A 57671-nucleotide genomic window follows, 5' to 3' on the forward strand; every position below is an offset into this window, starting at 1 on the left:
TTTTGATAGCTGACATTATTGGACAGAAAGACCAATATAATTTTAAGAAAAATACACTGTTACGTGTTCCACTTCGTTTGGGGGATGATGCGTTTATTCATCAGGAAATTTCACCTAGGAAAGCCGAGAGTTTGGTTAAAACGATGAAGGCCTTTCGGGAGTTGATGGATGTTTATAACGTGGAGGATTATATGGCCTGCGCGACTTCGGCCATGCGTGATGCACGAAATGGCGCTGATATTGTTGCGGAGGTCAAGAAAAACGGTATCAACATCGATATTATAGAAGGGGCAAAGGAGGCAGAGATTATTTACAATAGCCATTGGGATAATAAGATGGAAAAGGACAAAGTTTACCTTTACATTGATGTAGGTGGGGGTAGTACAGAATTATCGTTATTTGCCAATGGTGTTTTGGTTAATTCCAGGTCCTTCAACTTGGGCACAATCCGTATCCTCGACAATCAGGACAAGGCAGAAACCTGGGATGAACTGAGGGAATGGGTACGTAGCAATACGCATATGTATAAGCAAGTGGTTGGTATTGGTACTGGCGGCAATATTAATAAGCTTGCGCGCCTTTCCAATGAAAAATTGGATAAACCATTATCCTATGCTAAATTAAAAGCCGTGTATGAGCATTTATCTTCATTTTCTTTGAAAGAACGCATTATCTTATTGGGTTTAAACGAAGATCGTGCCGATGTCATTATTCCTGCGAGTGAGATTTTTCTAACGATTATGAAGCATGGTCGTCTAAAACAAATCATTGTTCCAAGGGTTGGGCTTGTCGACGGTGTAATTAGAACCTTGATCAATAGGAATTTAGTAAAATAATGCTGTAAAAAGCGATTTTCGACTTGTAAAAGAGCGAAAAATCTTTATTTTTGTGATACCAAAGGTGAATATGAGCCCAGGTGGCGAAATTGGTAGACGCACCATCTTGAGGGGGTGGCGCTCGCATGGGCGTGGCAGTTCGAATCTGCTCCTGGGCACTTAAGGAGACACTAGTCAATAGTTGTCTCCTTTTTTATGCTCAGAAATGTTGTCATTCAGATTGTTAAAAACGACCTGCGCAGTTCGATTTTTTGATACAAAAATTTTAGTATTTAATTCCTATTAGGCTGAAAAGTGAGTCTATAGCGTTATTAAGGCGCTTTTTCTCCAGTTCGAAATCTCCTAAAGGATCTAATTTTTTTTGACTTTGTGGATTTATTGTAATTCTTAGCTATAAGATATAGAAAATCAAGTATAATATTGGCTTCTTGTTCATCTACGATGATCTCATTCTTTTCTAGAATCGAGATGGCGCGCTGGACTGAAATTTTTTTGTCAATAAAATTCATAACACTAATAATTTATTGATGTAATAATAATTTTGATAGTGCGGGATCTGGTTTTATTAAAATACCTCCTGATTTAAAGTTGATCTGAGTAGGTGGAAATAACGATACAACATGTTTTTTATCAGTAGTATCCATTTCCGAAAATCCCTTCATGATATTTTCTAAGGGCCAATTGCTCCTCAATAACCGTTTCTCTATATTATCTAATTTGGTGTTGGTATTCTGAAGTTCTCTCTGCAGTGAATGGATATTAATCAGATATTCTTTCTTCAAGTCGGTATAATCTTCTAGTTTTAATATGCCTGAAATAAATAGCTTCCGAACTTGAGATAGATTTAATTCAGCATCCTTCAGTTTTCTTTGGAGCTGACGATTTTCTCGTTCATAGCTTGTTTTTTGAGTATTTGTATTCCAGTCTTTTAGAATGTAATTGAATATAGGAAGGGCGTTTGTTGATAATCTCAATTTTAGGAGCGCTTCTTCATACTTCGTATTTAGCAGGTTTGCATTGATTCTTGTTGGACATCGCCCCTTACAATGATAATATGGATATCTTTTCGAATACCCTTTAGAAAAGCTAGCGGAGAGCTTTCGGCCACATATAGGACATTTTAAAAATCCTTTGAGAAAAAATATAGCACTTAGATTCTCATTCTTAGTTTCTATTTTTCTTTTTGTGGTCACAATTCTTTGAACTTCGTAGAATAGTGTTTCCGTTATTAATGGTATATGATTACTTTTAACCATGTATTCTTCCTGATTAGTTAGCCTTATTGGGATGAGACCGCAATAGGCAGGATTACGGATGAGCTTGAAAAAATAAGACCTTGAACATTTTAATCCTTTATCGTCAGCTATCTTTCTAATGTCCTCGATGCGACAAGTGTTTTTGGCTAATTGATTAAATACCCATTTGATGATTCCTGCTTCCGGCTGTTTGGGAACTATTGCTTTTCTTCCATCTATCTCTGTTATATTAAGAAAACCCACTGGGGCTTTTCCAGGGTATCTCCCCATTTGTTTTGCCCTTCGTATACCGTTTGCTGTGTTCAAAGCACGTCTCCTATTTTCAGCTTCAGGAATAGATAGGTATACTGCTAACATTACCGTACTTTCTGGTACAGAAAAGTCTATTGGCTGGTCAATAGCCGTCGCAGTGGTTCTGTATTTTCGAAGTATACCGATCATTTCGTAGGCATATTCTATGTTCCGACTAAATCTATCCCATTTTATAAAAATAATATTGTTTTTCTGCTGTTTAGGGCTGCTTTTTATTACGTTAATCAATTTTTTCCATTCAGGACGATTGAAGTTTTTCGCTGAGAAATCTTCACGGTAAATGCCTTTTACTTCTATGTTGTTATAATTGCAATACTTTAATAGCCTGTCTTCCTGTTCGGGTAGGGAATACCCTTTCTTTTTTTGTTCATCCGTGCTTACACGGACATATATGTAAGCTGAGTTCATGACCCAAAAAATTTGTTTTCAAATATTGAACAAACAAAGAGGAGAAGGGTTTAAAAACAGGACATGGTATGAGTAATTTGTTTATTTTGAATTTCGCTTGTTGTAGTATCTGTTGAAAAAGGAAATAATGACATTTGTATTTGTTTAAACTAGCAACCATCTAATTAATATACTACTTAGTATACCAAACGCCTATGTAATTTTATTTTTGAGCTTAAGAGTATCCCCAGAGGATACTCACAATCCCATTTTTGGCAAATGGGGCGAGAGAAGTAGGGCTTTGCCCAACTTCTGCTTGCTTACGTGCATGGTTGGTTATTTTGTTTACGTGTCGCTAAAATTAATTGGTCGGCTTTTTATTCCACATCATTTTTTTTGATCATCGTAATATCTTGATCTACTACTCCTATAGTTTTGAAAAGAATCGCGTGTATTTGCTCAAATGTAACATCAGCATTGGTAAAGGATAGATATAGGTCCAATAACTGTGTTGTTGTCAAAAGACAATGATCCCTTCTCTTTGAGAATTTGAGCATCTGCTCTGGGAAACTTTTTTCGGTTCTTTCATCGAGCGGTTTGTCCCTGAATGCATTTACGATCAAAATTCCCTTTGGAACAACTCCGTGGTCGATGGTGTACTCGCTAACCCATTTTTCAAGTTGCGCCGCCTGCTTTTCACCCGAAGAACCATTGACCCCCTTGACTTCGATTACTGCAATTTCATCATTGTATTTGATTATGACATCATCCCTGTTCGCTACCGATTCCAGGATTTCATAACCAAATGCGTCGAAGATCTTTTCGACCATCGCTTCCAAATTTTTCCCACTTTCGAACAGCAGCATTTTCAGCTGGTCATATTCTTTCAATTTTGTTTCCTGCAGTTCTATACGCTCATAGATTTCTTCCGCTTCTTTAAGCAAGTCGTCAAGGAGTTCAATTTCTTGCTTTTCATTTCCGATATGATATCCTTTTACCCATTCGGGTAGCTTTACCTCAGTTGTATCAGCCTTTTGCTCTTTAAGTATGGCGTCAATTCCTTCAAGTGCCCTGCAGAATCTGTGAAAACGATATTCGTCATCCTCACCATCTTCGTAGGTCAGTTCAATTTTTGGGAGGATAACGATATTCCCTTTTTCAAAAGGTATACGCAATGCTACCGCTTCGTTTGTTTTTGTTACACTAGCAATAGGTCTTCCCCTGTATTTGGTATAGACCACTTCGTAGGTAGGATAAAATTCTTCAAAGAAAACATCATATGAGTCATCGTTTGTGGTATTGTGTCCAGTTACTTCCTTTGTTGAGAATTCCTTTTCTGTCAGACCGAAAATTGTCAAAAAATCAAATTCGTTTTCGGTTGTAGTCTCTCCGTCCTTAATCTTGAATTTTTTGAGAGATCGGTCACTATGGAACAAAAGCAGATTTCCACCGCCTTTGAAATATTTATGAAGTTCTTCTTTTCTTCCCTCGACCTGTTCTAAAAATTTAGTATAAGTATCAACTCTGACTATTTTGTCTGTAATTCCGTCATGAACAAAAAGGTCATAGAATTCCATAAACACCGCATCAAGGTCAATGATCAAAATGTCGGCGTCTAGAAAATAAGTGTTCGAGAGAAATTTTGTCTCCCTGGTATAACGGCTCTGAAGGCTATTTCCGATTTCTAAAATGTTCATATTGCTAATATATAAATCTTTGGAGAATTAAATCTTATGAATAAGATCGCAAAAACCAATATATTAATGATGATATGCACTGAACACACAACTAAAAATGTACGGAAACGGTACCTTCCAACGATTTACAGATTTGCTTAAAGTAATCATGCTTATTCGGCCACAATTGCTGTGCTTATTCGATAACCTTAGTAGTTTTGGAGCGAATATCTTCCAGTATTATTGGCGACAGCTCAAATTGCGTCATATCTTGATCAATAATCCATTGTAAAGCTTCATCCTTGGTCATATTTGTATTGGTTATATAATTAGACAGCTCCACGACTGTATTACGTGTGAGTCCTAAGGATAATAATGAAAGGTGGGTCTTTTGGGACACACCAAATTCTAGCCAAAGATTAAGCTGAGGGATGTATTCAAGCAAATCTTGTCTAGCACATTCATTTAGGAAGAACCTTAATATATCTACATAACAACTTGAATCCTTTGCGAACCGAAATCTGGCAAATGTTTCCACATTATCCATAACTTCTCTTATCACCACGTGTATATTTTTTATATAGGCATACTTCTCATTCCGCTGATAGGCATTATAAGCAGCCCGGATTATATATGACAAAGGCTTGCCGGACATCCAGTTCATCAGAAGTATCGACCTCGCTGTATTAAGTTGTGCCGGATATGCTGATAAAGTTTTTCCGATACGTCCAACTAATTTAATGTATTCATCATGGGCGTTTTCATCCTCAGGGTAAACAGGTATCAACGTTTCCGCTTCAGCGGTTTTCGAGCGAAAATATTCCAGTAAGTCTTGCTGAGCCAATGGAGAAATTCCAGGATTTCGAGTGATGATGTCATTAGGAAGTTGAATCCGATCTCTGATTTCAGTAAATAATTCAATAAGTCTTGGTTCGAGATTCGTATGTTCAGTTATGTTGCCATGAATAAATTTGGCATAATAGTAGCCAAAAGCAAATTCAAGATCTTGCCTGGTTTCAGCGATGACCCTTGGAGTATCTGCCTCGATATATTCAATTAATTCCGCCTGCTTGGCTTCAATAATGTCAAGCGCTCTGATTATTTTCTGTTTCTTTTTTTCAGGATTAGGAGGATTCTGCCAGTCCCAAGGTTCTATGCATACGATATTTCCGCTAAACTCTTTTCCCCAACGTCCTGCACGCCCCGCAAGGTTCCAAAAATCACTTTGATTGAGATGTGTCTTGCTACCTCTTTTCGGCTTTCTAATAAATATGGATTTTGCTGGCAAATTAACCCCTTCAAGTAGGGTTGAGGTACAGATTAGATATTTTATCTCCCCATCTTTGAATAGATTTTCAATTTCCTGTCTAATCAACAGGGGCATGTTGCCGTAATGAAATGCCACCTTTCTTTCCAACACCTTCGCAAGACGATAATCTGCATGGACGGTTTTTTTGACAAGATCAATTAGAAGCTTTACCCTTTCAGAAGCTGTCGGCTCACCTGACAGCTTATCATATAATACAAGTGCAATATCTTCGGCTTGAGCAGCACCATTACAATATATAATATTTCCTGTCGTGTTACCCGAAAATGCCACCGACATAAAAGCCATTTTTTTTAGCTCAGTCGTCGGTCTATCGGTCATTTGTAAAGTACCAAGCTTTATTACTTTATCAACAAGTGATAAATTCAATTCCCATAGGTTCGATTTTCGAGGAACTTGAGTGCAATAAATTAGGTTTTGATTAACTGCAATAAACTGTGTGTTAATTGGCTCTGTTTTTCCGCTTATAGATATACTCTCCAGCAATAGTTCTGGATTTGATGTAAAAGGACTTGAAAAATATACTTTCACACTGGGATTGGCTGAAATGACCTCCTCTAATTTCTGCTGAAGAAGGATACCCCTGTATGGATCTTCTATCTTGTGCGCCTCATCCACGATGATGATATCTAGCCTAAAATCTTTGTGCTCGATAAGAAACCAGTGAAGACGTTCCTGGGTAAAGACAAATATATTGGAATCGTATTGTAGTGAATCATATTGGGGAACAGTAGTAAGGTTGACCGTAGAAAGCTTGTATTTATCCAATAATGTGCGAAGATCATCTTCTACTTGCGCAATCAGTGCCCGTGTCGGCACTAAGTAGACTATATTTCTGTTGGCCTTTAGCATTTCTTCTATAATAATGCTGCAAAGGATAAATGATTTACCAGAAGAGGTTGGAGCGGATATGCTTATGGCATCATTTTCTAGGTAACTATTGTGTACTCGTGTTTGAAACTTATTTAACGAAACGGTTTGACCGCCTAATGTAATGGAGTTCTCGAAATCTGAACGTAATTTCTGAAGTTTCAATGGTAGTGGCAAATGTTCTTCAAAGTTTTGGGATATCCTCCCACGTTCAATCGCCAATTTAATAGCGGGTTTGTTCGTCAGACTTTGGAGGATTACAGCCGCTCCCTCTTTTTGCGCTGTGTTAGTTCCGTCCTCACTAATGGCTGTTTGTGCAATTCTTAATGCAGCATCTAAATGCTCGTTCTGATCAGAATAACTCAAGGCACTGGCTATTCCAAGTATATTATTCCAATCTATAACCGCAACAAGATTTTCTTTTTGGTTTTCCCAAACCAATTCAGGAATACTAGAGCTAACACTTAGCGTCAACAAGGCTTCATACTGCCTCTGAAAGCTTCTTAGTTTAAATAGTTTATCGGCCAGCATTACTTGATCGTCTCTAAATAAATTCTTCTAAATTCCGCTACCGAAGGGAAAGGAAGTAAAAACACATGAATTTCTTTTAGTTCAAGATTATTGTGGTTTTTTATCTTCTTAACCAAAGTATCTTGCCAAGCCTGGATTTCTTTTTTGATTTCATCGATAACGACCTCAGTAGTTTTTTGAATTTTGTCGGCAGGGTAGTTTCCAATATCAAAACCGATAAAACATAGACCTTTATAAACTATGCTATTAGACATGTCGTCGTCTTTATCAAAATACCGAACCAGCGCATCTTCCAAATCAGGATCATTTACATTTGCAGATATATTGGCGGTAATAAGCTGTAAATCCCTTTCTTGCACAGAACCTGATGATTGTGGGTCTAATAAAAAGCCCTTCAGACTTTCCATACATTTACCCATCGCATCATTCATACTGCTATACATCTTCGACTCTCCCCAATACAGATTCAAGGTAGAATTGGAGCCATCGTAATTTACATGAATGCCATCAGCTCCCTGATAATGTAATTGACCGGAAGTTTTCAGAGACATTTTACTGATCAATTGAGGGATTTTTAAAAATTCCTGAACCAGTATATACAATAGAATTTCTCCGCCTTCACCAGTTTTTTCAAGATCGGTGAACAATCCTTCTGCTTTCTTTCTTAGTCGTACAATCTTGGCTGTTGAATTGGTTTGAGCCAAATATTCCCTTGCCTCATCTATTTCTTTCTTAGGAATAGCATATTCAAGGATTTTTTCATCGATAAAGTCGATAAGATCATTTAGTCTTAAATTATTGTTTGCGTCCACCTTTAAGCAATAGCAATGGCATATTGTAGAGGTATCAGTTAGATTAACGTGGGAAACGACTTCTGCAATCCTTGATTTAATCTCTCCCTTTGAATTGATCAATAATCTGTTTATTGCGTCTTCTATTCTTTGACTCATCTCTTATAATTCGACTGGTTGCATACAAGCTCAAATATTTGAAGTAGATAAGATGGTTTTAAGTTCAGATTTTTCATGCGAGCATATTTAGTATCACAAACATAATAAATTTTCTTATGAAATAGTGAGCATCTCGAAGTGTTGAGTTCCTGGGTTGTATGTAGTTTAATGTTATTTACCTTCAAACTTTGATTATAATTTTTTGTGAATTGCTATTCTTGAGCAATTGATCATACCATCTTTGCTTTCGATTGTAAAAACAAAGTTATTATGCTTATTATCAGCTATGTAATCCGTTAAGATAGTGTCAAATTTCGGTTTACTGATAGTCCCAGTGTTCGGGTTATAATCAGCTAGAGTTCCCGCAACATAATCGGGGATTTTTAAGAGCTCATCATAAAACGGCTTGTCGGTACTTGTCGCTTTCGCAGCGGTGAATTGGCAATTTTCGATCTCACTGAAGCCGAACATAAAGTACTCAAAAAGATCTATTGCCAGAAGGTCTGAGACCTCATGAATAGCATCCCGATCTGAAAGCCAACCAAAAATTTCCGCTCTCGTTCTCTTAACGATTAATCCAGAAACAAATGCACCAAGATAAGTGATCAAGAAGGCAGCGTAGATTTGCTTTATCTTGTTGCCTTGTTTTATCTGTTGAATTGTTAGGTTAATCTTCCTAATAACATTCTGATAATAATCGGTTTTTTCTGGCTGGTTTTTAATCCAGATAATATACTGTTCTTTCGCCTGGGAGTAGATGGTTATTAGGGATTCGGTAAAAATGATATTATCCTTCCCAAAAAATTTCTTTCTGTCGTTAATGATAAACGAAAAATTTATTAATGGATAGTGTGTTAAAAAATCTATATATTCTTTACTTACTGTCCTCGCATTTTTGATGTCTTTCGGCACTATTAATTTGATATGTGAAGAGAGTTCTTCTATATCATGAATGTAGGGCATCAAAGAAAAGGTAATTACGTCATTAGGCTTATTTTTGTCATCGATGCAGTAATCGCTGAAGCAGAGCCATTTCCTATATGCGTCTACTTTAGGATAGTAATTTAACTCTAAGTCTTGGTATGCAGATTTCGAAAAGGTCATTTCCAAAACCTGTAAAAAGGGGTGTTTAGTCATTTTTTCCATTTGTTGAGCGATAAGTTAAGGTAGCAATTTAAAAAAATTAAATGAGCCATTTCTATAATTTAGGCCATATGAGAAGGTAAACTACAAACAAATTCACTACAATACATACAATCTGCGAAATGGACACAATATCTATGTATATTAGAAAAAATTAATCAACTCAATATGGTTCGCAGAAAGCAAAGGGTACACCAACATATTATGGAGGATGAATCGTACCATATAATCAAGAAACTTATTCCAAAGGAATGGGTGATCAGGGAATTTAACCGACCTGATTACGGTATTGATCTAATCATTGAACTTTTTGATAAAATAGATGATAAGACTTATGAAACGCTGGGAGAATTTATTTATGTGCAGGTAAAATCCAGCGATCAGTTTCCGATCAGTACAGAAAAAATATATGGAGTTGGAAATGTTGCAAAGGGAAAATGGGTTCAGGATAGATCAGAATATGCAAATTTGGACATTGTGAAATACAGTTATGATACCAATTCAATTTTCACGATTCAAAGTTTGGGTGCAAGTGTTTCCGTACTTCTGTTTCTGGTGGATTTACAATCGGAAGACGTATATTTTATTAACATGAACGATTACATCGACAAAATAGTGGTGCCTCAAAAACCAAATTATATTCATCAGGGATCGCTAACCATAAAAATTCCTACTCTTAATACGCTAAAAAATTATCAGGTAAGTTCGGCTGCTCTGCAATTATATGGGAAACGGTCTAAATTACTTGCGGCTTTTTCAAAATTCAACTATCAGAGAAATGAACTTAGCTATGCACTGGGCATTAAGTTTTGGCCTGTGTATACCTATCGGGAAACACTTGAAAAGGAAATGACAGAAAAACAAACCTATGATCTGGTAATCTTTTTCATTATGCAGAACGAAAAATTAGACATTTGGAATTATAATTTTTGGCTAGTCTTGCCTGAGGCAAAAGCAGAAATGGCAGAATTGAAAGAGTATCTCCTGGGGGATTTAGTAGAATGGGACAAGGCAAGGAATGATATTATCATACTGTGGCAGCGGCTCACAAATCTGGGTACAATGTATGAAGATCTGATCAGAGAATGGTATCTGCCAAAAATGATCAGCTTATGGACATCCTATCCTAATCTTCCTGAAACAATTAAAACTGCCGATGTCCGTAAAAATTAGAGACATCCGAAAAGGTCAGAGAAAACCTTCTTGCGTGGTCTTATGGTGGATCTCCTCCTTGATAAGCGGTTCGATCCATTTGTGCATTTCGTCCACGGAGCTAAATTCAGGAAAGGGATTGTGTGGCATGGGATCGTTCATTAATGTTCCAGAAGCCAACGCCTCGCAGCTCCTACGGGGATGCCACCACATATAAGAGTCCCTGAAATTATCTATGATATTGTAATGGTGACTATAGATAAAATCACTCCAATTCTCCTCTACAGCTTCTTCGGGAGCGATATCTATGTTTTCCAGTTCGGAGAATACCCTGGAACGGTTTGACACGAGTGCATCAAGCATTACTTTCCTTGCGTCGGCATCTGTCACTGGCGCACTATATCCGAATATGGAGATATAATAGGCGCACTGGAAGGCATATTTCAATGCAGTCCATTCCCTGCGAATGGATGCATTTGCAGAATAGTTTTTCTGTCCAACGGGATAGAGCAATGGCATTTTGCTAAATGGACGGTGGCAGCAATGGCAAATCTTGTTTTAGTAGTTCCCAGAAATATTGCATTTCCTGCAGATGCCTACACCAACGTTTTCATGCAGGAACAGTAGCTGCGGAACGTCAGCGTTGAACTTACGGTGCCTTAGGTAACTTTGCAGCAATAGCGGATCCCAGTTGAAAGTAGCAATGATATCCTTTTCGCGTAATGATAGTATTAGGTAGTCATAAAGGTTGGGCTCATCGGAAACTTTAAGATCAAGAAAATAACCATGTACCGCATCATCGACTGTCTTGCGCAGTTTGATGTCTTCAGCATTCGGTAGACTTACCTGTATTGTAGTTATGCACGATTATTTTTAATAAATACCAACAAAAATCACTATATTGCATTAATAGCAATTGCAGCTAAAACATACATCAAACTGGTGAGTGATTCGGTGAGTATGGAAAGGGAAAGTTTGTAAAAAACTGATAAATAGACTAGTGCCCTAAAGGTGTTATTCCCCTACGGAATATCCATTGGAATTACGAGTATAAAGGTTTAAAAGACACTAATTTTTACATTAAATAAGGAAGCAAATAATAAGGAACTCTTCAGCTTAAAGCCTCCAACAAATTCTTTAAATCTTGCTCAAAATAATGTGAAAAAAGTATGCTGACCGGCACTTAAGGAGACACTAGTCAATAGTTGTCTCCTTTTTTTATGAACAAAAATATTGTCACTCAGATCATAGGGGCAATTGAGCACAGTTCGATTTTTTGGGATCAAGCTGAAGGCATATGATAAATTTGAGAATAATAAAGCCTTATTTGTTTCCCGCTTTTCAAACATTGAATGAATATAAAATACGCGTTAAGAAACTAAAGATTATTTAGCGTAGAACTAAGGTCTTAATCCATTCAGGGCTGTATGTGGATGATTTTAAAGGAGTATACCTTGCTGGTACCAGGTTCGTAACTGATAGTTTTTGTCGGACTTTAGTTTGGCTAGTTTTCTTGGTAATAAAGTCCAAATGTAGTCGTTTTGACAGTCTGTTTGCTCCCTTTTATTGCCTATCTGTTGTTTTGTACCGAGGTCGTTTTGATGTTTATGGACCTAAATCTTATAAGAAGCTATTCTGTAACTTGCTCGTGGTCTTTATCTTGTATAGATAGGTTTTCCGGGAAACCAGTTAGCGCCATTACCGCCACAAGTAACTAGAAAATAGAGTAGGACAACAATATAAACGAGTATGGTAACGCGCCAAATCATGTGTAAGCCGCGAGAACCTCTATCGTTTTGTTTTCTTTGTTTGTCCCTTATCTTTCTGCTTTCTCGATTATTTTCCATTTTCTTTTAAATAATAATGTTTGCAGCTCGCTACCCTAATTTTACCGCCATTTGCGCCGGCATATTTGGATATTGTTACCGAATTTGTCCGATGCTGTAATAATTAGGCAGCTGAACCACAGAATATTTTGAATCAGATTTCTAAAAATATAAATTATGGTAGAGACATGCAATTTGTAAAAATAGGACTTGCGGTTAAGATTACCCTAACAAACAGTTGTATTGCGAATAATAGACTAAAAACCACGAATATTGAACGAACTGCAACAGATAATAAATAACCGCAAAATTAATTAATGGTGTTTTTATTTTTACTTCCATAAAATAAAGGCTTGCTTCAAAAGCATGTTATAGTTTAATAAAAAGATAGAAACAATGAAAAAATTAATGATGAGTTTGATGGCTGTTGCACTGCTATCTACAGCCGCTTCTGCAAAGACAACGGAAAAGGCACCGAAAGAAAATGTCAATGCTAAGACAACGACTTACCGTCTTCCTAACACGAATACACTCGTGAAAGTCACCGAAGAGGTCAAAGAAAGCGAAGGAAAATTGACACACTGTATTTTTGTGTTGAGTTTTTATGATTATGACACGGCGCAACTGGTCGGTACACATACTTCAGACACCTATACAAATGGTGGTTATGGATCTTTCTTTAAAGCATGTAGGGCATTTTGGGGTGTTTAATGCAGTCGATCCCTGTTGGTTTCAACCGGCAGATAGGTTTCGGCGTTTTCGCGCTGTTACAAACGATTAATTTAAGCGGGGTGAAAACCCCGCTTTTTTTTCGCCCTAAATGGTTAGACTGTTAAGTCTTTTTGGTGTGCAGAAAATTCAGTCTTTAACCCGCTTTTTCGCTTATAATACGCTAGGAAGGGTATGCTTTGATGATTTGTGATCAACTACTGGTAGTCTTATCGCGTAAGTTATTACCTTGTTTTTCGTTTAACGAGGTTGAAGCGTTTTGATTTGAATTGTAAAAATATGCTATAACGGGATGGTACGTGTTGGACTGATGTAAAAAAACATTATCTTAGATTATTATATTTAATTTATCAGATAAAAAAGCGTAGCTAACCTTTTTTAATGATAACCGAATTTGGAACTGAAGAACTTCAATATGCACACTAGAAATTTTTTACTTCTTCTTAGCGCACTAATATGGCTAAGTTGCACAAAAGATCCCATCGAGCCAAACGTAGAGCCCCCAGAGGTGGCACCTTCAGATACCACCAAGAATGAGCCCACTGTTCCTCCTGATAAGTACGAAATTCGGAAAGTACAATTTCAGATGAGCGAGCTTTTCTCTGATGATAATATTGATGAAAAGGTTTTCCTGGGCGGACTTTGGAGTCTCAAAGACACCCTTGAAGGCCCACGGCTAGAAAGCCTGGAAGCAAAAGCGAAAAAAGTAAAATTCCATTTCTTGTCTTACAATGACTTCTCCGTAGATATGGGATTCTTTGAGCCCAGCTATAAAAATGGTCTTGCTTATGCCAATAAGTTTGAAAAGTCGAAACAGGCAAGTAGTATGAACTTTACTTCGAGCAGTTTTGGAGATTACGCCGAAATACAGGGATTTCTCGGTATTTCGAAGGATGTAAAAAAGGCATTATCCCTTGTAAAACATGCCGACTCAACGACGATCAGTAAGCAAAACAGCACGCTTCGTATAGGCAAAGTCAATAAGCTTACAATTTATATTGACCACACAGAGTATTTTGATGCTTATCCGGAATCGGAGTTAGCTGTATTGACCCAAGCAGGTTACTCTCCCTATGTGCTTGCTTCGGTGACTTATGGTACCCATATGATTCTGATGGGTGAAACTGATTCAACACGGGCAGGCCTCAATACGGCAATAGACAAAATACTGGAAAATAAAACACTGGATGATGTAGATACCAAAGTCCTCGATTGCAGCAATCTGCTGATCTACTATCGGGGCGGCGGCAAGAACAGTTTTATTCAGTATCCGAAAGGAGCCAAGGCTATTGGAATAGCACTCCGCGATATGCTCCTTTATGTGAGTCAGACGGAAAATATCTTTAATTATCCACTTACCTATGACTTTATGAGCCTGAAGGACTATAGCACGCTACGGTATTACAATATATTTGACATTCGGGTCAAAAAACAAAAGTAAACGAACGAAAAAAAGCATCGGCAAGATAAAAAAACGGCATCCAGATCTAGGTGCCGTTTTTACTTTTGCCAACAAGCTTCTGACTTGCGCATTGATTTCGCAAAGCTCTTCAATATGCAGGGTATTTCACCTATTCCTTTTCGCTAATATCCTTTAGCCGTTGCAAAGCATTTGGCCAAGCCTCATTAAAGTAATCGATGTATTCGTCGTTTGTATCAACATCTACATTCAATAATGTTTGTCCTTCGATGTCCGAAAAAGAATAATTTTCTAATGCTCCAGCCCAATCTTCGACAGCTGGTCCGGATAAAATTTCTTGGCCATTGTCTAGGATACCAAGATGCCGAATAGACACATATGAATTTGGAATGTATTCGGCGATTTCTGCTACTATTCCGCCTTTTTCACCATTTTCATCGACGCCTGTAAAATGAATTTTTTGCCCCTTGTCCCAGATGCCTTCGAAATCTGAACTTGGATTGAATGCACTGGTCCATTGTTTATAGGTTTCTTTGTCAAGCATTGTTTTAAAAACCCGCGGCACAGGCGCATGGATCTTAATTTGATAAGTTAATTTCTTCATCTTTCTATTGTTTTGGAAAATTGGGATCGGCTTTTATTTCAGCGATCTGTTTGGTATGACGTGCAGAATGCGCAGCAATAAACATCAGGGCTTGATAACCATCAATTGGACCAGTTGGGGAATCGCTGACGTGATTTCTGAGATCTTCCGCATCAGCTTTTTTGATGTAATCAAGCACGGGTTGGCGAGCGGCATTGAAATCAGTCAAAGCGGTGTTCACATTTTTATAAATTCCCTCTGGTTGGAGTTCCTTGGGTGCCTGATATTTGTGACTTCTGTCTGTGAGTGCATTTTTTAGATTGTCGTCGGTCATCTTGATCTCTTTTCTCCTTTCAGGTTGTGGATCTTGATCCAGGCCCTTTTTTGCCATGTCAAATATCATTCGTTCTGAACGAATAATATGCTCAAGGCATTGACTGATCGACCATTTGTCGGGCGCTGGCTTAAATTGGAGCTGCGCTTCGCTTAAACCCGCAACCTGCTTTTCAAGCTCCGCAGTTGTTTGGTTAAAATATTGCAATAGCGAGTCGGTTCCAACATAATCGTGTTTTAAAGCCTGTTTTTTTTCTATCAGCGTAATGTTTTGGTCCTTTTGCTCGAGCAATGACCCTGATTTGGCAGATGATGGAGCCAAGGTAGCAGTTGCTATGCTGGCAAGTGCTATCATGTTCATAATTAGATTCATAGTTTAATACGTTTTAAGATCGTAAAATAAATGTCACTATTTCTTTACAATTATAAGGAATTTTTGTTTGGTATATCTTCTCATAGGACAAGAAAAGCTGCGTTTGCGCCTTCCCAGATTAGACGACGATTCCTATTTGACGCAGTCGATTGCAACCTGATAAAATACGTATTCTGTAATAAGTGTTTTTTGTACATTTATTAAAATAAAACCTTATCTTTAACAGAATAACTAACCGACTATTTGAGTTAATCTATGTTAAATCACAATTATACGCGCTATTTTAAACGTTTACCAGTAAAACGTTATGCTTTGGTATGTATGCTATCTTTGTTGGGGACAATTGCCGCAGCACAGCAGACATCGGTATCGAGTCCGGACGGAACTTTGACCGTTAAATTGGATCTGAAAAACGGTCATCTATTTTATCAGGTTGAACTGGAAGGAAAGACAATGTTGGAAGCTTCACCGCTTGGGCTTCAAAGCAAGACGATAAATTTAAGCGATAATTTGCGTCCTATAGCAGAAAAAAGAGGTGAAATTTTGACCAATTATATCGAGCCAAAAATCAAACGCAGTCAGGTACAGTATAAAGCGAATGAATTGCGTTATGTGTTGGAGAATACTTCAAAGCAGCAGATCGAGGTTACTTTCCGTGTTAGCAACAACAATATAGCGTTCCGATATTATGTGCCTCAGGTGGGCGAGCCGGCCAACTTTGCATTGATAAAGGAGAATAGCGGCTTTAAATTTCCCCTCGTTACAACAACATTTTTAACAGCCCAAGCTTCCCCCATGATAGGCTGGATGAAAACAAAACCAAGTTACGAAGAGGAGTATCAGGCAGATCAGGCGCTAGGCGTACCTTCGAAGTATGGTGTTGGCTATACTTTTCCTGCGCTCTTTCATGTTGGAGATCGGGGATGGGTACTTGTTTCGGAAACGGGTGTATCAAGTGCATATTGCGCATCCAAGTTAAGCGAAGGCACGAAGGATGGCCTTTATAGCATTTCTTTTCCGGAGGAAGGGGAGAACAATGGCATTGGACGTGCAGCTCCCACAATTTCATTACCCGGTTATACACCTTGGCGCACACTGACTGTCGGAAGCAACCTAAAACCCATTGTGGAAACGACCATTCCGTTTGATGTTGTTGAACCGCAGTATCCGGCATCGAAGAAATACGAATTCGGACGGGCGACATGGAGCTGGTTGGAATGGCAGGACGGCAGTATTAATTTTGAAGACCAGAAGAAGTTCATTGACCTTTCGGCTTCAATGGGGTATGAATTTGTATTGATCGACAATTGGTGGGATACAAAGATCGGCCATGAGAAAATTGAACAATTGGTGGCTTATGGGAAGGAGCGGGGCGTAGGTATTTGTCTGTGGTACAATTCGAACGGATTCTGGAACGACGCACCTCAGACGCCAAAAAATAAAATGAATACTTCGATTGCACGTAAAGCCGAGATGCAATGGATGCAGCATGTGGGCATTAAAGGAATCAAAGTCGACTTTTTTGGAGGCGATAAACAAGAAACACTGAAGCTTTACGAAGATATTCTTTCGGATGCAAATGATTATGGATTAACCGTTATATTTCATGGATGTACTTTACCGCGTGGTTGGGAGCGCATGTATCCGAATTTCGTGGGCAGTGAAGCCGTATTAGCCTCTGAAAATTTGATTTTCACACAACATGCAAATGATACGGAGGCTTTTAATGCGACTTTACATCCCTTTATTCGGAATGCCGTGGCGGCAATGGATTTTGGCCCGGTTTTGCTGAACAAACGTCATAACCGCGAGAATAGCGGCGGTACTATCCGCAAAACGACAGAAACATTTCAATTGGCAACGGCGATTTTATTTCAGACTCCGGTACAAAATTTTGGATTGACACCCAATAATTTACAGGAAATGCCAACCCATGTGATTAATTTTATGAAGCAGGTACCAACTACCTGGGATGAGACTGTTTTTATTGATGGTTATCCAGGTAAATATGTCATACTTGCCCGGAGAAAGAATGATACATGGTATATAGCGGGGATAAATGCCGAGGGCAAAGAAAAAACTGTATCGGTGAATTTGCCCATGTTGAGTACAGATGCGGTACAGCTAATCGACGATAACATTGCCCGGGAGTCAAAACAGAAGCAGATTCGACTTTCTAAAACAAAGTCCATCAAATTGACGTTGCAACCTGAAGGCGCCGTTGTTTTAATCGGAAAATAAATTAAGCGCTCTTCTGACGAACTGAATCACTTTTGATGAACTGAATTATCTAGGCAAAGTGAATCACGCCTGACTAATGGAAGCTATCTCCCAGATCCATTAGTCAGGACGAAGAGTTCTTATTTCTAGGATCTTGTGACTTGTAAATCCTGCCCCGGCCTTAATTTTCAGTTCTATTTTGGTTTTACCTGCACTCTCCATGGGAAGCTGTATATGTATTGTTTTCATGGTGGATCTCTCATCCTTGTCTTCCAATATACTGATGGTTTTACCATCGATCATTACCTCAGTTACCCTGGATGAGTTGTCTGCCAGCAATTTGATCGCGACCAGTTGGGTCTCTGGCGTTATTTTCATCACATAACTGAACCAGCCTTTTGTATCGCGCCAGCGTGTATCACCGAATGCCCCAGCATTGCTATTTTGCTCGCGAAAAAAGTGATCTGATTCTGGTTGTTGCTCCCCAGCGACTACTTTATCGACCGTTTTGGCCGCTAGCGCTAAGCTTTCCACTTCATCGCGGCGCATTTTGTCCTGTAATGCCAGTAATTCTTTCTGCGTTGCTTGAGGCCAATAGATCATATAACGGGAATCATGAATACCGAAAAAGGGTTCTAGTTCCATTTGAATATCTTTTTTTCCCAAATAGAGATTTGAGAGTGTAAAGTGTAAGGGCTTTGACGCTATTGGTTTTACAAGTGCCGGAATATTGTTCGGTTCTGCTTGAAGAATCGGGAGATCACGTAAAGGGATTTGTTTTCCAGAAGCAATGTGCCCCATTCGGCTGTCGTCGGCTCGAAGTCCCAAAAGATCTTCCTGTCCAGTTCGGGCTCCCAAAACAAGAGGTCCATATAAAATACTATAATAATTGCTTTTATCAGGCAACTGCTCAGTATGTATCCCCATGGGTAATTGAAGGCTGACGATATCGCCCTTTCGCCATGTACGTTTGATCTGGATATGCTCATTTGTGGAACTGAAATTGCGGTAAGGCTTTCCATTGATCAACACATGGGGAGCTGTGGTGAGCCAGCTGGGTTTACGAATAAACAAGCTGAATGACGTCGGTTTTTTAGGGTTCATTCGTATGCTTGTTTTGGCTTCTGTCGGGAAGTTCGTTTCTTGAATAACTTCCATATTTTTCTCCTTCCAGTCCAGGCGTGAAGGAATAAATAGATTGACAAATAGGTCATTGTTGCGGTATGCGTAGATCATTTCACCATATTTGGCGTGATTTTCCATCCCTGATCCGACGCAGCACCACATACTTGTCTGCGCTTGAGAATAAACACGATAATGCCCCGGACGAATTTGCGTGAAATAGACTAATCCACCATGTTCGGGGTGTTGTGTCGATAAGATATGGTTGTAAAGAGCACGTTCATAAAAATCGAGGTATTTCCCTTGCGGATCGGTCTGATAGAGCATTTTTGTGAGCCGTAACATATTGTAGGTATTGCAAGTTTCTGGTCCCTCAATGCTATAGAGCATTTTTGAAAAATCTTCCGTTGGGTTAAAATGTTCACTTACACTATTTCCTCCAATAGCAATCGAGCGCTGCTCAACGACATTGTCCCAAAAGTAGCGAACAGCCTCCGCCCATTTTTCGTTGTGAGAAAGGTCAGCGATGCGTTTAAAACCGAGAACTTTTGGAATTTGTGTATTTGCATGCAATCCTGTTAAATGATCTTCATGCGCTAATAAAGGCTCAAGTATGGATTGATGACTGAATTTACGAGCCAACTCGAGATAAGTCTGATCTTGGGTAATTGCAGCAACATCAGCAAAAGTTTCGTTCAGTCCGCCATGTTCACTTCGTAACATTTCCTGTATTTGAGCATCTGAAAGTTGAGCGACCAACTTAAGCGCCCAATCAGTCATTTGAATCAGCATGTCTTTTGCAGATTCATTGCCTGTCAACAAGTAGGCGTCTCGCAGGCCAGCATAGGTTTTGTGTATATTATATAGCGGCACCCATTTTCCATTCAGGTTAAAGCTACCGGCGTTGATTCTACCTTGCTGAATCTCTGTCCAAATAATTTTACCCCCAGGTACTCCGCCTATGTAGCCGTTTCCATTTGCTTCCTGACAACGTCTCAAGTTGCTGAGCATATAATCTAGGCGTTCCTTAATACGAAGGTCTCCTGTAGCGGCATACATATGTGCGAGAGCAGATAGATAATGCCCTCCGATATGGCCATCTAATCCTGTATTTTCCCAATTGGTATAGGAGTCTTTTTTTAGCGGTAAATTGGCTTCGCGTAAAAAGGGAGCCAGCAATCTGTCCGGGTCTATTTCCAATAAATAATTGATGTCAAGATTTTCAGCATGTTTAAAAATCCCAGGTAACAACCTCACTTCTCTTAAATCGAAATAATTCAATTGAGAAGTTGTTTGGGCAGATAGCGCCAGACTAAATAAGCTTAAGAGAGCACTGTGCAAAAATTTGTTTTTGAAGATCATATGGACTGAAATTATCATTTGTTATTAACAAGATCTGATGAGCTTGTCTGGTTAGCCGTTATGTATAAAAAGACCGGTAAATCAAAGATATTAAATGTGTTATTTATTTTAAGTGTTTTTTTTACATTTATATTTATGCGCGAAAATAATGCGTGTATTTTTTTGTATATTATTGATAGTGAGTTTGTTTTTTTATTAAAAAGAGCTGATCCGTTTATTTTTAACTATACTTGTATATGAAGAAAGTTAATAGTATTGTTATTTTTTGTGCTTCCAGTTTAGGGAATTCGGCCGTGTATGAAGAGCAAGCCTCCTATGTGGGAAAGGTTTTGGCTGAATACGGTATTCGTTTGGTTTATGGTGGTGGAAGGGTTGGCCTAATGGGAGCTGTTGCGAATGGAGCTCTTGCACAGGGAGGTGAGGTAATAGGTGTCATTCCTGATTTTTTAAATTCGAAAGAAAGAGAGCATAGGGGGGTAACAAAACTGATTACTGTAGATACCATGCACGATCGTAAACGGATTATGAGTGATTATGCCGAAGGAGTTATTGCGCTGCCGGGTGGTTTTGGTACCTTGGAAGAACTTTTTGAAATGATTACATGGGCTCAATTGGGTTTACATAAAAAGCCAGTTGGTTTGTTAAACATCAATGGATTTTACAATCATCTCATTCAATTTATTGATCACATGGTCGAAGAGGGCCTTCTTAAGCAGGAAAATCGAGCGATGTTATTGGTGGCTGATACGATTGAGGAGCTGATCGAGAAGATGCAACAGTATGAAGCGCCACTGGTTCCCAAATGGATTGAGAAGGATGAGATTTAGCGATATAATAAAATCGTTCAGAATTGACTAAGTCGAAATTAGTTCGAAGGATTATACCTCATATAATCCGAAACAGCTGTCGGAAGCATTCCGACTAGAAGCTTCATTGTTAAATATACCACATCGTATTCAAGTGGTGAACAGTAAGAATTTTAGTGATCAAGTGGTACTCAACCTCACCGAAAGTGCTATCTCTGCGGATAGCTATTTCGGTGGCGGCTATATCATCGCGTAGTGTTCTCTCATTTTTTTTTATTATTTAAGAAATGAACAACATTTTTAAAGAAATGAACAACAATGAATTGAACTAGAGGCGATACCTTTGTTATGGCTAGATGTTAGAGTCGGTTGATCAGCATAAAAACAGCGCTGATCTTCGATTCGGGGGAATCCCTTATATTTTAACCGGCTTTGGGATTCCCCTAATTTATGCGTGGACAGGAGATATTCTTCTCCCTACACAAAAGGCCCGATCGTATGATCGGGCCTCTTTTATTTCGTGATTAATATAATTTACAATTGATTTGCTCGGGCAGTGATTTCGGCAATATCCAGCACTTCTATCTCTGATTCTTTTTCTTTTATCTTTACGCCATCTTTTAGCATGGTCATACAGAAAGGACATGCTGCTGCTACAACTTGAGGCTGTGCATCGATGACTTCTTCGATACGTTCGATGTTAATGTCTTTTACTCCAGGCTCTGGTTCTTTGAACATTTGTCCGCCCCCTGCACCGCAGCAAAGTCCATTGCTCTTACAACGTTTCAGTTCGATCAACTGGGCATCCAAGCTTTCCAATACTTTTCTCGGCGCCTCATACACCTCATTGGCACGACCAAGATAACAGGGATCATGATAGGTTATCTTCTTTTCTTTAAATACGTTGCTGAAATTGGTCGCCTTAAGGAGAATGCTACAGCTGTTAAGGAAAAGCGCCGGGTCTATTTTACTTGGGCCTATGGTCGTATTTTTTCAACAACAGGAACCCATAGCATGATGCATACATGTTTGGAAATGGCGGGTGTACAGAATGTTTGTCCATTTGAACTGGATCAACCCAATATTAATGCCGAAACTTTGATTGGATGGAATCCCGATATGATTGTGATGTGGAATGATAGCACTGATCTGTTCTATCAGCGCAATGAATTTAAAAACGATCCGTGCCGTGAAGGAAAAGCAGATTTTTAATCTTCTGCCTATGTTTATCTATAATCCACATACGTTGAAGGCTTTGTGTACTGCAACAGCAATTCATCATTGGGCATATTCAAGTACTGCGTTTAATCATAAACAACGTGTTATAGAAGTGATTTCTCGACTTTATGGCAAGGAAAAAGCTGATAAAATTATAACGCTATTGTAGTGATCGATCGAATTACTTCTATTGGGATAAAGAAAGTATGGTCTATCATTTTTTTTATTATTTAAGAAATGAACAACATTTTTAAAGAAATGAACAACAATGAATTGAACTAGAGGCGATACCTTTGTTATGGCTAGATGTTAGAGTCGGTTGATCAGCATAAAAACAGCGCTGATCTTCGATTCGGGGGAATCCCTTATATTTTAACCGGCTTTGGGATTCCCCTAATTTAAGCGTGGACAGGAGATATTCTTCTCCCTACACAAAAGGCCCGATCGTATGATCGGGCCTCTTTTATTTCGTAATTAATGTAATTTACAATTGATTTGCTCGGGCAGTTATTTCCGCAATGTCCAACACCTCAATCTCTGATTCTTTTTCTTTTATTTTTACGCCATCTTTTAACATCGTCATACAGAAAGGACATGCTGCAGCGACAACTTGAGGCTGTGCATCGATGACTTCTTCGATACGTTCGATGTTAATGTCTTTTGCTCCGGGCTCTGGTTCTTTAAACATTTGTCCGCCCCCAGCACCGCAGCAAAGTCCATTGCTCTTACAACGTTTCAGTTCGATCAACTGGGCATCCAAGCTTTCCAATACTTTTCTCGGTGCCTCATAGACCTCATTCGCACGACCAAGATAACAGGGATCATGATAGGTTATCTTCTTTCCTTTGAATACGTTGTTATCTGCTGGTTTTAATTTTCCTTCATTGATCAGGTTTTGGATCAATTGTGTATGATGAATGACCTCATAGTTACCACCTAGGGATGGATACTCATTTTTCAAGGTATTGAAACAGTGTGGGCAAGCCGTTACTATTTTTTTGATTTCATAGCCATTGAGTACTTCGATGTTCATCATGGCCTGCATTTGAAATAGAAATTCGTTTCCACTTCTTTTGGCAGGATCGCCCGTACAACTTTCTTCTGTACCTAAGATGGCATATTTTAAACCGACATGTTGTAATATTCTGCAGATATCGCGCGTAATTTTCTGTGCACGTTCGTCAAAACTCCCTGCACAACCTACCCAAAATAGTATATCAGGAGTTTCTCCTTTGGCCAACAGTTCTGCAACTGTGGGAACTTTTAATTCATTTTCCATCATAAAACTATTGTTGTTGAGTCCAATTGGCGCGGTCCAATTGCGCATATTTCCAAGGGGCACCATTATTCTCAATATTTCCAAACATATTGTTAATACTCGCAGGAGCTTGTGATTCTTCCATAACAGCAAAGCGGCGTAGCTCAATAATAATATCCAAAGGATTAATATTGACCGGGCATTGTTCTACACATGCATTACAGCTTGTACAGGCCCATAACTCTTCTCGACTGATGTAAGTGTCAATGAGAGATTTTCCGTCATCCTGAAAGCTTCCATTTGTTTTGATATTCGTACCGACTTCAGTGAGTCGATCCCTTGTATCCATCATGATTTTTCGTGGGGACAGCAGCTTTCCCGTTATATTTGCGGGGCAGGAAGATGTACAACGTCCACATTCAGTACAGGTATATGCATCCAATAAGCTCTTCCAGGTTAAATCCTGGACATCTTTGGCTCCAAAGCGTGCATTTGCATCTGCTGGAGGCGGGGTGAAACTCGGATCAAGCATTGCCTTAACCTCATTGGTCACAGCTGGCATATTGGATAGTTTGCCTTTTGCGTTCAGATTAGAAAAATAGGTGTTCGGAAAAGCCAAAATAATATGAAGGTGCTTGGAATAGGGGAGGTAGTTTAAGAAGGCAAGTACACCTAGGATATGAAACCACCAACAAGACCGCTCTATTAAAAATAAGGCCTCCGTCGAAGTAGGAAGGTATGGAAGAAGATAATGGCTTACTGGAAAGGAACCTGCCGATTTAAAATGTGCAAAGCCATAGAGTTGCAATTTAAGATCAGAAGCGTTCATCAGTAGGAAAGCCGACATTAAAAGAATCTCTGTGATTAAAATAATATTTGCATCCGTCTTGGGCCAATGTTTCAATTCCGCGCTATTTAAGCGAGCTACTTTAGCAATATTTCTCCGAAATAAAAAGATGAGACAGGATACCAGTACACCCAGCGCGAGCCATTCAAATGCCCCAATCAGGAAATTATAAAGACCCCCTAGAAATGAAAAGATACGATGTGTACCAAAAAGCCCGTCTATGACAATCTCCAACATCTCAATATTGATGATGACAAATCCAAGGTATACAAATAAATGTAGGACTGCGGGGAAAATACGCTTAAACATTTTCTTTTGACCAAAGGCGACGAGGAACATCATTTTCCAACGCTCCGCGGATCTGTCCGAACGATCTGCCGGTCTGCCTAGCTTGATATTACGATAAATCTGTTGTGCATTTTTGCTAAAAAGAAACAATGCTACAGCGAAACAAACCGCAAATATTAGTTGACCTATCATATGCTTGTATCTTGGTTATAAACAAATATACTATATTATTTTGTTATGCTAACATAGTAAAAATAAATCAAAAATGAGGACCTAACACGATAAATTATTGGAATTTTTTAATGGTGAATTTAGGCTGTAATGAAAAACGTCCAGAAGGAATTATTTCTTCTTGGACGTTTTCTCTAGTTGTATCTGAGTAGACTACAGCTCAACATCAGAAAATGTCTGTTCTAATATTTTACGCATCGTTTTCTGAATTCGTTCTTTTCCTGCTTCGGTATTTACATCAATACCGCAAAATGTACTACCTGTAGATTTTGCCTGAAGGCTCAAATAATAAATTGAACTGACTAAAATCGCTAATGTCGCTCTAAGGTCGTTTTCGGAGTTTTCGAATTTTGAATCGACATGTTTAAATAGTTCTTCGCCGAGCAATTCTCTTCTGTCGGCTATATTTTTAAGGGCTTTTGTTTTTTCGCCCAGTCCCCAATGAATAACTTTTTGCTTCGTCTTATCCTTCAAAAAGGTGTTAAATTGAGATTTAAGCAATTCTTCTATCAAGGAGATACTGATGGAGCCCGGGTTTGTGATCATTTGTTCCAATACGCCCTTGTCTCCGATTTGCCAAAAATCTTTTTGTGTTAGGTAAGCTTCCACCAGTTGATCGAGACCGCCAAAATAATTCCATATTAATGCTTTGTTCAGTCCACATTCCAAAGCAATATTAGGCCCATTCAATGCATGGTATCCTTTTTTCTGAATTACCTTTCCGACAGCAGCGATCATTCGCGCCTTGGTGCGTTCTTTGTCGCGAATAGGACCGGAAGTTACCTTTCTTTCTTTTTTAGGATTATCCTCAATTACTTTCTTTTTCATGCGAATAAAATCATTTTAACGACGAAGCTTTCCTGGGTACCTCATATTCGTCAGTTAATGAACAAATTTGGGACCATGAAGTTTTCATTAGGGTAGATATGTTTGTTTTCCGAACCAATATCTACAATTTAGCTGGTAAATGCAAGAAAATCAAGCAGCAGATTTTTATTTACACTATAATTTGACTGATTCGATAAGCTTTTGAGTTTACCTTATTCTTTTCGCTGTAGAACTGGAGCGTATTTGGTGCTGTCGGCGTTTTACGCTGATTGAAATTCACTTGCCATTGGGAAAATAGATAGGCAATAAAAAAGGGATTATCGATATCGATAATCCCTTTTTTATTGCCTTGTATACTAGCTTATTTTCTTGCTGGAGCAGCAGTAGGAGCAGCTGTAGCTGAAATACCTAATTTTGTTTTTACAGCAGCAGTTAAATCCTCTCCGCCTTGGAAATAAGGAATATTTGTGCTTGAAATATCAAATACATAAGCCATACCTTTTTCTTTAGAAACAGCATTTACAGCTTCACCAACTTTTCTGTGTATAGGTGCAATTAATTCTTCTTCTTTTTTGTTCAAGTCTTCTTGAGCAGCTTGTTGTGCTGTTTGAATACGCGCTTGGATATCTTGTAATTCTTGACCTATTTTGTTGATTTCTGGATCAACCGTATCTTTATTTGCTTCACTTCTGTTACGCAATTTATCGTTTGCATCTTTTTGTTTTGTTTGATAGATGGTAACCATATCTTGAATTTCTTTGGTTTTACCATCACTCAATGTCTTCAACTGCCCTTCAGCTGTTTTAAATTCAGATGTTGACTGAATAATTTCAGCAAAATTGATATGACCAATCTTTTGTTGCGCATTTGCGAATTGAGTTGAGAAAAATACTGCCACTAAAGCAACCGCACCCTTTAATAAATTTTTCATGCTTTTCATTTTAATCTAATGAGCCATCTTTATGGCAATCTTTTAGTTTTCTAATTAATTACTACTATTATTATTTGTGTTCACAATGATAATAAACTCCCGCTTAGTTTGCAAGACTCGGATTGGGTTTATATCCTAATTTTGTAATGACATCATTACTTTTATTCAATTTTGGATTGGCATAGAGAAAAGTAGACTCATTGCCCTTGTCGATAATAAAATCAATTCCCTGGGCCGAAGCAACATCTTGGATAGCTTTTGCTACACGGTCTTGAATAGGCTTCATCAATTGAGTACGTCTTTTAAAGAGGTCGCCTTCAAATCCAAACTTTTGTTTTTGATAGTCTTTTACTTCTTTTTCTCTTGTCACGATTTCATCCTCTCGGCGGCGACGCATATCTTCATTTAATAAAACCTGGTCCTTTTGATAAGCCTGATATAGTTTTTCAATCTCAGCATATTTCTGATCCACTTCTTCCTGCCATTGCTTAGATAGGTCATCTAACTGTTTCTGTGCAGTCGTATATTCAGGAATATGTTTTAGGATATATTCTGAATCAGCATATGCAAGTTGTTGGGCAAATGTCGCTGTAGCACTCACGACTACAAAAGCTATAACTAACAATATTTTTTTCATATTTCCTGTAAGTTTTTATAGACTATACTTTTTATTATTTAACACTAATTTACCTTATGACTTCGGATAATCCCAAAAGTTTAATTCGAGAAAACCGCTCTACGTAAATTTACGGCTCAAAAATAAGAAAAAAGAAGCAATCTAACAGATATTTCTCGGGTTTAACACTATTTAACTTGTTGAAGAATGCTCCAATGCTAGTTGCCTGAGTGCTGTTTATAGCTTCTTTTTTCGGTGATCATAACCGCACTCAATATAAGAAAATTTATAAGATATATAGGGTGATTTCGCATTTAATCCGATCGGGTGGAAATGAAAGAAAAATGCATGATTTATTGGAAAATAATCTTAAAACAAAAAAGCTATCTACAATTTCTTGCGATAGCTTTTTATTTTATTTCGACAGGATTGGATCAACAAAGATTAGAATCCACCCATATTTTGCATGATACTAAATGTAAAGTTTTGTTTCCATGTACTGCTTGGTAAACCCGGGATAGGGTCGAATGCATGGCCGTAATCTATTCCTAGCATACCGAAGATAGGTAAGAAGATACGGGCACCAACACCTGCAGAACGACGTACTTTAAATGGGTTGTATTCGGTGAACTTGTTCCAGGTATTTGCCGCTTCAGCGAAAGCCAATACGTAAACTGTTGCCTGATCATTTAACATCACCGGGTGACGTAATTCCATTTGATATTTCGTATAGATTGGACTACCTGAATTTCGTGCCACATTCACATTTTGTGTTCCTTCAGGAATGATTACACCATTTGCATAACCACGTAACGCAACAATTTCAGATCCTTGTAGGTAATCAAACCCTTGCATACCATCCCCACCGACTTTGAAACGCTCGAAAGTTGATATCTCAGTTTTGCTGGAGTATTTACCCAAGAAACCAAATTGAGCTTGTGCTTTGAAAACAAGTTTTCCCGCAATTTTTGCATACCATTGCGAGTCAAATTTCCATTTGTGGTACTCTGTCCAACGGTAGCGTTCCTGAGCCGAACCATTTTTATAATCAATGTTGTTGAACAATGAATATGGAGGCGTCAATTGCACCGAGAATTTGATGTTTGAACCCGAAGTAGGATAGATAGGAGCATCGATCGAATTACGGCTAAACTCTTGCGTCAAGTTGATGTTATAGGCTGTACCATTATCAAATAGGAAGTAATTTCCATAATTCTGAAGCTTATAACGTTGGAATGACAAGGAAGTATTTGCCTGGAACCAGTTGTCTGGCCATTGCAAGCGTTTACCTAATGTTGCGGTAATACCAGTCATCCAAATACGATTCAACTCGGAATCCTTAACAATTTGCTCGCCAGTATAGTAGTTAAACCCACCATATGATGAACTCGAAGTATAGGCGCTCAAACCAAAATAAATTGGTTTTTTACCACCCAACCAAGGCTCGGAGAAAGAGAAACTATACGATTGATAACGTTTACCCGAAGTTTGACCACGGACACTCAACTTCTGTCCATCTCCACGTGGTAGCGGTTTCCAGGAACTTTTATCAAAGAAATTACTGGTAGAGAAGTTGTTAAATGTTAAACCTAACGTACCGATGATCTGACCGGCACCATAACCACCCGAAAGCTCGACCTGATCCGAAGGTTTTTCAGTCACATTGTAAACAATGTCCACTGTACCATCCGCATAATTTAGATTTGTCGGTACTGGGTTTGTCTTTTGCTCATCAAAATTTCCCAACTGCGCAATCTCACGCACACTGCGCATAATTTGTTCTTTTGAGAATTTTTGACCAGGTTTTGTATAAATAGAACGTAATACAACACGGTCGTTGGTTACATCATTACCTTTAACAATAACGTTATTGATGGTATATTGAGCACCTTCATAAACACGTAAATTTAAATCGATGGTATCGTTATAAATACGCGTTTGTTCGGGGTCTACTGAGAACGTAAGATAACCATCGTTCATATAGATTGAAGAGATGTCATCACTATTTTTTGTAGGACCCATCAATTTTGCTGTTAATTTTTCTTCCGAAAAAACATCACCACGTTTGACACCTAAAATTTTATTAAGCAAAGTGTCAGAATACTTAGCATTACCTGTCCAAACAATATTACCTACATAATATTTAGGACCTTCATAGATGTCAAAGTTAACCAACACATTTTTTTCACCATCGCGAATAACCGTATCTTTCAAGATTGTCGCATCACGATAGCCTTTGGCTGCCATTTTCTTGATTAGGTTTTCTTTACCTTCTTTGTATTTTTCTTCCTTGAATTTTCCAGGACCGAAAATACGGTACCACATTTTTTGCTTAATTGGCTTGGCCATTTTTCTCAACTCTTGCTGAGAAAAATGTTCATTCCCTGTAAAAGTCATTTTTTTGACTCTTACCTTATGTTTTTTATCCACATCGGCAATAAGTATTTCATTATTAGCCTGTGCCGAGTCTTTCACTGTTTTTAGGGTGATCTCCGGATATAAAAAAGCTTTTTCTTTTAAGAACCGTTGGATCGTACCACGTGTGGTGTTCATCAAGTTTTCGTTGACAATCTTACCAGTGTTACTATTTAAACGTTTGCGAACTTCTTCGGTCTGGCTTTTACTTAGACCGTTGATATCAATACGCGTTAAACGAGGACGTTCTACTACACGGATGGTCAAAAATATATTTTCACCTTCAATTTTATCTGCCCATAATTCGACATCATCAAAGAGGCCTTGAGCCATCATATCCTTCACTACTTTTGCAGTCGCCTCACTTGGAACTTCCAAATATTGACCTACTGACAATTTAGAGATCGTAATTAATACATTTTTATCTAAAAATTGTGTTCCAGTTATATCAATAGCACTAATTACATAGTTTTTAGGATTGAGATAGCTGATTTTTTCTGGGTCATTTAAATTGAACGCACCTTTGTCTTGTCCGTAGACAAGCTGCATTGATGAGAGACCAAAAAATAGTATTACGGGTAGTATACGCTTCATTTATCTATAATTATTGGCGCTAAAGTACACCAATCGTTTGTTAATTTTTGTTAATTAAGAAAATTTAACCAGCTTGCTTTTTTTCAAATCAGTGGTCAAATTTAATAAAATCTTTATAACTGTTCACTTGTTTTTCCAAACCTTCTTTCGCGTTGCTGATAATCGACGATGGATTTAAATAAATCTTCTTTCGTAAACTCGGGCCACATCTTATCTAGGAAGCATAATTCTGAATAGGCAATTTGCCAAAGTAGGAAATTGCTTATTCTCAATTCTCCGCTGGTACGTATCAGAAGGTCAGGATCGGGTAGGTTTTGTGTATAGAGGTTTGCAGCGAATAATTCATCGTTAATTTCGTCTGCATTGAGTTTTCCGTCTTTTACTTTTTGGGCTAGATTTCGAGCGGCGTCCACAATTTCTTGTCGAGAACTGTAGCTCAAAGCTAATGTCAATGTACAGTGTGTATTTTCTTTCGTTGCTTCAATGGTCTCCTGCAGCTTTCTTTGTGCATTTGAGGGTAATTTGGTGATATCACCAATAACATTCAAACGGACGCCATTCTCCTGAAAAGTTTTGATTTCTTTTTTAAGGGAAGTAACCAATAGCTCCATGAGTGCCATTACCTCGAGCTTAGGCCTATTCCAGTTTTCTGCAGAAAATGCATAAAGTGTCAGAAATTTAATATTTGCTTTTACACATCCTTCTAATGCTTCTCGTACTGCTTTTACACCATTTTGATGCCCAAATACGCGAAGTTTCCCTTTCTGTTTTGCCCAACGGCCGTTGCCATCCATGATGATGGCTATATGCTGTGGCAATTTAATACTATCTATCTGATCTAAAAAACTCATTTTTGCTGTTTTCAATAAAATGAACACCTTAGGCATCAATGCTATTTTGGCGTTTTAAAACCTACTTTTGGTTTCCTGTATTGCTACCAATGATTATTGTTTGTTTAACGTACTTTTCATTGATTAATTATCGCACTTGGATTTCTATTCCGGATGTTCTTATTCCGTCTTTCTTTATTTCTTCCAAATATCGATTTTTAATTGGAAATTTAGAAGGACAATATGTAGAAAGATTGTTTTGTGTGTTTCTCTTCATACAAAGCGAGCTTGTGCGAAGTGAATTGATAGCCTAATAATTTCTGACATCGATGCCCCAAAGTAATTTTTCCCGCAGCGTACTGAAAAAGCTTTCATGGGGGAGTCTAATCAGATTAATAGTAAATGGAGCCTGTTTAATGGTTAATTTTACAGATGTATCAATAGACTCGTTTTTGGAATCACAGCTTAAGATGTATTGATTGCTTCGACTCTCTATTTCCAATTCAAGGGTAAACTGATTCGAGATGACAATGGGTCTCACATTGAGGTTGTGCGGAGAGATGGGGGTAATGACAAAATTGCCACTTTCCGGCATAATAATAGGTCCGCCGCAACTCAATGAATAGGCTGTGGATCCGGTAGGTGTAGCGATAATTAGTCCATCTGCCCAGTATGAATTCAGTAGTTCGCCATTGATGCGTGCATTGACCGTAATCATGGCCGAGCTGTCGTAACGAAATACGGTAATGTCATTGAGCGCATAATGATTGCCTTCAAACAAGTTAAGCTGTTCAGATTCTACAGAGAGCAGCACGCGCTTCTGTATGGTAAAACGCTGGTTCAGTATATCCTCGATGGCATCCTCAAAATCATTTTTATTGATGGACGCTAAAAAGCCGAGGCGTCCAAAGTTTATTCCTGCAATTGGAATTCCGGAATCTTTAATCAGGGAAACAGCAGATAACATGGTTCCATCTCCGCCTAGACTCAACATGATGTCAATATGATCTTTTATTTCTTGATAGGTATTGTATGTTGAGAAGTTAAAGGCGCATTCAAATTGTGATTGCAGAAATTCATGAAATGGATTATATACCCAGATCTCAATATTTTTATCGACAAGATATTCAAATAAGTGTTTCACATGTGGTATAACAGAGGGTTGAAACTCTCTTCCATATATTGCGATTCTCATATTGTTTTCAATTTATGGGGCAAAGATGAGAAAAAACTAATCTTAATCAAATGTTAATATAATTCATAAGCTGCTGATAACGGTCGGCAGTGTCGTCAAATGCAGCTATGGTATTATGGGTTTCAAGAATTAAATAGTTGTGTCTTAGGAATGAATTCAGTAAGGCATTGATGTTTGACTTGTCGACTTTAAGGGTAACTTCAATGTTGTCACTTTCCAAATTTATTTTAGTTGCGCAATTGAGGATTCTGCAATTGTCACTTTCAACAAGGTGCGCAATCTGTGAAAGTGAAAAATCGTGTAGGCCAGTCGCCAACACAATAATAGCACCAGATTCATTTTGTGATTGAATTGAACTTATTGCCTTTAATATATCCAATTGTGTTGACACACCAATATATTTGTTGTCTTGATCTAAAATAGGAATGATTGTGCTATTATATACGGTTATCATCACCAGGGCATCATAGGGGTGTTGATTGAACTTCAGCTGTATGGGGGCCGTATTTATTTTTATGGAAGAAAGGGGAGCTTCTTCATCTTCCGCATCCAATAAGATGGTTTCATTAACCAGGCCAATATAGTCGTCACCATTTAAAACGACTAATTCTTTACAAAGCATATCTTGCAGCTTCTCTAGCGCTTGTTGTATTGAATCAGCATTTTGAATACTGAAATCAGCATTTGAAAGAAATTGACTTATTAGCATACTCAAACTTAATAAAAAAACTAGGTGAAAAGAAATTTTACAGGATCAGATTTATACTTAATTCGTTGATTGCTTGTAATACCTAAAACAGGAAGCACAGAGAACGAATACATTATTGCAAATAAGTACAATTTTAAAGTTTAAAATTGTACTTTTATTACCATTCTGTTATTATTTTTGTCAACGAATTGGGATACGCCTAAAAACTGGGCTTAAATGGAGGTGAAGTATTTTTAATTGGAACAGTAAGATTGATGATCACAAGCGAGAGTAAAAAGTTTATTGATATACGTGAAGTTATTCACAAAAAAAATGCGGGCCTTGCTAAATGGATTCCGTCTTTTTTACTTAATTATTTAAAAAGGACAATTCATGAAGACGAGATAAATGATATTATGACGCGCTTTGCGGATCTTCAGGGCCTGGACTTTGTTGATGCATTGATCAACGATCTGGATGTCAAGGTCAATTTGTATGGGGCAGAAAATATTCCAGTATCGGATCCGGTTATTTTTGCGTCCAATCACCCTTTGGGCGGATTGGATGGAATTGCATTTATGCACGCTATAGGTAAATATAGACGCGATGTGAAATTTTTGGTTAATGATATTCTTTTAAATATAGGTAATTTGAGGCCTTTGTTTGTCGGTGTCAATAAGTTGGGGGGGCAGGGGAAACAGGCTATTTCTGCGATCGAGGAGGCTTACGGAGCGGATGATGCGCTATTGGTATTCCCTGCTGGTTTGGTTTCCAGAAAACAAAACGATGGCCGTATAGAAGACCTAGAATGGAAGAAAAGTTTTATTAGCAAAGCAAAAAAATATAAAAAAGATATCATTCCGGTCCTGATTGACGGTAAAAACTCTAAGTTTTTTTATAATTTTGCAAGGCTTAGACAGAAATTGGGTCTCAAGGTAAACATTGAAATGTTATATTTACCTGATGAAATGTTTGCTCAACGCGGACATACCGTCAATATTATAGTAGGAGAAAGAATCCCTTATACAGCGTTTGATCAATCAAAAAACGAAAAAACTTGGGCTGAGGAAGTGAAAAGAAGGGTTTATGGATTGGCTCAAGAAAAATAGAATTTATGCAAGAAATTATACCTCCAGTTGATAGAGAATTATTGAAGACCGAATTGAATAAAGAAGTCTTCTTACGATATACCAACAATGGAAATAACGAGATATACCTAATCAACTATCATAATTCGCCAAATGTCATGCGTGAAATTGGGCGTTTGCGGGAGTTGACTTTTCGTGGCGCAGGGGGAGGTACAGGACTTTCAATTGATATCGATGAAAATGATACATGCGAAGATTGTTACGATCAGTTGATCGCATGGAATCCCGAAGATGAAGAGGTGGTTGCCGGTTATAGGGTAATCAAATGTGCCGAGGCTGGTGAAGTAAACGGCATACCCAATTTATCAACAGCACATTATTTTCAGTTTTCCGAATTATTTACGAATGAATATCTACCTTACACCATAGAGTTGGGACGGTCGTTTGTACAGCCTAAGTACCAACCAGCCATCGACAATAGAAAAGGAATTTTTTCATTGGACAATCTTTGGGACGGTTTAGGGGCTTTGGTGATGCTTAACCCTGAAATTAAATACCTCTTTGGTAAAGTGACCATGTATCCACATTATAATAAAGATGCACGGGATATGTTGCTTTATTTTATGGACTATTATTTTCCTGACCATGATAAATTGGTTCTTCCTCTTCCGGAATTGGAAATCAAAAATGATTACGATCGCTTTGTCGGCGTATTTGATGGGCTGGATTATAAAGAAGGATATAAGGTATTAAATAGCCATGTGAGAGCATTGGGAGAGAATATTCCACCGTTGATCAATACCTATATGAACCTATCGCCTACGATGAAATCATTTGGCACTGCACGTAATGATGAGTTTGGTACGGTAGAAGAAAAAGGTATTTTGATTGTAATTGATGATGTGTATCCCGTGAAGAAGGAACGCCATATGAATACGTTTGATCGGGATCGTGAATACGGTCATAGAAAACCCAAGCGTGGATAATAAAATAAAAGGGATTCAATTTTTGAATCCCTTTTATTTTGTTCGTGCAGCTCGACCTTGATTAGGCCGGTTTTATACAGGTATACAGTGCAAAGGCTAAAATGGCGCCCAAGATCGGTCCTAGGATTGGAATCCAGGCATAAGACCAGTCGGAGCTACCTTTTCCTTTGATTGGCCAAAGCGCATGAAATAAGCGCGGGCCAAAATCCCGGGCAGGATTGATGGCATATCCCGTAGTTCCTCCTAGGGAGAGACCGATGGCCCACACGAGGAATGCAACGGGTATCGCACCAAGGGAGCCCATGCCAATGGGAGCTGTTTTTCCGTCAATGGTGACATCTTGACCTGTTATGAAGAAAATTACAAAAATCAACACAAAGGTTCCGATAATTTCACTTGCCAGATTTGTTGATGTATTTCGGATGTTGGGTATAGTAGCGAAAACACCAAGTTTGGTCGTTGGGTCTGCTGTTGCATCGAAATGGTCTTTGTGCATGATGTAGGTCAACATCGCGCCACAGAAACCACCGGCAATTTGTGCGAGAATATAGCCAGGTACTTCCATCCAAGGGAGGCCATGATTAAGGGCTACGGCAATGGTTACCGCAGGATTGAGATGGGCTCCGGTATATGGGCCGGCAAAAACAACACCTACATAGACTGCAAGTGCCCATGCGGTCGTGATTACAATCCACCCTCCATTTTCTCCTTTTGTGCCTTTTAAGATAACGTTGGCCACAACCCCATTGCCTAAAAGAAGGAGAAGGGTGGTGCCGATAAATTCTGCTAAATAATGGTTCATGCTTGTTGGTTAGTTTTCGGTCCAGTATTGTAATGCTTTGACTCCCTTGGTCCAGAGCTTAATAATCTTTTTTGTTTGCTCTTCTTGCTCTGCTTCAGGTTCAAATATACGATCCTGTGCCCAAAACTTAGAAATCTCATCCTCATTTTTCCAGAATCCCACGGCCAGTCCGGCGAGGTATGCTGCCCCCAAAGCTGTAGTTTCTGTAATTTTGGGGCGTACAACTTTGCTGTTTAGTACATTGGCCTGAATCTGCATAAGTAGATTATTCGCTGTTGCGCCGCCGTCTACACGCAATTCTTTGATCGGTATGCCGCTATCAGCTTCCATGGCTTGCAGCACATCACGAGTCTGCAGGGAAATTGCCTCTAGCGAGGCGCGTGCAATATGACCATTGGTTGTTGCACGCGTAAGGCCAAATAGTGTACCTTGTGCACGAGCGTTCCAGTATGGAGCCCCCAGTCCGGCGAATGTAGGGATAAATGTGACACCGCCATTATCTTTTTCTGTCAGCGCTAATTGCTCTATGTCTGCCGATTTGTAGATGATGTTGAGATTGTCGCGTAGCCATTGGACCAGTGCACCGCCGATAAATATGCTCCCCTCTAAGGCATATTCTGTTTTTCCGTTGATTTTCCAGGCGACAGTCGTTAAAAGGTTGTTCTTTGAACGGATTGGTTTATCCCCGATGTTCATTAACATAAAACATCCAGTGCCGTACGTGTTTTTGACCATTCCCTTTTCAATACATTGCTGTCCGAACAGTGCCGCCTGCTGGTCGCCAGCAATTCCAGCTATCTTGACTTTGTGTGCAAAAATGGTTGTCCGTGATTCCCCATATATTTCACTGCTTTCTTTTACTTCGGGCAGCATGGCGGCTGGGATGTCAAATAATTCGAGTAGCTCCTTATCCCATTCCATGCTATGAATATTAAAGAGTAAGGTGCGGGAAGCGTTTGTTACATCCGTAATGTGAGCATCGCCCCGGGTGAGGTTCCAGACGAGCCAAGTGTCAATAGTTCCACAGATTAATTCCCCGTTTTGTGCTTTTTCCCGGGCACCTTCCACGTTATCCAGAATCCATTTTATTTTGGTTGCAGAAAAGTAAGGATCTAATATTAGGCCTGTTTTTTCCTGGATCATCTCATGTTTTCCAGAGCTACGCAACTCGTCGCAATAATCTGCTGTGCGTTTATCTTGCCATACAATGGCATTGTAGATGGGTTTTCCTGTTTCTTTTTCCCAAACGACCACAGTTTCCCGTTGATTGGTAATGCCAATGGCGGCAATATTTTTGCCGTTTAACCCTGCTTTTGTGGTTGCTTCTGCAGTGACACCTGCCTGTGTTGACCAGATTTCATGTGGATCGTGTTCAACCCATCCTGGTTGTGGGAATATTTGCGTAAATTCCTTCTGGGCAATGGAGACTATATTTCTGTCTTTATCAAAAATGATAGCTCTGGAGCTGGTGGTACCTTGATCCATTGCCAAGATGTATTGTTGTTCCATAATTGAGTAATTGAGTATTGCTGGTTATTTTGTATTACTTTAAGATATAATTTTTTGCAACATTTTGAAAATGCGTTATTTGATCATTTTGCCAATCTTCATCTTTTTCCAGTTCCTGGGCGAGTATTTTTGCGACATCAGGTGCAGCTTCAATTGCAGCTTTCGCATCAAGAAATAGCATCCGTACCCGACGGGATAGCACATCTTCCACAGTCCTGGCAAGTTCATTGCGTGCTGCCCAAACAACTTCGGCCTTTTTGAACTCAAGATGTGGGATTAACTTTTCGTTCCATTCGGGATTTTCCTGAGCCAATGCATTGATCATTTCTTGGTCGGCACCGTAAATATACATATGATTGCTTCTGTCGGACGTTGGAATGGCGCTATAGATCTTTTGTGTGGCAGACCGGCTTTCTTTTTGAGGTAAACAACCAATTTTTATCGCTTTGTCTAGGGTATCTTGGCCCATTCGACGGAATGTTGTCCACTTTCCGCCAGTTAAAGTCAGTAATTTGGAGTCGCTAACAATAACCTTGTGGCTTCGTGAGATCTCTTTGGTTTTGTTTGAGTTACCTGTAGGGGCTGCCAGTGGACGGAGGCCGGCGAATACGGCCAATGCATCCGCTCTTGTTGGTTGTTTTGTCAAGTAACGTCCCGCCGTTTTCAGAATAAAATCGATCTCCTGCTCCAAAGCTACCGGTTCAAGGCTATGCTCGTCTATCGGTGTATCCGTTGTTCCCACAATGACTCGATTATGCCAAGGTACTAGAAAAAGGACCCGTCCATCATCCGTTTTTGGAATCATAATGGCATCGTCGCCCGGGAGAAACGACTTGTCAAATACAAGGTGAACACCCTGGCTGGGGCGTACCATTTGTTTCGCTTCAGGTCTATCCATTTTTAAGATATCATCGACAAATATTCCTGTAGCATTGATAACAGCTTTGCCTTGTATGGTGAAAACTTCACCAGTTTCGGTATCATTGGCGATGACACCGTTTATTCGTCCATCGCTGTCTTTGGTGAGGTTATTGACCCTTACATAATTTAGGGCGACTCCGCCCATTTGTATACAGGTCTGCGCAACGTTGAGCGCAAGCCTGGAGTCGTCAAATTGTCCGTCTTGATATACCACGCCACCATATAGCCCTTTAGGTCGTACAGTGCTTATGCGATTGAGCGTTTCTTCTTTATTGATATGAATGGATTTTCCCAAGCTTAATTTACCTGCCAGAAGGTCATATATTTTCATTCCAATGGTGTAAAATGGGCCATCGAACCAGCTGTAGTTTGGAATGATAAACGATTGGTTTTTAACAAGGTGTGGAGCATTTTTTTGGAGTAAACCTCTTTCATGAAGCGCTTCTTTAACCAATGAGATGTCGCCTTGAGCCAAGTAGCGTACACCACCGTGAACAAGCTTTGTTGCTTTGCTTGAAGTGCCTTTTGCAAAATCAACCTGCTCCAATAAAATTGTTTTGAACCCTCGGCTTAAGGCATCTAATGCAACACCTAATCCGCTGGCACCGCCGCCTATGACGATAACATCCCACGCGCTCGTATCCCTTATTTTTTCTATCAGTTTTGACCTGTTGAATTCTTGGTGTTTCATTTTGTTTCGTTTTGGATTTTTGTAGTGAATCTTCTGTGCTTCTTTTACTACTTCCTTTACACTAAGTTATGCTATATTTGTTAAATTTTAAAGGAAATTAAATAATATTTATGTTAAGGTCAGGTGTTTGTTTTTGTTTTGTTTTGTTTTTATTTTAGCAAAAGGAAGTCTTTTTGGTTTTTACGGGTGATAGGGTATAGCATATCAACAGGTTGCCTTTTTTACTTCTCCCCAATGGCGGTATTTTGAATGACACCCCTATTCTGATCACCTAAGGTCATGTATATAGGGCTTAATCGCGTTTTTATGAATCCGCTGAAATACGGTCCGTTGTAGTCCTGGGTGTTTTTTTTCATGGTCAATAGCTATATCATGTTTAACGATTATGTGCTGCTTATGTTTTGGTTTGGGGAAATGATTTTGTAATTTTAGATTCGTATTTAATTTATTTATGATGAGAAATATAAGATTATTACTGTGTGGAGCTATTGTGTTTTTGGGGACGGTACTCGTACAGTCCAAAGCGTTCTCACAGCAGCTTGCTACAGCTCAGGATCTTTCGAAGCCTTACAATCCAGATGCCAATGCACAGAATGATATTGATCAGCTATTGGTTCAAGCAAAGAAAGAAAAGAAAAACATCGTCATTCAAGCCGGTGGGAATTGGTGTGTCTGGTGTTTAAGATTTAATGAATATATCCATAAAACGGCAAGTGTCGACAAGTTGTTAAAGAGTCATTTCCTCTATTATCACCTCAATTATTCAAAGGAAAATAAAAGTGAAGCTGTGTTTCAAAAGTATGCCCCTGAAGTCAATAAACTAGGTTATCCATTTTTTATTATTTTGGATAGAAATGGAAAAACATTGCATGTACAGGAGAGTGGTAGTCTGGAAAAAGGAAAGGGCTATGATGAAGAAAAAGTGCTTAATTTCTTTAAAACTTGGGTTGCAAAATAGCAATTATCGACTTTGGGATTTCTAGTCGCGCTAAAGGAAAATACCCAGCAATCCTTTCCTAAACGACGATACATTCTGAAAGATCAGTAGCTTTCCTTCGTACCTGCTTCGTATCTGCTTCGGATCATCAATAGATCTTGTACAGATGCTGTACAGATATTGTCCAGTCTCCAAACAGGAAAGGTCTGTACACTACTAGGTCAACAGTCGTAACGGAATTGGGCAGCTCCGAACGTGGTCCGAAGCAGGTACGAACACAATATGAATAAAAGCCAGCTGTCTTATACTGAAATAGGTTTACATCTACCGAACAGCTTACTATATAGATTTTACAATCTATTTTTTTCTACTGGATATGGTTGTCATTGTCTGTGATTTTGCCTTTAATTTACGCCCGATTGTAAATAATGGCGGATAGGCTGAAAATAAAAAGGTCTCGTTCCTAGAAACGAGACCTTTTTATTTTGGCTTAAAATAGCTCTTTTTTACGAGGATATTGTTTTGATCCCCCAATGACGAGCGTGCTTACTCTTGGTAGAATATAATATCTTATTGGTAGCCTAACAATTTCATTACTTGTTTGGAGTTTTGCTCCTCACCGAACACCTCGTAGTTGAATGTTTCATCTCTATTGCGGCGTACAAGCACATGTTTGGGTGAAGGAAGTAAGCAGTGGTGGATGCCTCCATATCCGCTTAAAACATCTTGATAGGCGCCTGTATGAAAGAAGCCCAGGTATTGAACCTTACGGGTCTTCGGCATAAATACCGAGTTCATATGCGCCTCCTGATTGTAATAATCCTGTCCATCGCATGTGATGCCACCCAAATTGACGCGTTCATATTCTGAATCCCAGTTATTGATCGGCAATAGAATGTATTTTTGATTCAATGCCCATACATCCGGCAAATTTGTAATGAATGAACCATCAATCATAAACCAACGTTCGCGGTCGTTTTGTTGCTTGCGCCCTAAAACTTTATAGAGGATACCTGATGCTTCAGCAACAGTGTATTTGCCAAATTCAGTAATAATGTCTGGTTCCATCACTTCATGGTGAGCACAGATTTGTTTGATACGGTTGACGATCTCATTGACCATATATTCGTAATCAAAGTCGTGTACCAATGAATCCTTAAATGGCATGCCACCACCGATATCTAGGGTATCTAAATCCGGGTTTACTTTCTTGAATTTACAATATAAAGTAACGTATTTCTCTAATTCGTTCCAGTAATACGGGGTGTCCGAGATACCTGAATTAATGAAAAAATGGAGCAACTTTACTTTAAAGTTTGGATTGTCGGCGATCTTGTTGTTATAGAATTCAACGACGTCTTCCTGGCGAATCCCTAGGCGAGATGTATAGAATTGAGAATCTGGTTGCTCTTCGGAAGCAACGCGGATACCTAAAGCACAAGGCTCATCCAATTCGATTTCATCATCATAAAGGTTAAACTCCTCTTTGTTATCCAGCACCGGTATAATGTTTTTATATCCATCGTGGATCATATCAACAATATATTGTTTGTACTGGTAGGTTTTGAACCCATTACAGATCACTGTAATGTCTTTTGTTACTGTGCCCTGTCTTTCCAATGAATCGATCATCGGCATATCAAATGCAGATGAAGTTTCCAGGTGGATATCATTTTTCAAAGCTTCCTCTACGATGTGCTTGAAATGGGATGACTTGGTACAATAACAATATTTGTAAGATCCGCGATAGTTGTGTTTCAGAATTGCGGTCTGAAAGAGGATTTTCGCTTGCTGAATTTTTTTGCTGACGATAGGCAAATAGGTAAAACGTAACGGCGTACCGTACGTTTCTATCATTTCCATTAAATTCAAATCGTGGAAATACAATTCGTCGTCGATGATTTCGAATCCGTCTTGCGGAAAACCAACACTTAAGTCAAGAAATTCCTGATAGCTCTGCATTTTTTATTATTTTTGCAAAGATATACTTTAATGGTGAATACCTAAATAAGGAATGTTATTTATTTCCAATTCACTATCAGGAAGTTGTAAAAATTACAAAATCATTAAATGGCAAATTCTATTCAAAAGCGACTTGTTGAAGTCACTGTACAGGCAGTAAAAGAGCTTTACAATGCAGATATTTTAGAAACTCAAATTGCTTTACAAGCTACCCGAAAGGAGTTTGAGGGACAAATTACAATCGTAACTTTTCCCGTAACGCGCTTTTCGAAATCTTCTCCGGAACAAACCGGAAAGGAAATTGGTGCTTATTTGCAACAGCATATCGCTGAAATATCAGATTTCAATGTGATAAAAGGCTTTTTGAATATTGTTCTTTCCGATGCTTACTGGATCACGTTGTTGAATCAGACCATAACGGCGAAGGACTTTGCTGTATTTCCTGCGAACGGGAAAAAATTGATGGTGGAATACTCTTCTCCAAATACCAATAAACCACTGCACTTGGGACATATCCGTAATAACTTATTAGGATATGCTGTTGCGGAAATCCTAAAAGCGTATGGTTATGATGTGATCAAAGCAAATTTGGTGAACGATCGTGGTATCCATATCTGTAAGTCCATGTTGGCCTGGCAGAAATTTGGTAACGGTGAAACACCCGAGTCTACTGGACTTAAAGGCGACCACCTTGTTGGAAAATATTACGTTGTCTTTGACAAAGAATATAAAAAGGAAATCGAGGCATTGAAAGCTGAGGGGCAAACCGAAGAGGAAGCAAAGAAAAATGCACCTTTGATGAAGGAGGCACAAGCGATGTTGCAACAATGGGAAGCCGGTAATGAAGAGGTGATCTCCCTTTGGAAAACCATGAACAGTTGGGTGTACGCGGGGTTTGAAAAGACCTACAAACAATTAGGCGTCGATTTTGATAAATACTATTATGAATCCAATACATACTTGTTGGGTAAAGATATTATCCAGGAAGGTTTAGATAAAGGGGTTTTCTTTAAAAAAGAGGATAACTCCGTATGGATTGATCTAACAGACGAAGGATTGGATCAGAAGCTTGTGCTTCGTGGCGACGGTACTTCGGTCTATATTACACAAGATTTGGGGACAGCACAATTGAAATATGATGAATTCAAAATGAATGATTCTATTTATGTTGTCGGTAACGAACAGGATTACCATTTCAAGGTATTGTTTTTAATCTTAAAAAAACTAGGTAAAGCCTGGGCTGACGGATTGTTCCATTTATCGTATGGGATGGTCGACCTTCCTTCAGGTAAAATGAAATCGCGGGAGGGAACAGTTGTTGATGCGGATGATTTAATGGCTGAAATGCTTAAAACTGCACAGGTACGTACTGAGGAGCTTGGCAAGACTGGCGGATTGGACGAGGAATCAAAAGCTGCTCTTTACGATACGATCGGAATGGGAGCATTGAAATATTTTCTATTGAAAGTGGATCCTAAAAAACGTCTTTTGTTTGATCCAAATGAGTCTGTCGATTTTCAAGGTCATACAGGGCCGTTTATTCAATACACGCATGCGCGTATCAAATCTGTTTTAAGTAAAGCTGAATTCGATTTTGACAGTGCTGTGTCTGTACCGGCGACGATTTCCTCTTACGAGCGAGATCTAATTCAGCAATTAGGTGCGTTTCCGGAGGCTATTGAGGCTTCTGCGCAAGAGTTCAGCCCGGCGCAATTGGCAAACTATATCTATGAAGTAGCCAAGTTCTACAATAAATTCTATCATGAAGAAACGATATTGAAAGCGGAAGATCCTGATGTAAAGAACTTTAGATTGCATCTTTCGGCTTCTGCGGCAAAGGTTATCGCCAAAGGGATGAACTTATTGGGTATTCATGTACCTGAAAGAATGTAATGCTATGAAAAAAATTCGCGTAGGACTTATTGGTTTTGGAATTTCAGGTCAGGTTTTTCACGCTCCCGTGATGCGTTCGATAGCTGAACTGGATCTTGTTAAAGTGACCGCCCGGAAAGCAGATCAGCAAAGTTTGCTAAAGGAACGCTATCCACAGGCAGCAATTGCTTTGTCGGCAGATGATATTTTTAATGATGCAACTATTGATTTAGTCGTGGTTGCGACTTCCAATGACATGCATTATCCTTTTGCAAAACGTGCTTTGGAAGCAGGGAAACACGTTATTGTCGAGAAACCATTTACGAACAATGTAGAGCAGGCCGATGAGCTTATCGCGCTGGCTAAGGAGAAAAATCTGATTTTGGCGCCTTATCACAATTTAAGATTCAACTCCGATTATCGAACGTTAAAGAAAGTGATTCAAAGTGGACGATTGGGAAGAATTGTAAATTTGGAAGCTAGGTTTGATCGTTTCCGCAATTACTTGAGACCAAATGCATGGCGTGAAGAGCATTTACCGGGTTCGGGGATATTCTACGACTTGGGCTCGCATCTTATCGATCAAACTTTACAATTGTTTGGAAGACCAGATGCTGTTTTTGCAGATTTAGCTATTCAACGGGATCATGCGAAAACCATTGACAATTTCGACTGCTTATTGTACTATGATGACTTACGGGTATCGCTGAAAGGGTCTATGCTTACAAAAGAACCTACACCTCGATATCGTGTCTTTGGCATGAACGGAAATTTTGTAAAATATGGTGTCGATCCACAGGAAGCTTTACTGCGCGATGGTAAATTTCCCGATGAAGATCCAACCTGGGGACAAGAAGATCCAAGTCTATACGGCAAGCTCAATATTGTTGAACAGGGGAATGATATTGAAGAAATGATTCCTTCTGAAATAGGTTCTTATCCTGATTTTTATCAGAACGTTGCGGATAGCATATTGGGAAAAACTACCTTGATCGCATCGGCGGAACAGGCGCGGGATGTCATTAAAATTATTGAATTGGGGTATCAGAGTCAATTGGAACGAAGAGTTGTTTCTGTTGAAAATACATTGATTGCTTATTAGAGTGTTGCTGTGAGTATACTATACGATGCGATCATTATTGGGGGGGGAGCCTGCGGATTGATGTGTGCAGCCCAAGCAGGGCTAATTGGGAAGAAGACCTTGGTCCTTGAAAGAAACGATAAGGTCGGTGCGAAGATCCTGATTTCCGGAGGTGGGCGCTGTAATTATACAAATATTGGTAGCAGTCCCGCTAATTTCATTTCTGAAAATCCAGATTTTTTGCACGGTATATTCAAACAATGGACCGTGGACGATACCATTACATTTTTTGAACAATATGGTATCGTGGGACATGAAAAAACACTGGGACAGTTGTTTCCAGAGACCAATAAAGCAAAAGATATCGTTGCTGTATTTTCTAAAATTTTATACGAGACAGGGCAGGATATAGCCTTGAATACCTTGGTCAAATCTGTAGAAAAAAACGATAATGGCTTTGTGGTAAAAGTAGAAAATGCAAAAGGTGAGTCCCGATACCATGCCCATAAAGTGGTTGTTTCTTCCGGTGGGCTTCCGGTGCAAAAGCTTGGGGCCTCAGACTTTGGAGTACGCTTAGCTAAACAATTTGGTTTGAATGTAGTCGGTACAGCGCCTGCATTAGTCCCTTTGACGATAACTGGAAAAGATGCGGATTGGTATAGTTCTCTGGCTGGAAATTCGGTGTTCTCGAAAGTGTCTGTTGCCGGAATGTCTTTTGAAGAGAATATTCTCTTTACACACTGGGGATTAAGCGGACCTGCAATTCTTCAAATATCAAGTTATTGGCGGCCTGGACAGGAGATTACGATTGATCTCTTGCCTAATTTTAATTTGGATAATCTGATTAAACAGGAGCGACAATACGGCGGAAAGCGACTTGTTTCACAATTGCTAAACGATTATTTCAGCAGGAAATTGGTCGACGCCCTTGGGAAATTTTTGGCCTTGGATACCAAAATCGCCTCACTGAGTAAAGCTGATGCGAAGTTGATTGTCGATACGATCCATCGTTTCAAGGTAAAACCTGCGGGAGATAAGGGGTATGATAAAGCTGAGGTCATGCGTGGAGGAGTTTCAACGGAAGAGCTTCACTCCAAAAGCTTAATGTCTAAAAAAGTTGAAGGCCTTTATTTCGGCGGGGAGACTGTTGATATTACAGGATGGCTTGGCGGCTATAATTTCCAATGGGCTTGGGCTAGTGGTTACGCCATCGCCCAAGATATTTAGGTGTGTGAGCTATTATTCATGTTGTGAATTTGATATCTTATCGACAGATTTCTCAGCATAGAGTTCTGTGGCAGCTGTCAAGCGCTGTTTTATTCTCGTTTGTAAATTTCTTGGCGAGAGTACTTTAATGGATTCGCCAAAACCTAAAATTTCTCTTTCCAGTTCAAAGTTAAGTACAACATCGATGCGAATTAAGATTGAGCCATCCTCCTTTTTGTCTAAAATCTGCTGTGAAGGATGTAAGGGTTTTGTTGCTACATAAGGTGCATTTTTTGCATTGACTTGCAATATCACCCGCTGGCCGCGGTCTTTTTGTGTCTTCGTTACGCCTATGGTATCCGAAAAGTAACGTTCGAAATCGACCCCTGTATATTCCTTGTATGAATTTTTGCCCATTTCCTCGATGGTATTGATTCGATCAAGCGCCAGCGTCATTAATCCTTCATTCTTTTTATGCTGACCAATTAGAAACCATCGATTCCGATATTCTTTTAAGAGATAAGGGGAGAAGACCAGATCCTGCTGTTGTGTTGCTTTGAACGATTGGTAGCTGATCAGGAGTGGTGTTTTTTCACGAATGGCTTGATGCAGCGGGCTGATAAAAGAAAGGCCTTTTAGCAGGTTGTTACTTTCCATTTGTATAATGGAAGGTGAATTGTCCTTTTTGGTATGGATGCTATCTTCAAGCCGTGCAACAATATCGCTCATTTCATCAAAACTGGAGAAACCGCTCACATGCTTAAGTACCTCTACTGCTTCCTTCATTTTTTGCATGTCACCGACGGAAATCGGTGAATTGCTAATGCTATAGTTGGGATCTTCATAGGTGTAGAATTTTCGGTGCAACACAACAATAGGCGCATTGTAGCCAAGTTTATTGCTACGCATGAGTTGAATATCACCTTGTATGGTACGTTTACTTATCCCATTTTTGATTCCTTCAAATTCATAAAGTGCATCGGAAACCTTTTCCATGAGATCTTCCAAGGTCCATTTACGATGTCGCAAGCGAAGGCAATGGTCAATCGTTTTATAACGTATGAGGGCTAGTTTATTGAGTGCCATGTTTTTTTTGTTAGATTGAAAATACAAAAATTCTCTTTATCTACGCAAGGTAATTGCGTAGATTTTTGTGCCTGTGGTGCTAAATGAATGGTCTTTTCGAAATTGAAAAGAAATTCGGGTTTATCCGAGTAAAATAGCTACTTTTGCGCAGAAGCAAACTGGTTCTATCGCTGCTCTTTTTTAAGAGGAGAGGAAAGTCCGGGCAACATAGAGCAACACGCTTCCTAACGGGAAGGCTGTTATGAAAATAGCAGACAGAAAGTGCCACAGAAAATATACCGCTTTTCGGAGTAAGGGTGAAAACGTAAGGTAAGAGCTTACGGTCTTGTATGGTGACATATATTACGGTAAACCTCGTGTGTTGAAAGACCAAATAGGTTGCGAAATTCGAAGGCTGCTCGTCTTCTTTCAATGTATTGGAATTCGTAATGGGTAGGTTGATTGAGTTTGTCAGCGATGGCAAATCTAGATAAATGATAGAAATTCCACTTCGGTGGTCTACAGAACCCGGCTTACAAGGTTTGCTTCTTTTTGCTAATTGCCAAAAAAAACTTATATTGATTCCCGTAATTGAAAAAATAGCATAACTATCGATTTATGAGTACAATTTTAATAATTGATGATGAGCGCGCCATCAGAAGTTCGTTGCGTGATATCTTGGAATATGAAGATTATACGATTTTAGATGTCGACAATGGCCGGGATGGATTAGATATTTTAAAAAAGGAAAAAATAGATCTTGTTCTCTGCGATATCAAGATGAATACGATGGATGGGATGGAAGTTTTGGCGGAAGCACACCAAAGCAGCCCGGATATCCCTTTTATTATGATCTCAGGACATGGTACGATTGAAACAGCTGTTGAAGCGGCGAAAAAAGGAGCATTTGACTTTTTAGAAAAACCGCTGGACCTGAACAGATTATTGATCACCGTTCGGAATGCACTGGATAAAAGTTCCCTAGTCACCGAAACCAAAGTACTGAAACGAAAAGTTAGCAGTTCGAAAACTAAAGATATATTGGGTGAGTCTGGGGCAATCAAACGTATTAAAGAGACAATTGATCGCGTAGCACCGACAGAAGCGCGTGTATTGATAACTGGAGCAAATGGTTCGGGAAAGGAGCTTGTGGCACGTTGGCTGCATGAGAAATCGAATCGTGCGCAGGGACCGCTTATTGAAGTGAACTGTGCTGCGATACCTTCCGAATTAATCGAATCAGAATTATTTGGCCATGAAAAAGGATCCTTCACTTCAGCTATTAAACAGCGTATCGGAAAATTTGAACAAGCGAGTGGCGGAACATTGTTCTTGGATGAGATCGGAGACATGAGTCTATCCGCTCAAGCTAAAGTGTTAAGGGCGTTACAGGAACATAAAATCACCAGAGTGGGTGGCGATAAAGAAATTGACGTCAATGTCAGGGTAGTAGCCGCGACCAATAAAGATCTCTTGAAGGAAATTGAGGATGGCAATTTTAGAATGGACTTGTATCACCGCCTGTCGGTAATCTTGATTCATGTACCTGCTTTGATCGACCGTGTGGATGATATTCCCCTGCTTTCAACAAATTTTTGTGAAGAAATCTGTATGGAATATGGGATACCTGTGAAGGAAATTACGACTGCGGCCATGCGGGAATTGAGCCATCTTCCCTGGACAGGTAATATTCGGGAATTGCGCAATATGATTGAACGTTTAATTATTTTGAGTGATCGATCTATTACAGATAAAGATGTTGTCGCATTTGCTAATCCTTCTCGTGAACCGGTAAACGGTATAGCGCATGAAAAAGGCGCAACGAATTATGGTTTAGATATGGACTCCTTTGATTCGTTTCAAGATTATAAAGATCATGCGGAGAAAGAATTTATAAAATATAAATTGGAAAAAAATAATTGGAACGTCTCCAAGACGGCCGACGATTTAGATATTCAACGTAGCCATCTGTATAGTAAAATAGAGAAGTTTGGTCTAAAAAGAGATTAATCACTTCGTGAAAATTTAGTCTAGCAGCGGTGAACGAAAATTGCAGCTCGCTTGGGCAAACCGATAAAAAAAGAGATTCCTTAAGGAATCTCTTTTTTTATCGGTAGAGAGGAGACAGCTGAAGTCCTCGGGCTAAGTGTCGGCACACACTCAACCAAGTTATAATTCTTGTGTTTTTAAAATGGCCTTTACATTGGCAACAGATATTTCTGTATAATTATTTATATAATCATCACTTGCAGGCAATTCTTCTTTTTTATGGGTTGAAAGTACGGCAACAACTTTCATTTCGGCATTTTTCGCTGCGGTAATACCAGAAAAAGAATCTTCAAAAACAATACAGCGGTCAACAGGAATTTGCAGGTTTTCTGCAGATTTTAGGTAAACCTCAGGATGTGGCTTATGTAGTTTCACATCTTCGCTGCTCAGTGTGGACGAGAAGAGCTGGCGTATATTCAATTCGTCCAGAATTAAATCCATATTCTCTCGTGGAGCTGATGTCGCCACAGCAAGCTTAAAACCGTTATTCTTTAATTCTGTCAGAAATTCAATCAGGCCCTTAATAGGGGCAACGTGCTCTTTATAAATGACTCTAAAAAGCTGTTCTTTTTCAAATTCAAGGGTCCGCAGTTCCTCAGGGGATATCGGACGTTGAAAGAAATGTTGCATAATGTAACTATTATGCTTACCATACATATGCTGCTCAAATTCCTCTTCTGTCGCCTGTTGTACATTGTGGTTTTTAAAAAAAGCTCTAAAAGCTTCCGCATGGAAAGGGTTGGTGTGGCTGATAACACCGTCCATGTCAAATATCGCTGCGTATTCTGTCATTGAGCTAATATACAATAATTGCCTTATTTGATCGATTTTACTCCTTCATATTCTGGTAAATATTTTCTTCCGACTAGAGAAAGCTTAGATTAAAGCGTCCCTTGTCGCAGCTGCTTACCTCATTATGAAATTGGAAAAAGTCTTCATAAGTACTGGCAGGATAACTGCCTTCAAAAAGTTCCAGTTTTCTGTAGGTGAACAGTTTATTGTCTTTTATTTCTGACCTAAATTCATATTTTCCAAATGGTTTCTCAATAATTTTCTTCTCAGAAGTTATGTTTTTGAGCAAGTTTTCTGGGAGGGCAATGCTAATGCTATCGATATCGGCGTAGCCTCTTTCAATGAAAATATCTTCCGTTCTATTTCTACTTTCGGCAATGCTGGAGTGTGTATTGAATAGATTAGGCTGGATCAAAAGTTTATTACCATTTTTCACCGCATAGTTTTTAATAAAAATATTCAGGTTCTCCTCGATAAATGGATTTTCCTCCTTATGTTCAATATAGTTTACCTGATTAAAATTGATATTGTCTATATTATAGTATTCCGTGAGGAGCTTATTCTTATCATTATTGCTGGCTAAAAGCACGTCCATATGGTTCTCATATTGGGCTCCGTAGAATTTGGTGTTTAAGGTACCCTGGATGCTTCCGTCTTCCGAAAGTTTTAGGTCGGCATAGCGCAATTGAAGGTTGGTGGAGTTAATGTATTTCGGTGTATGCATGATAACTCCGCCATTTTCGGTACAGGCAACGACATCTCTATCGTCGGTAAAGTCGCTAAGAAAACCAAATGGAAGGTTTTGGCTCGTGCATTCCAGCCAGGTCGTATCATTTTTGAATGGAATACATAGAATGACGTGATTACCGTCCTGGGCATTTGCAAAGGTTTTGTGGAAACTTTCTTTGCGTCTGCCTGCTTCGACAATACAGTAATAGGAAGGGATATTGACGGCCGACAACATGCTTCGCATGTAATTGGCCAGTGCTTTACAATCACCATAACCTAAGCGGTCAACCTCAGAAGCGGGAAAGGGCTCCAAGCCCCCGATACCGATTTGGATACTGATGTAACGTGTGTTTTTTTGTAAGTAATTGTATAGAATCTTTGCTTTGTCCTTATCTGAGCTTGCGTCTTTTGTTAATGCAATAAATTTTTGTTTAGACGCTTCCGTCAAATCGTCTTTTTTGTTCAATAGGCTGTTGGATACCCATTGGCCAAATTCTTTCCAGTCCCCGAAATTTCCTGTCTTACCATAATAAATAAAATTTTTGGGAACGATGAGTACGTTTGTTCTTTTCAGGCTAGGGTTGGGGCTATAAGATTCCTCTTTTTTTGCCGCGATCTGTTCAGCATTCCATGTTTTACTTTCCGTTTTGTCATTTTTCTCTTCTTTGATACTTCCTTTATAATTCGTTGTTTCAATTCGACATTCTGTGCCTATTGGTGCAATAAATTGAAAGCTGCTTTTTTCTACAGATACATTATTGGACACTTCAGGAGTCCAAGATGGAATGATCAAGTTTTGTTTACTCCTAACCTCGTATTGGTATTCGACGGTATAGGGATAGCTATGGTAGTCAGGTACAAATAGTTTTACCCGGGAATCGGCAAACATCGTACTATTGTCCACAGCGCTAATATCTTTGAAATCTTTCGTTGCAATTTTCTTTTGCAATATTCCCATTTCATTATAGATAGCCCCTTTAAGACTCTTGATCTCGGTAGATTTATTATAATATACTGGGAGCGTGGCATACCGGTCTCCATTTTTATTATACACTGTTATGGCACAGGTTATGGTGGTGATGACTTGTTCGGGAGATTTTATTTCTACCACCGTTTTATCATTGCGCACCGTAGCGACAGCCCTGCTCTTTAATGTACTTGGAATATTGGCGACGTCGTAGTTATCTTGCCCAATTGCGAGGATCGGAAGCAGGAAGTATAGTAAGTTGATGAATACGATTTTCATTTTTTACCGATTAATTTTATGTCTAGCTTTTGTTGTTGAATAATACGTGAATATAATTCTTTGAGCGAAAAATACTCATCGACTGAAAAGATGGGTTTGTTGAACGCGAGGCTCTGTAGTATTTCAAGTTGATTGCCATTGACCTGCGTTACATATCTATATTTTGCAGTTGACTCCGGGAGTGCTAACGATGCATTCTGAGGCTTCTCAGCAATTTCATAATGATCAGGAATGGTTAATTTAACGGAGTACAATGTTTTGGATTTAAAACCCATATCAACCGGATAAGTTCTTTCCTGTGCTTTAAAGGGGTTGTAGGAAATCCTGTCAATAATATTTGGAGCCAATACGAGTATGTCTTGTTCCATTTGTTTGGAGACATCTAGGATAACATCAAATTCTTCTATCAATAGTTGATCGATATCCTCCAGGTTTTGAATACTTGATTTTGTTAACGTGATATTGGGCATTTCTTCGTCTAGTTTTTCCCAGTATTCCTCCAAAGAGTTGAATTTGGCAATATGTTGCCGCTTTAGGAGTGCTTTGTTACCGCTACTGCTTATGGTCAGTTTTCCCTTGATTTTAAATTGGTCATTCAAAGCCCCTTCCAAGATATAGTTTACATCGGAAGATTCTTGAGCCGTAAGTGGAAACCAATCGGAACTTTTTTTGGAGTAGATGATTCTTCCCCGTTCATTTAAGCATTGTAAAGGCAGCTGTCCAAAAGGTAAATATAAATTGGAGGCATCGAGTTTATACTTTACACCGTCTATATCCACGCAAGCGATGACGTAATCAAAGTCCGATAATACCGGGAATAGGCCATTGGGTGTACCGTTTCGGCGTGTTGATAAAATAATAGGATAGGCTTCCAGATCTGCCGCCAATAAAGCAGTTACCAGTGCTAAATTGATGTCGCCAATATTCCCGGTTCGTTTTTCCAGTGCTTTTTCAATACCAGTTTCAGCATATTTACCTAAATAATTATTCCATTTTATTTGTTTGTTGATATAGTTATATATCTTTTTTGCTTTTTCTAATTTGGTGTCAGTGGGCGATAGAATTGTTGCTAAATTGGCTTTGAATAAGTCTGTTTTTTTTAATTGACCTCCAAAAGTCTTTTCATTCATGAGGTCTGTATCGACGTCCTTCCAGGTTTTGCTAAATGTCTTCTTACTGCCTGTGCTCGGATAAAAGATCGATTCAAGCTCATAATAGATCGCAGATTTGAAATTGGTTGGCGAAGTCATGTAATCCTCTTCCATAAATGCCGGAATGTTCTTCATGGTATAGGTCAATTTTGAACAATCCATTCGCAACCCATCCAGGAAAATAAATTCTTTCAGTGCTTCGGCTTTTTGATCGGTAAGCTTGTAGGGGCCGCGTAAAACTACATTGTAGGCGAAGGAAGCGGGAATAATTGCGATATATTGGCTTTGAATTTTGGGGATATCATCTTGGAATTCCCATGTCTTGAAATTAAATAAATCCTGCTCCAGCGTCCGATAAGACACTTCAATAATAGATCCTTCTTTAATATTCGGAAGGGTGAACTTATTAAGATCCAGATAGGCTGAGTAATTTTCCTTGAAAACTTTTTTATTTTCAAGCTCTGTTTTCTCGATCCTACCATTTTCTAAATTATACGTAACAGCCTTTAGTTCGTCAAAATAGTCACGGACGTAACTCCCGCGTTTATACGAAGGAATTTCAAAATTAGCTTTTTTAAACCCTTCTTTGTTATTGATCCGGATAATTACATGGTATTCATGTTGAAGTTTTACGCGATTATCATAATCATCAACAAAGACAGAGCTCCGTCCAAACTCATTGAGCACGATTGCATTGGCATTGCTATCCAGATCTGTTCGTGAAAAATCTGAAATAGAAACTTTACCAAAGTCAAAAGTCTGGGCTATACTATTTGTATAAATAGAAAATATTAAAAATAGCGTTAAAAACTGGCGCATAACTATAGGTGTAATAATTCACGAATATAAGTTTTTAGCCAAAATTAAACGATACTTCCGGATAATTATTTATCTAGTTGCAAAAGATTATTAATGATTTCGGTGATGTTATCGACCTCTTCACCATCTTCCAGCATAGAGAATGCAAGATAGGTGGCGTAGATTTCAGGACTGAATTTTACGTGCTTATCAGCGATAAACCGGTCGATCTGTTCTTCATTGCATTCAAAATGAATACTTTGTAATTCATTGAAAAGATTGGTTGAGATGGTCTGATGATTTTCACCACAGGCAAATCCTGCAATAATATGGAATAGAAACTTATCGGTTATTTCGTCATCTTCCTTTTTAAACATAGCACGAATATGCTTATAATCGAATTTAGTTTTTGCGCTATTCACAATAGTGTCCCAAATCTGATACTCTGCTTTAGTTTCCATAGCTCGCTTTAAATTTATATTGGTATAAGCAATATAGCAAAAATAATTTGATTTTTGGCAAGGATAATGAAACTTAGTGGTCTATTCAAATAACCGCAATTAGCGGTCTATCTGTAGGCATAAAATTCAGCAGATCCTCAGGTAAAGGAGGGGATATCGATTATGATGAAGAGCTTATGCCTGCAATAAGGTGTAAACTATTTCCCCTAAAAAGCAGCCTAATATCACACCAAATAGAATTGACAAAATCACCTTTAACCAGACTGGGCTTGTTTCTAAAATCAGTTTCATGGAGCAAAATTGCTTTAAAAATATACTTTAATAAAGACTTTTCTCTTTTTTAAGGCTAGCTGTGGCGATACGATGACATGAATTTTGGCCTTTATGGTATGATAATTGAAAATTAATAGTTGGATTCGATTTTTTTAGTAATTTAAGTCGGAAATTGAAATTGTTGAAATAGCCTGATTTATAATTATGATAACACGAATAGTATTGACAATTGTTCTATTCACTTTAACAAAAGTTGGGCTTGGCCAGCAGGTGAATATGGAGAAAATTCGAAAAGAATATGCGGAGGCCGTGAAGGACGAGGATCTGTGTGAACATAATTTGGAGGCATTGACCGAAGGGGCCAAATCGCCGACAGAGAAAGCCTATCTAGCCGCCTATCAAATACTGTTAGCGAAACATATCGGCAATCCATTTAAGAAAGTTGGGCAATTCAAAGAGGGGAAAAAGCATTTGGAAGAAGTGATTAAGGAAAATCCAAATCATATTGAAGCACGGTTTATACGTTGGAGCGTACAGGTGCATGCGCCTTCTTTTTTGGGCTACAACAATAATATCCTTGAGGATAAAAATTTCCTGGTTAAAAACCTTTATAAATTACCCAATGAAGAGGCTAAATCCATTATTTATAATTATCTCAAAGGCGCCAATCCTTATCTTAAAGGTGGGCAAGTATTTAGCGCTACAGAGTTGAAGGAGCTAGCCCAATAGGACGTTAAAGGTTGTTAATTTGACAAGACTGTGGGGTATTTTGGCTAGAATATTGCGTATCTTGCTATATGAATTAGTTCAACATCTACAAAAAGAGTATATCATGAAGAATTTAGTTTTTCCAATGACTGTATTAACGGCCAGTTTGTTTGTTGTCGGATGTGGTGTCAGCAAAAAGCAATATGCTGGTTTACAGTCCGACTATAGTAAATTGCAAACGGAGCACAGTCAATTGACCAAGCAATATCAGGATGGACAACTTCAATTAGCTGAAGGCCGGACGCGGATCAAGAGCTTAGAAGATCAGTTGGCTTCTGAACGTCAAAATAATGCGGACCTCCGATCTGCTTATGCTGCTTTGCAGAAATCGCTCGATAACAGTATTAATCAGAATTCACAGGGAAATATTAATATTTCTAAGCTGGTTGATGAAATTAACGCTTCAAATAAATACATTAAGCATCTCGTTGAGACGAAAAACAAATCCGATTCCTTGAATCTGGTATTGACCAATAATTTGACAAGATCACTTAGCCGTGAGGAACTGCAGGAAGTTGATGTACAGGTATTAAAAGGGGTCGTTTATATCTCACTTGCTGATAACATGCTTTACAAATCCGGTAGCTATGAAATTAATGATAGGGCCGATCAGACGTTAAGCAAAATTGCGAAAATTATCCAGGATTATAGAGATTATGAAGTTTTGATTGAAGGTAATACCGATACGGATCCAATTTCTAAACCTAATATTCGGAATAACTGGGATCTAAGTACCCTGAGAGCCTCTTCTGTGGTACAGGCTTTACAAAATAAATATGGTGTGGATCCGAAGCGCTTAACTGCGGGTGGTAGAGGAGAATATAATCCAATTGCAGATAATACGACCGCGCTAGGTAAGCAACGGAATAGAAGAACGCAGATTATCATCACACCTAAATTGGATCAATTTATGGAGTTGATTGATAAGGCTCCGGAAGCTACCGAGTTACCATCGGGACAATAGATTTTAATTGGGTAAATAAAAAAATCCTTTCCATTTTGGAAAGGATTTTTTTATTATCCAAAGAATTTAGTTGGGTCAAAACCGTGCTCTTTCAACACATCATCTGGTACACCATTCCAGACTCCAGGTTTATTTCCGGCATAGCCAATATCTTTTACACCCATTTCACTGGTGTAAAATCCTGAAGAAGTCAGGTTGCGCATCAATGAAAAGAAGGCGGCACCTTGTTTCATTTCCGGTCTTGCCAAATCAGGGTAGGCGATATCATCCACCAATGCAAGTTGATCTTTTGCGCTACATTTGATAAATACTGTTCCGTAACGCTTTTTGGACTGTAGGTCGAGCCAACGAAGTCCGCCGCGCATCGGGATTTTATTATCAGGCAAATCTTTTACGATAAATTCGATAAAATCGGGGACTCCCGCTTCCGAAGCGCTTCCTGAAATGTTATCCTTAGGAATAATAATGTCAGCCAAAACAGTGATTGTCGCCATTTCATGTTCGTCGAAAAACTTTTCGGCGTATAATTGTTCCGTGCGTTCGTATTCAAAATCCTGGACTCCAGGTAATTTTTTGCTATTGTCTGCTGCTGCATTTTTAGCATCTTTTGAATTGCAGGCTGCGGTTAAAAGACCAGATCCAGCTGCAATTAATCCTAATGCTCTTAAAGATTCTCTTCTATTCATGCTTTTAACCGTTTAATTTTTTCTTTTCTTGAAGTATATATTCTGCTGTTCGCATCGATAAAGCGAGTATTGTCCAGGTCAGGTTTTTGTCACCTTGTTGAACAAATGGTCCCGCATCGACGACATAGAGATTTTTACAATCGTGGGCTTGTCCCCATTTGTTCAATACGGAGGTTTTAGGGTCATTTCCCATTCTTGTGGTACCGCCTTCATGAATAATTTTTCCGGGAGCTTCTAGGCCGTACAATGTATCTGCTCCGGGTATTTTAGAAGTGATGACAGCGCCCATTTCGTGCATAATAGACTGAAATGTCTCTTGCATGTGCTTGGCTTGCGCGATTTCTTCATTGGCCCATTTGTAGTTGAAACGTAGTACAGGAATTCCGAATTTGTCGACTTTATCGGGGTCAATTTCACAATAATTGTCTTTTCTTGCCAATGCCGTTCCGCGTCCTGCCATGCCGACATTTGCACCATAATA

The 57671-nt window shown here is 38.9% G+C and carries 47 protein-coding genes, 1 tRNA gene, 1 other RNA gene and 1 pseudogene (2 of these 50 cut by a window edge); 19 read left to right on the forward strand and 31 right to left on the reverse strand.

The annotated features are described in order from the left end of the window. Together B4Z90_RS04180 and B4Z90_RS04185 are read left to right on the forward strand one after the other, a co-directional pair. Positions 1 to 836 carry the 3' portion of an exopolyphosphatase gene (locus tag B4Z90_RS04180; protein WP_115047823.1) on the forward strand. The gene continues 43 nt to the left of window position 1, outside the view, so the window shows 836 of its 879 coding nt (coding positions 44-879); the start codon falls outside the window, past its left edge; the stop codon is at positions 834 to 836. 74 nt (positions 837 to 910) lie between these two features. Beyond that, positions 911 to 994 (forward strand) — tRNA-Leu (locus B4Z90_RS04185). Positions 995 to 1357: 363 nt separating this feature from the next. Here the strand turns inward: B4Z90_RS04185 and B4Z90_RS04190 are convergent. The 5 genes from B4Z90_RS04190 to B4Z90_RS04210 form a co-directional block, all read right to left on the reverse strand. Further along, positions 1358 to 2812 (reverse strand): recombinase family protein, encoded by a 1455-nt coding sequence (locus B4Z90_RS04190; protein ID WP_201639478.1) that lies wholly within the window; start codon positions 2810 to 2812, stop codon positions 1358 to 1360. Positions 2813 to 3168: 356 nt separating this feature from the next. Then, positions 3169 to 4488 (reverse strand): hypothetical protein, encoded by a 1320-nt coding sequence (locus B4Z90_RS04195; RefSeq protein WP_201639477.1) that lies wholly within the window; start codon positions 4486 to 4488, stop codon positions 3169 to 3171. 175 nt (positions 4489 to 4663) lie between these two features. Next, the gene (locus B4Z90_RS04200) at positions 4664 to 7195 is read right to left on the reverse strand and encodes a DEAD/DEAH box helicase (RefSeq protein ID WP_201639476.1); all 2532 of its coding nucleotides are present in this window, start codon (positions 7193 to 7195) and stop codon (positions 4664 to 4666) included. Further along, positions 7195 to 8145 carry a HamA C-terminal domain-containing protein gene (locus B4Z90_RS04205; protein ID WP_201639475.1) on the reverse strand — a complete coding sequence of 317 codons (951 nt, stop codon included), beginning with the start codon at positions 8143 to 8145 and terminating at the stop codon, positions 7195 to 7197. Before B4Z90_RS04205 ends, B4Z90_RS04200 begins: the two co-directional genes overlap by 1 nt. Before the next feature lie 192 nt (positions 8146 to 8337). After that, positions 8338 to 9282 (reverse strand): hypothetical protein, encoded by a 945-nt coding sequence (locus B4Z90_RS04210; RefSeq protein WP_286801454.1) that lies wholly within the window; start codon positions 9280 to 9282, stop codon positions 8338 to 8340. Positions 9283 to 9456: 174 nt separating this feature from the next. On the opposite strand from B4Z90_RS04210, the gene B4Z90_RS04215 reads away from it, so the two are divergent. Beyond that, positions 9457 to 10461: a DUF4365 domain-containing protein gene (locus B4Z90_RS04215; protein WP_201639473.1), complete on the forward strand. Its 1005-nt coding sequence runs from the start codon at positions 9457 to 9459 to the stop codon at positions 10459 to 10461. 15 nt (positions 10462 to 10476) lie between these two features. On the opposite strand, the gene B4Z90_RS04220 is transcribed toward B4Z90_RS04215, so the two are convergent. Next, complete coding sequence (locus tag B4Z90_RS04220; protein WP_201639472.1) at positions 10477 to 10959, reverse strand: hypothetical protein; 483 nt, start codon at positions 10957 to 10959, stop codon at positions 10477 to 10479. Positions 10960 to 12662: 1703 nt separating this feature from the next. On the opposite strand from B4Z90_RS04220, the gene B4Z90_RS04225 reads away from it, so the two are divergent. Both B4Z90_RS04225 and B4Z90_RS04230 read left to right on the forward strand, forming a co-directional pair. Continuing rightward, positions 12663 to 12977: a hypothetical protein gene (locus B4Z90_RS04225; RefSeq protein ID WP_115047825.1), complete on the forward strand. Its 315-nt coding sequence runs from the start codon at positions 12663 to 12665 to the stop codon at positions 12975 to 12977. Between the two features lie 433 nt (positions 12978 to 13410). Beyond that, a complete protein-coding gene (locus B4Z90_RS04230; RefSeq protein ID WP_115047827.1) occupies positions 13411 to 14436 on the forward strand; it encodes a hypothetical protein in 1026 nt (341 codons plus the stop codon). A 130-nt stretch (positions 14437 to 14566) separates the two neighbouring features. On the opposite strand, the gene B4Z90_RS04235 is transcribed toward B4Z90_RS04230, so the two are convergent. Together B4Z90_RS04235 and B4Z90_RS04240 are read right to left on the reverse strand one after the other, a co-directional pair. Then, on the reverse strand, positions 14567 to 15019 hold the full coding sequence (locus B4Z90_RS04235) for an SRPBCC family protein (protein ID WP_115047829.1): 453 nt from the start codon (positions 15017 to 15019) through the stop codon (positions 14567 to 14569). 4 nt (positions 15020 to 15023) lie between these two features. After that, a complete protein-coding gene (locus B4Z90_RS04240; RefSeq protein WP_083296136.1) occupies positions 15024 to 15704 on the reverse strand; it encodes a DinB family protein in 681 nt (226 codons plus the stop codon). A 255-nt stretch (positions 15705 to 15959) separates the two neighbouring features. Between B4Z90_RS04240 and B4Z90_RS04245 the strand changes: the two genes are divergently transcribed. Then, positions 15960 to 17945 carry a glycoside hydrolase family 97 protein gene (locus tag B4Z90_RS04245; protein ID WP_083296137.1) on the forward strand — a complete coding sequence of 662 codons (1986 nt, stop codon included), beginning with the start codon at positions 15960 to 15962 and terminating at the stop codon, positions 17943 to 17945. A 99-nt stretch (positions 17946 to 18044) separates the two neighbouring features. Here B4Z90_RS04245 and B4Z90_RS04250 read toward each other — a convergent pair whose 3' ends face one another. Continuing rightward, the gene (locus B4Z90_RS04250; protein WP_286801456.1) at positions 18045 to 20408 is read right to left on the reverse strand and encodes a glycoside hydrolase family 127 protein; all 2364 of its coding nucleotides are present in this window, start codon (positions 20406 to 20408) and stop codon (positions 18045 to 18047) included. A gap of 236 nt (positions 20409 to 20644) precedes the next feature. Here B4Z90_RS04250 and B4Z90_RS04255 point away from each other — a divergent pair, with 236 nt between their 5' ends. After that, positions 20645 to 21235 (forward strand): TIGR00730 family Rossman fold protein, encoded by a 591-nt coding sequence (locus B4Z90_RS04255; protein ID WP_070570493.1) that lies wholly within the window; start codon positions 20645 to 20647, stop codon positions 21233 to 21235. Positions 21236 to 21341: 106 nt separating this feature from the next. Beyond that, positions 21342 to 21470, forward strand: coding sequence for a hypothetical protein (locus tag B4Z90_RS04260; RefSeq protein ID WP_286727312.1), 129 nt, complete (start codon positions 21342 to 21344; stop codon positions 21468 to 21470). A 278-nt stretch (positions 21471 to 21748) separates the two neighbouring features. On the opposite strand, the pseudogene B4Z90_RS04265 reads toward B4Z90_RS04260, so the two are convergent. Continuing rightward, positions 21749 to 22114, reverse strand: a pseudogene (locus B4Z90_RS04265) ((Fe-S)-binding protein); the annotation flags it as partial. On the opposite strand from B4Z90_RS04265, the gene B4Z90_RS04270 reads away from it, so the two are divergent. Next, a complete protein-coding gene (locus B4Z90_RS04270) occupies positions 22088 to 22426 on the forward strand; it encodes an ABC transporter substrate-binding protein (RefSeq protein WP_115047833.1) in 339 nt (112 codons plus the stop codon). The pseudogene B4Z90_RS04265 and the gene B4Z90_RS04270 overlap by 27 nt on opposite strands. 490 nt (positions 22427 to 22916) lie before the next feature. Here the strand turns inward: B4Z90_RS04270 and B4Z90_RS04275 are convergent, their stop codons facing one another. The 9 genes from B4Z90_RS04275 to B4Z90_RS04315 all read right to left on the reverse strand — a co-directional run bounded on the left by B4Z90_RS04275 (position 22917) and on the right by B4Z90_RS04315 (position 33174). After that, positions 22917 to 23711: a (Fe-S)-binding protein gene (locus B4Z90_RS04275; RefSeq protein ID WP_115049484.1), complete on the reverse strand. Its 795-nt coding sequence runs from the start codon at positions 23709 to 23711 to the stop codon at positions 22917 to 22919. A gap of 7 nt (positions 23712 to 23718) precedes the next feature. Further along, positions 23719 to 25017 (reverse strand): 4Fe-4S dicluster domain-containing protein, encoded by a 1299-nt coding sequence (locus tag B4Z90_RS04280; RefSeq protein ID WP_070569191.1) that lies wholly within the window; start codon positions 25015 to 25017, stop codon positions 23719 to 23721. 192 nt (positions 25018 to 25209) lie between these two features. Beyond that, a complete protein-coding gene (locus B4Z90_RS04285; protein ID WP_070569195.1) occupies positions 25210 to 25884 on the reverse strand; it encodes a TetR/AcrR family transcriptional regulator in 675 nt (224 codons plus the stop codon). 361 nt (positions 25885 to 26245) lie between these two features. Next, positions 26246 to 26815: an OmpH family outer membrane protein gene (locus B4Z90_RS04290; protein WP_070569926.1), complete on the reverse strand. Its 570-nt coding sequence runs from the start codon at positions 26813 to 26815 to the stop codon at positions 26246 to 26248. 103 nt (positions 26816 to 26918) lie between these two features. After that, the gene (locus B4Z90_RS04295) at positions 26919 to 27452 is read right to left on the reverse strand and encodes an OmpH family outer membrane protein (protein ID WP_286710300.1); all 534 of its coding nucleotides are present in this window, start codon (positions 27450 to 27452) and stop codon (positions 26919 to 26921) included. 423 nt (positions 27453 to 27875) lie between these two features. After that, positions 27876 to 30440, reverse strand: coding sequence for an outer membrane protein assembly factor BamA (bamA, locus tag B4Z90_RS04300; protein ID WP_115047835.1), 2565 nt, complete (start codon positions 30438 to 30440; stop codon positions 27876 to 27878). A 113-nt stretch (positions 30441 to 30553) separates the two neighbouring features. Then, positions 30554 to 31291, reverse strand: coding sequence for an isoprenyl transferase (locus tag B4Z90_RS04305; RefSeq protein WP_201639469.1), 738 nt, complete (start codon positions 31289 to 31291; stop codon positions 30554 to 30556). A 289-nt stretch (positions 31292 to 31580) separates the two neighbouring features. After that, positions 31581 to 32465: an NAD kinase gene (locus B4Z90_RS04310; protein WP_112374400.1), complete on the reverse strand. Its 885-nt coding sequence runs from the start codon at positions 32463 to 32465 to the stop codon at positions 31581 to 31583. A 46-nt stretch (positions 32466 to 32511) separates the two neighbouring features. Beyond that, positions 32512 to 33174, reverse strand: coding sequence for a CBS domain-containing protein (locus tag B4Z90_RS04315; protein ID WP_115047839.1), 663 nt, complete (start codon positions 33172 to 33174; stop codon positions 32512 to 32514). 254 nt (positions 33175 to 33428) lie between these two features. Between B4Z90_RS04315 and B4Z90_RS04320 the strand changes: the two genes are divergently transcribed. Next, on the forward strand, positions 33429 to 34262 hold the full coding sequence (locus tag B4Z90_RS04320; protein ID WP_112374399.1) for a 1-acyl-sn-glycerol-3-phosphate acyltransferase: 834 nt from the start codon (positions 33429 to 33431) through the stop codon (positions 34260 to 34262). Positions 34263 to 34267: 5 nt separating this feature from the next. After that, complete coding sequence (locus B4Z90_RS04325; RefSeq protein WP_046671934.1) at positions 34268 to 35227, forward strand: GNAT family N-acetyltransferase; 960 nt, start codon at positions 34268 to 34270, stop codon at positions 35225 to 35227. Between the two features lie 61 nt (positions 35228 to 35288). On the opposite strand, the gene B4Z90_RS04330 is transcribed toward B4Z90_RS04325, so the two are convergent. The 4 genes from B4Z90_RS04330 to B4Z90_RS04345 all read right to left on the reverse strand — a co-directional run bounded on the left by B4Z90_RS04330 (position 35289) and on the right by B4Z90_RS04345 (position 39506). Continuing rightward, on the reverse strand, positions 35289 to 36029 hold the full coding sequence (locus B4Z90_RS04330; protein ID WP_115047842.1) for an MIP/aquaporin family protein: 741 nt from the start codon (positions 36027 to 36029) through the stop codon (positions 35289 to 35291). 9 nt (positions 36030 to 36038) lie between these two features. Continuing rightward, a complete protein-coding gene (gene glpK / locus B4Z90_RS04335) occupies positions 36039 to 37538 on the reverse strand; it encodes a glycerol kinase GlpK (RefSeq protein ID WP_070569218.1) in 1500 nt (499 codons plus the stop codon). Positions 37539 to 37572: 34 nt separating this feature from the next. Continuing rightward, positions 37573 to 39150 (reverse strand): glycerol-3-phosphate dehydrogenase/oxidase, encoded by a 1578-nt coding sequence (locus tag B4Z90_RS04340; protein WP_115047844.1) that lies wholly within the window; start codon positions 39148 to 39150, stop codon positions 37573 to 37575. A 221-nt stretch (positions 39151 to 39371) separates the two neighbouring features. Further along, the gene (locus tag B4Z90_RS04345) at positions 39372 to 39506 is read right to left on the reverse strand and encodes a hypothetical protein (RefSeq protein ID WP_262511802.1); all 135 of its coding nucleotides are present in this window, start codon (positions 39504 to 39506) and stop codon (positions 39372 to 39374) included. 95 nt (positions 39507 to 39601) lie between these two features. Between B4Z90_RS04345 and B4Z90_RS04350 the strand changes: the two genes are divergently transcribed. Beyond that, positions 39602 to 40108 (forward strand): thioredoxin family protein, encoded by a 507-nt coding sequence (locus tag B4Z90_RS04350; protein WP_286710301.1) that lies wholly within the window; start codon positions 39602 to 39604, stop codon positions 40106 to 40108. 549 nt (positions 40109 to 40657) lie between these two features. On the opposite strand, the gene B4Z90_RS04355 is transcribed toward B4Z90_RS04350, so the two are convergent. Then, positions 40658 to 42049, reverse strand: a complete 1392-nt coding sequence (locus tag B4Z90_RS04355) for an arginine decarboxylase (protein WP_046675638.1) — start codon at positions 42047 to 42049, stop codon at positions 40658 to 40660. Positions 42050 to 42157: 108 nt separating this feature from the next. On the opposite strand from B4Z90_RS04355, the gene argS reads away from it, so the two are divergent. From argS to B4Z90_RS04370, 3 genes are read left to right on the forward strand one after another with little or no spacing between them, the layout of a single operon-like run. Continuing rightward, positions 42158 to 43942 carry an arginine--tRNA ligase gene (gene argS / locus B4Z90_RS04360; protein ID WP_070569227.1) on the forward strand — a complete coding sequence of 595 codons (1785 nt, stop codon included), beginning with the start codon at positions 42158 to 42160 and terminating at the stop codon, positions 43940 to 43942. 4 nt (positions 43943 to 43946) lie between these two features. Further along, positions 43947 to 45023, forward strand: coding sequence for an oxidoreductase (locus tag B4Z90_RS04365; protein ID WP_115049488.1), 1077 nt, complete (start codon positions 43947 to 43949; stop codon positions 45021 to 45023). 15 nt (positions 45024 to 45038) lie between these two features. Continuing rightward, positions 45039 to 46229 carry an NAD(P)/FAD-dependent oxidoreductase gene (locus B4Z90_RS04370; protein WP_070569927.1) on the forward strand — a complete coding sequence of 397 codons (1191 nt, stop codon included), beginning with the start codon at positions 45039 to 45041 and terminating at the stop codon, positions 46227 to 46229. A gap of 12 nt (positions 46230 to 46241) precedes the next feature. Here B4Z90_RS04370 and B4Z90_RS04375 read toward each other — a convergent pair whose 3' ends face one another. Beyond that, on the reverse strand, positions 46242 to 47294 hold the full coding sequence (locus B4Z90_RS04375; RefSeq protein WP_070569230.1) for a helix-turn-helix transcriptional regulator: 1053 nt from the start codon (positions 47292 to 47294) through the stop codon (positions 46242 to 46244). A gap of 151 nt (positions 47295 to 47445) precedes the next feature. Between B4Z90_RS04375 and rnpB the strand changes: the two genes are divergently transcribed. Beyond that, positions 47446 to 47825, forward strand: an RNA gene (gene rnpB / locus B4Z90_RS04380) — RNase P RNA component class A. A gap of 66 nt (positions 47826 to 47891) precedes the next feature. Further along, positions 47892 to 49283, forward strand: coding sequence for a sigma-54-dependent transcriptional regulator (locus tag B4Z90_RS04385; protein WP_070569233.1), 1392 nt, complete (start codon positions 47892 to 47894; stop codon positions 49281 to 49283). Positions 49284 to 49442: 159 nt separating this feature from the next. Here the strand turns inward: B4Z90_RS04385 and B4Z90_RS04390 are convergent, their stop codons facing one another. From B4Z90_RS04390 to B4Z90_RS04405, 4 genes are all read right to left on the reverse strand, one after another. After that, positions 49443 to 50114, reverse strand: a complete 672-nt coding sequence (locus B4Z90_RS04390; protein WP_070569236.1) for an HAD family hydrolase — start codon at positions 50112 to 50114, stop codon at positions 49443 to 49445. 73 nt (positions 50115 to 50187) lie between these two features. Beyond that, on the reverse strand, positions 50188 to 52089 hold the full coding sequence (locus tag B4Z90_RS04395) for a DUF3857 domain-containing protein (protein WP_286801458.1): 1902 nt from the start codon (positions 52087 to 52089) through the stop codon (positions 50188 to 50190). Further along, entirely contained in the window at positions 52086 to 54059 is a 1974-nt protein-coding gene (locus tag B4Z90_RS04400; protein WP_070569241.1) for a transglutaminase domain-containing protein, read from the reverse strand. The genes B4Z90_RS04395 and B4Z90_RS04400 overlap by 4 nt, the downstream gene beginning before the upstream one ends. A gap of 65 nt (positions 54060 to 54124) precedes the next feature. Next, positions 54125 to 54499, reverse strand: coding sequence for a hypothetical protein (locus tag B4Z90_RS04405; RefSeq protein ID WP_070569242.1), 375 nt, complete (start codon positions 54497 to 54499; stop codon positions 54125 to 54127). Between the two features lie 477 nt (positions 54500 to 54976). Here B4Z90_RS04405 and B4Z90_RS04410 point away from each other — a divergent pair, with 477 nt between their 5' ends. Both B4Z90_RS04410 and B4Z90_RS04415 read left to right on the forward strand, forming a co-directional pair. Next, positions 54977 to 55501 carry a hypothetical protein gene (locus tag B4Z90_RS04410; RefSeq protein ID WP_083296085.1) on the forward strand — a complete coding sequence of 175 codons (525 nt, stop codon included), beginning with the start codon at positions 54977 to 54979 and terminating at the stop codon, positions 55499 to 55501. 103 nt (positions 55502 to 55604) lie between these two features. Then, a complete protein-coding gene (locus B4Z90_RS04415) occupies positions 55605 to 56504 on the forward strand; it encodes an OmpA/MotB family protein (protein WP_070569245.1) in 900 nt (299 codons plus the stop codon). A 53-nt stretch (positions 56505 to 56557) separates the two neighbouring features. Here the strand turns inward: B4Z90_RS04415 and B4Z90_RS04420 are convergent, their stop codons facing one another. Continuing rightward, the gene (locus tag B4Z90_RS04420) at positions 56558 to 57190 is read right to left on the reverse strand and encodes a gluconate 2-dehydrogenase subunit 3 family protein (RefSeq protein ID WP_112374395.1); all 633 of its coding nucleotides are present in this window, start codon (positions 57188 to 57190) and stop codon (positions 56558 to 56560) included. Between the two features lie 4 nt (positions 57191 to 57194). After that, positions 57195 to 57671: the final stretch of a GMC family oxidoreductase gene (locus tag B4Z90_RS04425; RefSeq protein WP_070569252.1), read on the reverse strand. It continues 1260 nt past the right edge of the window; only the last 477 of its 1737 coding nucleotides appear in the window; the start codon falls outside the window, past its right edge; the stop codon is at positions 57195 to 57197.

Source organism: Sphingobacterium sp. UBA5639, from assembly GCF_002421245.1.
Classification (GTDB): Bacteria; Bacteroidota; Bacteroidia; order Sphingobacteriales; family Sphingobacteriaceae; genus Sphingobacterium; species Sphingobacterium multivorum.

Coding starts and splice junctions, on each gene's coding strand:
- B4Z90_RS04190 (WP_201639478.1), bottom strand. CDS start 2,812: ATGAACTCAGCTTACATATATGTCCGTGTAAGCACGGATGAACAAAAA.
- B4Z90_RS04195 (WP_201639477.1), bottom strand. CDS start 4,488: ATGAACATTTTAGAAATCGGAAATAGCCTTCAGAGCCGTTATACCAGG.
- B4Z90_RS04200 (WP_201639476.1), bottom strand. CDS start 7,195: ATGCTGGCCGATAAACTATTTAAACTAAGAAGCTTTCAGAGGCAGTAT.
- B4Z90_RS04205 (WP_201639475.1), bottom strand. CDS start 8,145: ATGAGTCAAAGAATAGAAGACGCAATAAACAGATTATTGATCAATTCA.
- B4Z90_RS04210 (WP_286801454.1), bottom strand. CDS start 9,282: ATGACTAAACACCCCTTTTTACAGGTTTTGGAAATGACCTTTTCGAAA.
- B4Z90_RS04215 (WP_201639473.1), top strand. CDS start 9,457: ATGGTTCGCAGAAAGCAAAGGGTACACCAACATATTATGGAGGATGAA.
- B4Z90_RS04220 (WP_201639472.1), bottom strand. CDS start 10,959: ATGCCATTGCTCTATCCCGTTGGACAGAAAAACTATTCTGCAAATGCA.
- B4Z90_RS04225 (WP_115047825.1), top strand. CDS start 12,663: ATGAAAAAATTAATGATGAGTTTGATGGCTGTTGCACTGCTATCTACA.
- B4Z90_RS04230 (WP_115047827.1), top strand. CDS start 13,411: ATGCACACTAGAAATTTTTTACTTCTTCTTAGCGCACTAATATGGCTA.
- B4Z90_RS04235 (WP_115047829.1), bottom strand. CDS start 15,019: ATGAAGAAATTAACTTATCAAATTAAGATCCATGCGCCTGTGCCGCGG.
- B4Z90_RS04240 (WP_083296136.1), bottom strand. CDS start 15,704: ATGAATCTAATTATGAACATGATAGCACTTGCCAGCATAGCAACTGCT.
- B4Z90_RS04245 (WP_083296137.1), top strand. CDS start 15,960: ATGTTAAATCACAATTATACGCGCTATTTTAAACGTTTACCAGTAAAA.
- B4Z90_RS04250 (WP_286801456.1), bottom strand. CDS start 20,408: ATGATCTTCAAAAACAAATTTTTGCACAGTGCTCTCTTAAGCTTATTT.
- B4Z90_RS04255 (WP_070570493.1), top strand. CDS start 20,645: ATGAAGAAAGTTAATAGTATTGTTATTTTTTGTGCTTCCAGTTTAGGG.
- B4Z90_RS04270 (WP_115047833.1), top strand. CDS start 22,088: ATGATAGGTTATCTTCTTTTCTTTAAATACGTTGCTGAAATTGGTCGC.
- B4Z90_RS04275 (WP_115049484.1), bottom strand. CDS start 23,711: ATGGAAAATGAATTAAAAGTTCCCACAGTTGCAGAACTGTTGGCCAAA.
- B4Z90_RS04280 (WP_070569191.1), bottom strand. CDS start 25,017: ATGATAGGTCAACTAATATTTGCGGTTTGTTTCGCTGTAGCATTGTTT.
- B4Z90_RS04285 (WP_070569195.1), bottom strand. CDS start 25,884: ATGAAAAAGAAAGTAATTGAGGATAATCCTAAAAAAGAAAGAAAGGTA.
- B4Z90_RS04290 (WP_070569926.1), bottom strand. CDS start 26,815: ATGAAAAATTTATTAAAGGGTGCGGTTGCTTTAGTGGCAGTATTTTTC.
- B4Z90_RS04295 (WP_286710300.1), bottom strand. CDS start 27,452: ATGAAAAAAATATTGTTAGTTATAGCTTTTGTAGTCGTGAGTGCTACA.
- bamA (WP_115047835.1), bottom strand. CDS start 30,440: ATGAAGCGTATACTACCCGTAATACTATTTTTTGGTCTCTCATCAATG.
- B4Z90_RS04305 (WP_201639469.1), bottom strand. CDS start 31,291: ATGAGTTTTTTAGATCAGATAGATAGTATTAAATTGCCACAGCATATA.
- B4Z90_RS04310 (WP_112374400.1), bottom strand. CDS start 32,465: ATGAGAATCGCAATATATGGAAGAGAGTTTCAACCCTCTGTTATACCA.
- B4Z90_RS04315 (WP_115047839.1), bottom strand. CDS start 33,174: ATGCTAATAAGTCAATTTCTTTCAAATGCTGATTTCAGTATTCAAAAT.
- B4Z90_RS04320 (WP_112374399.1), top strand. CDS start 33,429: ATGATCACAAGCGAGAGTAAAAAGTTTATTGATATACGTGAAGTTATT.
- B4Z90_RS04325 (WP_046671934.1), top strand. CDS start 34,268: ATGCAAGAAATTATACCTCCAGTTGATAGAGAATTATTGAAGACCGAA.
- B4Z90_RS04330 (WP_115047842.1), bottom strand. CDS start 36,029: ATGAACCATTATTTAGCAGAATTTATCGGCACCACCCTTCTCCTTCTT.
- glpK (WP_070569218.1), bottom strand. CDS start 37,538: ATGGAACAACAATACATCTTGGCAATGGATCAAGGTACCACCAGCTCC.
- B4Z90_RS04340 (WP_115047844.1), bottom strand. CDS start 39,150: ATGAAACACCAAGAATTCAACAGGTCAAAACTGATAGAAAAAATAAGG.
- B4Z90_RS04345 (WP_262511802.1), bottom strand. CDS start 39,506: ATGAAAAAAAACACCCAGGACTACAACGGACCGTATTTCAGCGGATTC.
- B4Z90_RS04350 (WP_286710301.1), top strand. CDS start 39,602: ATGATGAGAAATATAAGATTATTACTGTGTGGAGCTATTGTGTTTTTG.
- B4Z90_RS04355 (WP_046675638.1), bottom strand. CDS start 42,049: ATGCAGAGCTATCAGGAATTTCTTGACTTAAGTGTTGGTTTTCCGCAA.
- argS (WP_070569227.1), top strand. CDS start 42,158: ATGGCAAATTCTATTCAAAAGCGACTTGTTGAAGTCACTGTACAGGCA.
- B4Z90_RS04365 (WP_115049488.1), top strand. CDS start 43,947: ATGAAAAAAATTCGCGTAGGACTTATTGGTTTTGGAATTTCAGGTCAG.
- B4Z90_RS04375 (WP_070569230.1), bottom strand. CDS start 47,294: ATGGCACTCAATAAACTAGCCCTCATACGTTATAAAACGATTGACCAT.
- B4Z90_RS04385 (WP_070569233.1), top strand. CDS start 47,892: ATGAGTACAATTTTAATAATTGATGATGAGCGCGCCATCAGAAGTTCG.
- B4Z90_RS04390 (WP_070569236.1), bottom strand. CDS start 50,114: ATGACAGAATACGCAGCGATATTTGACATGGACGGTGTTATCAGCCAC.
- B4Z90_RS04395 (WP_286801458.1), bottom strand. CDS start 52,089: ATGAAAATCGTATTCATCAACTTACTATACTTCCTGCTTCCGATCCTC.
- B4Z90_RS04400 (WP_070569241.1), bottom strand. CDS start 54,059: ATGCGCCAGTTTTTAACGCTATTTTTAATATTTTCTATTTATACAAAT.
- B4Z90_RS04405 (WP_070569242.1), bottom strand. CDS start 54,499: ATGGAAACTAAAGCAGAGTATCAGATTTGGGACACTATTGTGAATAGC.
- B4Z90_RS04410 (WP_083296085.1), top strand. CDS start 54,977: ATGATAACACGAATAGTATTGACAATTGTTCTATTCACTTTAACAAAA.
- B4Z90_RS04415 (WP_070569245.1), top strand. CDS start 55,605: ATGAAGAATTTAGTTTTTCCAATGACTGTATTAACGGCCAGTTTGTTT.
- B4Z90_RS04420 (WP_112374395.1), bottom strand. CDS start 57,190: ATGAATAGAAGAGAATCTTTAAGAGCATTAGGATTAATTGCAGCTGGA.